Raw genomic sequence first — 57,671 nt, 5'->3', positions numbered from 1 at the left:
TGGTTCTGATTCATCCAGCCTAGATAATATGCTTGAGCTATTTTTAGCTGGCGGCATGGATTTATTCCGTGCGATGCGCATGCTTGTGCCACCTGCATGGCAAAAAAACCGTGCAATGGACGATGATCTACGTGCATTTTACGACTTTAACTCTATGCATATGGAACCATGGGATGGTCCGGCAGGTATTGTAATGTCGGATGGTCGTTTTGCGGCGTGTAACCTTGACCGTAATGGACTTCGCCCTGCGCGTTATGTAATTACACAAGATGGCTTTATTACGCTTGCATCAGAGGTGGGTATTTGGGATTACACTGCTGATGAAGTGGTTGAAAAAGGTCGTGTTGGTCCAGGTGAATTATTAGTTATTGATACTAAGCTTGGCAAAATTTGGCATTCGGATGAAATCGATCAAGATTTAAAATCTCGCCATCCATACAAGTCATGGCTTGAAGAAAATGTTAAACGTTTAGTTCCATTTGAAGAACTTACTGAGCAAGATGCCGGTAATCGTTCTTTTGATAATGAAACGCTAGCTAAATATCAAAAAATGTTTGGTTATACCAACGAAGAGCTTGATAGCGTTATTCGTGTAATGGGTGAAAACGGCCAAGAAGCAACAGGCTCAATGGGTGATGACACGCCATTTGCTGTGCTTAGTGAAGGGCATCGTTCACTTTATGATTACTTCCGCCAAAAATTTGCGCAAGTAACAAACCCACCTATCGATCCACTGCGTGAAAATCATGTAATGTCACTTGCGACATGTATTGGTAGTGAGCAAAATGTATTTAACGAAACAACAGGCCACGCTAAGCGCCTACAGTTTGATACGCCAATTTTAATGTACGCAGACATGCAGCAATTATTAAATGCTGATGAAGCACATTACAGCTACTGTAAAATTGATATTACGTATACAGTTGAAGAAGGATTGGAAAAAGCAGTATCGCGAATTTGTGATATTGCGCAGAAAAAAGCAGCATCGGGCTGTATTATGCTTGTTCTAACAGACCGCAACTTTGATGAAACGAATTTACCTATTCCAGCAGCTATGGCTGTGGGCGCGGTGCAAAATCGTCTTGTTGATAATAATCTTCGTTGTGAATCGAATATTATTATTGAAACCGGTAGTGTGCGCGATGCACACCAATTTGCAGTTTTATTAGGTTTTGGTGCAACTGCCATTTATCCATACCTTGCGTATGAATCGTTAGTTGCAATGAGCGACAATAAAATTATTGATAAGTCGTATTGCGAAGTAACGCTTGCTTATCGTAAAGCCATTAACAAGGGCTTATATAAAATTATGTCTAAAATGGGCATAAGTACGGTTGCGTCATATCGTTGCTCAATGTTGTTTGAAGCGGTTGGTTTATCTGATGCTATTGTACAAATGTGTTTTAAAGGAGTGGCAAGTCGCATACAGGGTGCCTGTTTTACCGATTTTGATGACGATCAACAGAGCCTACATAAACTTGCTTTAAGTAAACGTAAATTATTAAGCCACGGCGGTTTGTTTAAGTATGTTCATGGTGGCGAATATCATGCTTATAATCCGGATGTAATCCAAACCCTACAAAAAGCAGTTCGTTCTGGTGAATACACCGATTACAGTGAGTATGCAAAACTCGTTAATAATCGTCCGATTGCTACGCTACGTGACATGCTTTCGCTTAAATTGCCTGAAACCGGCATTAGCATTGATGATGTCGAGCCTGCAGAAAATCTTTATAAACGATTTGATTCGGCCGCAATGAGTATTGGTGCTTTATCGCCAGAAGCGCATGAGGCGCTAGCAATTGCGATGAACCGCTTGGGTGGGTGTTCAAACTCGGGTGAAGGCGGCGAAGATAAGCTGCGTTACGGTACCGAAAAAAATTCACGTATTAAGCAAGTCGCTTCAGGTCGATTTGGCGTAACGCCGCATTACTTACGTAGTGCTGATGTTATTCAAATTAAAGTAGCGCAAGGTGCAAAACCAGGTGAAGGCGGGCAATTACCGGGTGAAAAAGTAACCCCATATATTGCTAAACTTCGTTATTCGGTGCCAGGTGTTACGTTAATTTCGCCACCACCACATCACGATATTTACTCAATTGAAGATTTAGCACAGCTAATTTTTGATTTAAAACAAGTAAACCCTAAAGCACTTATTTCTGTAAAACTGGTTTCAGAACCAGGCGTAGGAACCATTGCGACAGGTGTTGCTAAAGCCTATGCCGATTTAATTACTATTTCTGGCTATGATGGCGGTACAGGTGCAAGCCCACTTACTTCAGTTAAATATGCCGGTAGCCCATGGGAGCTTGGCCTTGCTGAAACACAGCAAGCACTTGTTGAAAATGGCCTTCGTCATCGCATTCGCCTGCAAACAGATGGTGGCTTAAAAACAGGTTTAGATATTATTAAAGCAGCAATTCTAGGTGCTGAAAGCTTTGGCTTTGGTACTGGCCCAATGGTTGCCCTTGGTTGTAAATACTTGCGTATTTGCCACTTAAATAACTGTGCGACCGGTGTTGCAACACAAGACGAAACACTTCGCCAAAAGCATTATCACGGCCTACCAGAAATGGCGATGAACTACTTTAAGTTTATAGCGCAAGAAGCCCGTGAAATTATGGCAAGCTTGGGTGTTGTAAACTTAACTGACTTAATTGGTCGTTTAGATTTGCTTGAAGCAATTGAAGGCAAAACAGCAAAACAGAAGAAAATTGATTTGTCTTCAGTAGTTGCTCAGCCTAATAACCCAACAGGCGAAACACTTTATTGTAGTGCGCCTAATAGCTCACATTATTTAGGAAAGCTTAATGAGAGCCTACTTGCTAAGGCGCAAGAAGCAATTGACGCTTCTTGCGGTATTTCACTAGTAAGTCGTATTTGTAATACAGACAGATCGGTTGGTGCAATGCTTTCTGGCTATATTGCTGATAAATATGGCAACCAAGGTATGGCTGCGGACCCAGTCGTAATTGAACTACACGGTACTGCGGGTCAATCATTTGGCGTGTGGAATGCAGGTGGCCTTGAAATGACATTGGTTGGCGATGCTAACGATTACGTAGGGAAGGGCATGGCTGGTGGCAAGCTAGTTATTCGTCCACCACTTGGCTCGTCGTTCGAAAGTCATAAAGCTACAATTGCAGGCAACACATGCTTATATGGTGCGACAGGCGGTAAATTGTTTGCAGCTGGATGTGCCGGAGAGCGTTTTGCAGTTCGTAACTCAGGTGTACAAGCCGTTGTTGAAGGCGTAGGTGATAACGGTTGTGAATACATGACTGGCGGCGTTGTATGTGTACTGGGCAACGTAGGCGTTAACTTTGGTGCTGGTATGACAGGTGGTTTCGCTTATATTTTAGATGAGCGAAATGATTTTGAAAAGCGCATTAATCCCGAACTAGTAGAAGTGGTTACACTTGAAGAATTAGCATCGCATCAAGAACATTTACGCGGCTTAATTGCTGAGCATTTAGAGCTTACGGGTTCATGCAGAGCAGAAAGTATTCTAGCTAACTTTGAATTGTACTTACCTATGTTCAAATTAGTAAAACCAAAATCAAGCGACGTAAAAAGTTTACTCGGGCATCGCGCTCGCAGTAGTGCCGAACTACGTGTTCAGGCGCAATAAGGGGGCAGTATGAGCGAAAATGTATATCAATTTATAGACGTGCAGCGTGTAGACCCACGCAAAAAACCAATCTCGTCACGTAAAAAATCTTTCGTAGAAATTTACGAACCCTTTTCAGAGAATCAGGTTAACTCACAAGCTGACCGTTGTTTAGATTGTGGTAACCCATACTGTGAGTGGAAATGCCCTGTACATAACTACATTCCACAATGGTTAAAGTTAATACGCACGGGCCGTATTATAGAGGCGGCTGAGCTTTCTCATCGTACCAATAGTTTACCAGAAGTGTGTGGCCGCGTTTGTCCACAAGACCGCTTGTGTGAGGGCTCGTGTACGCTCGATGAAGAGTTTGGTGCGGTTACAATTGGTAATATTGAAAAGTACATTACTGATGAGGCATTTAAAATGGGCTGGAAGCCTGATATGTCTTATGTAACATGGACCGACAAAAAAGTAGCCATTATTGGTGCTGGCCCTGCAGGTTTAGGATGTGCTGATATTTTAGTACGAAATGGCGTTAAGCCAGTGGTGTTTGATCGTCACCCAGAAATAGGTGGACTACTCACATTTGGTATTCCTTCTTTTAAACTTGAAAAATCAGTAATGCAAAAGCGCCGTGAAATTTTCACTGAAATGGGCGTAGAATTTAAGTTAAATGTTGAGGTAGGTGTTGATATTACACTTGATCAAATTTTAGCTGATTACGACGCTGTGTTTTTAGGGGTTGGTACGTATCAAAGTATGCGTGCAGATCTTGAAAATGAAGATGCACCGGGTGTTCACGATGCATTACCGTTTTTGATTGGTAACACGAACCGTGTAATGGGCTACGACGAGACAAAACAACCGTGTATTGATATGGCTAATCAAAAAGTAGTTGTACTCGGCGGTGGAGATACAGCCATGGATTGTTTGCGTACGTCTATTCGACAAAATGCTGCAAAAGTAACGTGTGCTTATCGTCGTGATAAAGAAAATATGCCAGGCTCTAAACGTGAAGTTAAAAATGCGAAAGAAGAAGGCGTTATATTTACGTATAACGTTCAGCCTAAAGGCATTGTATTGAACGATAAAGGTAAAGTAACCGGCGTTAAAATGGTTAAAACTAAATTAGGCGAACCTGACGCAAAAGGCAGAAGCCGTGCTGAAGAAGTACCTGGTTCAGAACATGTTATTGAAGCAGACCAAGTTATTATGGCGTTTGGTTTCCAGCCTCACAAAATGGATTGGTTAGAAAAATACGATGTAGAAATAAACAACTGGGGCGGTATTAACGCACCAGAACAAGGTGAGTTTACACATCAAACTACTAACCCTAAAATATTTGCTGGTGGCGACATTGTACGTGGTTCAGATTTAGTGGTAACTGCTATTTTTGAAGGACGTAATGCCGCAGAAGGTATTATGGACTACCTTAAAGTATAACTATTTTTTGGTTACTTTAAATATACGTTAAAGCAAGCTTTCGAGCTTAATGCCAGTCAGTTAACAGCTGACTGGCGTTTTTTATTGGGGTATTTACTGGGTTTTGGTTTCACACATCTCGGATACGCCCGCTCCTGTTTTATCGGTAATATGTGATGTTCAACTTGAGCTTGTAATTGCTCTATTGATTTAGGTATCCGTCCTGCATTTTCTATAAACATTGTATGAATAAGGTTAATAATACTAATAGCACACGTCGTAAAACTCAGGTGTTTTGCATATATTCCAGACTTTTTCTGCGCCATTTTCACCATCTGATATCGGAGCAAGTTATAGCTCAACATTACGCCCCATAATTCTTGCGCTATCATCTCAGGTTTCTTGCTGCGTAGCGTGAAGTGACTATTCAGTAACGTTTGTTTCATTTCTCGATAACCAAGTTCAATTTCCCACCGTTCACTATAGAGGTCAACAATGTCAGCCTTAGGAAAACGCATTGGATCAGTCAGTGAAGTGAGTATATTCACCTCTTTCCCCTTAACCGTTTTTGTGACTAGCCTGACTTCAATGCTCTGTGGTAAATCGTCGAACTTTTTTCTCGCTTGTGCTGTTGCTTTTAGCTTGATAAGTTTGTCTTGACGACCTAAAGAGCGAACAATTTCATATTGCGTGCCTTTTCTCATCGGTTGAAGCCAATGCCTATTTTCCCCAGCATGATGCCAACGATTGAGTAAGCCTAGAGAATAGAAGCCTCTATCAAATAACGTCAGTGAGTTATCGGGTGTTGCCTCGATTAAGTCTTCAGCCAACACCATTTCACTAGTACGACAACTATCAAAGGCGCTCCCCATTAATAAATGGCTAGTTAACCTGAATCTCGTTTAAGAAATTGAACTAAATGCCTGTTCCGAGATCCGATCTTTCGACCAAAAACGATTGGATAAGCAAGGAACAGGCATGATTAAATTAGTTGAATTATTTTGCGATGTCGATGATTTTTGCAAAGTATTTATACCCCAATGGGAAAAACAATTACTCGAAGATGGCACCCAAAAACGTCAGCGTTCAGGACGTATGACGACCAGTGAAATTATGACTATTGTTATTAGTTTTCATATGTCACATCACCGAGATTTCAAAAATTACTACCTTGGCTATGTATCACTTATGTACAAAAGTGAATTTCCCAACTTGCTCAGTTACACACGATTTTTAGCCGTTATGCCAAGGGTAATTGTGCCGATGTGTGCCTATTTTACTTCACTTAAAGGTAAACCCACAGGCGTTGAATTCATTGACTCCACATGTATTAAAGTGTGCCATAATATTCGTATTCCAAGACACAAAACCTTTGATGGAATAGCCCAGCGTGGCAAAGGAACAATGGGATGGTTTTATGGCTTCAAGCTACATTTAATCGTTAATCACCATGGTGAAATTGTTGCTGCGAAAGTGACAACAGGAAATGTACATGATACTCAACCAGTGCGTGAGTTAGCGAGCTGCCTGACGGATAAATTATATGGTGACAAAGGGTATTTAAGTAAAGCTTTAGAAGCCGATTTACTCGATAAAGGGGTAAAGCTCATTACGACGGTTCGCAAAAATATGAAGGCAAAAGCGATGTCATTATGGGATAGAGCAATGCTTTCAAAACGCTTTATAATCGAAACAATTAATGACCAGCTCAAGAACATATCCTTCATTGAACATTCAAGACATCGGAGTATGAACGGCTTTATGTTGAATTTAGTCGCTGGATTGGTGGCTTATTGCTTGAAAGAAAAGAAGCCACACCTTAATTTAACTGACGTAGAGCTTAACGCATTAGTTATCGCTTAAGCAGAACTCAGGTTAGTTAACTCCATCAAACACACCATGCGAACCTGAGGGAAAGCCGTGTCACCATGCTGATTTTTCCACACGGAGAATGCATGTTGATTTTCAGCAGTATCCGGTGTGCGCCAAATAACACCATCAACACCCAGTAGTGATAGCCCGCACCATGTGGGATGGTTCGCATCAGCATTCCACATTTGCTGACTTTTCTCAAAAACCTGTTTAACGGCATCAGCCCCAAGCCGCTGCCTAGCCTGTACAACCGCACTGGGTGCAACGAGTTCTTTTTTACCTGGTAAAGCGAGCCCTAATTTACTGACAATACTCCACAGTGGGTCTTCACGATAAAACGACATACAAATGACTGTCCAAACGGCCATCTCAACAGGAAGCCTTCTTTTCCTTATCGTCGCGACACCAGCGGTTTCAGCGCATTGTTTGATAAACTCAGGACATAAAAAATCACTCAGTTGACCTAAGCCTTCTGAATTGGGTGCGTAGCTATTGGCAAGAGAAAGTGCGGTAGTGAGTTGCAAAATAAAAGGCTCCTGAATAAATTCAGAAGCCTTTATAAACTAACCAGAAGATCGGTCAATGGATCGTCAAATATTTCTTAACTGATCGGCATTAAGCTTTCGAGCTTGCTTTTTTTATACGTAATGATGCCTTAGACCAACCTGCATAAATCTTTGAGAAATTTAACGAATTAAATTGCACTGTAACGTCATTAAGGATTTTTTATTTAGAACAACTAGGGTATGTTGATCTTTCAGGATTAAAGTTTGTTCAATCTAGGGGCGATTTAATCGCGGAGCGGGGTTTGTAACCTAGTGGGATTGTTGGTAACTGCTCCTGCGTTAGCCAACTGGCTTATATTCATTTAAGAATAAAAAAATTGAGCAAATCTTCCGCGTCCTGCTAATGCACCTTACCTAAATCTATTTAGGTAACAAAGACTTAATCGTCCTTAGAAAGAATCCAAAGGGCAGCGCATATTTGGCATTTATGCTACGTCATCCAAATTTATGGGGAATAATCACACTACATTTGCCTAAATACCAAACATACGGCTGAAAAATTAATCACGAAAGGTCAACACGCCCTAATTATTTATTCTTTATATAAATAATGTAGGCAATTAGGTCTAATGTTAGAGAGTGCTTAACCGTGAAGGTAGGGAGAAAGAATCTAATTCTACTTTTTCCGTATTTTAGCATGGTATTAAGTGTTGATTAATTAACTAAATAAATACAAAATACGCGACTTATTTACTATTTGCTTACTTTGCGTTCTGGGTTGGCGTCATTTACGAAAAGAAAACTGATAAATTATGCACAAATACTTCGATAAAACAGAAAGAGAATTAATAGTAAGGTTTTTCTCATCAATAGGCTTTATATCCACATTTTTGATGTCGTGTATTGCATTTACTAATAGCGAATATTTTCTTTTTGTGACACTTGTCGGTTCGTCACTTATCTATATTTGGGCATTTAATATTTACAAAGAGGTAGAAAAGTCTGCAAATGCGATTTTATATAATCTTTATGGATTGATGCTTTACTTAGTTGTTACTGGCGGCGCTGAAGGTACAGGGCCAATTTGGATATTTATTGTATCACCAGTAACATATTCTATTCGAGGATTAAAGCGAGGGACATTTGATATATTCATATTTTTGCTAGCGATAATGTTAGGCTTTTATTGCGCAGACATGTTTAATATTTATGAATATAAACCAGCACAATTTCCTTATAGAATTGTATTTTCGTTTATTATTGTCGCTTTACTCACAGGTTTTTACGAACAATCAAGAGAGAAGTACAGCAATAAAATAATAGCTTTAAGTCAAAGAAATGAACGATTAGCAACAATCGATCCATTAACTGAGCTTCCTAACCGTCGTCATGCAATGAATAAGTTAAGTGAATTCAAAAAGGAACATGCTTACAAAGGCATACCTTTTGTATTGCTACTAGCTGATGTTGATAACTTCAAAAAAATTAATGATAAATATGGACATAACTTTGGCGATGAGGCACTTATTCATTTAGCTAATATTTTTAAGAAAAATATTCCACAAAATGCTGTTGCTTCTCGTTGGGGGGGAGAGGAGTTCTTAATAGCAATACCTAATGTTAGTGTTACAGAAGGGGTAAATGTAGCAGATAAAATCCATGATTCACTTAAAAAGGCAGCGGTAAGTTTACGTACTAATACTGTAAACTTAACAATTAGTATTGGTGTTGTTCAAAGTGAAGAAAACAGATCAATTGATCTTGATATTAAACATGCTGATCAGCAACTCTACAAAGCAAAAGAGCAAGGTAAAAATAGAACTTGCTCAGCTTAGTAACCATCTATATTTGCTAATCCATAGAGAAGGAGTCAAGAGAAGGTTTCGTTTTGGCCTTTCTTCGTTTTACACTCATGTAGCAAAAGAAATTACAGGTAATTTGGAGCGCAATAAGTATCGTGTAACTCCCTTTTAAGTATTGTGAATCTCTGTCAAACTCAACAGCTAAATATAAACCGGCGAATAACAATTGAAACACCAAAACTATATTTACAAAGCGTAATAAACGTTGTTTAAATTGAGTATGTTTAAATCGACTTAAAAGCATTAAGAGCACACATACTATTATTAAAAGCCAACTAAAACCTATACACATATAAATGACACTATTTTGCATTATATTTATCTCTTAGCAATTTGATACATCTTGATTTGTTATAAATCGGTAGTTAAATAGCATTAGGCATGTGCCATTATCAGTTCTTTTGCGTTAGCTTTAGCCGTCTTACTTACGTTGTCTCCAGCTAATAAGCGAGCTATTTCATTAACTCGTCCATCTTTATTTAAAGACAGCATATGAGTAAATGTTTCACCTTGAGCAATTTCTTTAGCTACAAAGAATTGTTGATGCGCACTGCTAGCGACTTGCGGTAAATGCGTTACACAAATTACTTGAGTTGATTTACCTAACTGACGTAATAGTTTGCCAACTGCCGATGCGGTAGGGCCTGATATACCTACGTCCACTTCATCAAAAATAAGTGTTGGGGTTGTTACTTTTTGTGCAATAATCACTTGAATTGCTAAGCTAATACGCGAAAGCTCCCCCCCAGATGCTACTTTAGCAAGCGGTTGTAGTGGCTGTCCTGGGTTAGTTGAAACTAAAAATGATACATTGTCGTACCCTAAACTGTTGGGTGCACGCTCAACTTCTTGAGTTAATGCTATTTCAAATACACCATTTTCCATTGACAGGTTAGCCATACTCTCACTGATCAAAGTGTTTAGTGTATTTGCGTACTCTTTACGACTTTTGCTTAACTGATCGCTTGCCTGTTGGTATGTCACTCGCGCATTTTCTATTTCGGATTCTAGTTGTTCTAATCGAGCACTATTAGTACTAATTGACTCCAGTTCCTGTGAAATAGATTGATGAAACTCAACTAGGGCTTGTGGTTTTATATGATGTTTGCGAGCTAAGTCCATTGCACCACTTAGTCTATTTTCTACTTCAACTAAGCGAGCTGGGTCTAAATCTGCTTGTTCAGTGTAATCACGCACTTCGCGACTCGCTTCTTCAACTTGTACAGCGGCTTCGCTAAGCATAGCAGCTACGCTTACTAAACTTTCGTCATATTGAGCCAGTTCGGTAAATTGCTGAGCACTATGTTGTAACAACGAGCACGCATTTTGTTCATCGCTTTCGTAAAGGTGCTGTAGCTCTCGTTGGCAGGCTTCTAAAATGGTTTGGCTATTACTGAGTTTATAATGCTCAGCCTCTATTTGTTCAAATTCATTTTCTTGCAAAGCAAATTCATCTAGTTCTGCAACTTGATATTCTAAAAGTTGTTTTTGAGCCGCTTGCTGTAATTGTTGCTGCTCTAGGTGCTTAAATTCTTTTTGTAAGTTAGCGAACAGCTTATAGTTTTGGCTCACGCCGTTAACTAAATCATTGTGACCGGCATAGGCATCAAGTAATTGCAATTGATGCTCAGCTTTCAAAAGATGCTGATGGGCATGTTGCCCATGAATAGAAATTAAGTATTGACCAAGTTCTTTTAGCTGTGCGGCGGTTACCGCACTACCATTAATATAACTTTTACTGCGGCCATTTTTACATACCACCCGACGTAATAAGCACTCGTTATCGGCATTTGCTAACATGTGTCGTTCTAAAAAAGCGTTAGCTAGTGGAAGTGCACTTAAATCAAATTGTGCACATACTTCTGCCTTATCCGTGTTAGGGCGAACCGCTGAGGCTTCTGCTCGTTCACCTAAACACAGTGAAAGCGCATCAATGGCTATAGACTTACCTGCACCCGTTTCACCGGTGATGGCGGTCATACCGTTTTGCCATTCGGTACTTAAATTACTTACTATTGCAAAATTTTTAACTTCTAAACCAATTAACATACTGTTTATCCATCCAGTCAATTAACTGTTAATTTATACAGTGTTTTGGTTTTTTGCAAATTAATTTTTTAGTATTTAAGCAACACTTGCCTCTTCGTTAATAGGAGAGTCATTAGTTTCTTGTTGCAAAAATTCAACTTCTTCTTTTTTATCAATGTGTTGATGGATGTCTTCTGTTTGGATAGTAAATATTAACGAAGGTAGTTGAGTGTCATAAAAAGCTTTGTTATATAAAATACCTTGATGAGGTAGCTCAGCTATAAAGTGCTGTAAGTTATCAATTAAACTTTTAGCCGAATTAGTTTGATAAGTTTTATTTAATTCGTTAGATAAAGTGCTGACGAGTAAATCAGTTACATCTTCTAATTTTTGTAAATTGTCATCATTATATGCTTGTACTACAAAAAAATTACTAACAATTGCCTGGACTCTAGGAACGTGTTTCGGGCGTATTACCTTAACATCCAACAATTCATTTAGTTTGCTTTTCAAACGTGTACTAATTTTTGAAACTCGATCATTAAAAATTCTCTTCTTGGTTTCGCTTGCTATACGACGATTATTTTCAACTATTAAATAGCTACCTAGTAGCGTAATTAATAACAAAAGTGAAAAAAATACAACATACGTCATTTGCTATAGTTCCTAATAATATTATTTTTTATTTTGCGATATTTTGCTCTAAAGTCTTACACTTGGCAATAAAATTAGTATAAACGACTACCCCAATTTAATTTAGTACGTAAAACGTTGTAGTAAGAATAATTTTTTGGATGAATTAAACGCAGTTTTTTATCTGCTTTCTTAATGACAACCTCATCGCCAGGTAAAACAGCAAGCACAACATGGCTGTCGCAACTTACCTGTAGGCTATCTGTATTTTCTAGGCTTAGCTTCAAGCGTACTTCGTTATCAGCATCAACGACTAATGGTCTGCTCGATAATGTATGTGGGAACATAGGTACTAACGAAATAGCATTAAGCTCTGGTGTCAAAATAGGTCCACCACCTGAAAGTGAATACGCCGTTGAGCCTGTTGGTGTTGATACAATTAAGCCATCCGAGCGCTGTGAAAATACAAAATCTTTATTAATAAAGGCTTCAAACTCAATCATATGTGCAACTTTATCGGCATGAAGCACGGCTTCATTGACCGCAGAATTAGCGCTTTTTAATTCGTTGTGGCGGTATACCTCTACTTCAAGTAAAAAGCGATTTTCTTCAATAAAATCACCACTTAAAACTTGTTCTAAACTTGGTTCAAAACCTTCAGGGTTTAAATCAGTTAAGAACCCAAGGTTCCCCCTGTTAACACCGATTACTGCTACGTTGAAACGAGCTAAAACACGTGCTGCGCCCAACATGTTACCGTCACCTCCAACGACAATAGCCAAATCAGCCAGCTCCCCTAAGTTGACTAACTTAACTAGTTTATCTGTGGGTACATCAACTAACTGGCCACCAGTGCGTTTTTCTACGATAACCTCAAAACTAAGTGCAAGTAAAAATGTATGCAGACGTTGTAGTGTTGCGGCTGCACCAGGGTGGTTTGGTTTACCAATAAGGCCAATGGTTTTAAAAGGAGAATCCATAATGTGTACACTATAAGTTTGAATGTTTGTAGAGTAACCCAAAAGAGAAGTGTTTGAAAATACAGATCTTAGCTTAAATTGGTATGATTAACTTACCTAGGTAATTAATTTAGTTTTATTAGCTACCAGCATACTATGTGACTTGAAATAACTGTAAATGCCCCGATATATCAGACATGCAACAAGATGTAGATAACATGAAATTAAATCCACGAGATCAGCAAATTTTTTCAGCTGTTATGAACATGTACTGTAATGGTGAGGGGTTACCCGTCCCATCAACAAAAATTGCTAAGCTTAAAGGCATGGCTGTGTGTTCGGCTACGGTACGTAATGCGATGGCTCGCTTAGAAAAAGTGGGCTTATTGTATTCACCTCATACATCTGCAGGCCGTGTGCCTACAAATGAGGGGTTTGATTATTGGTTTGACGAGTTCTTTCCACTCGCTGATATTGCTAATTATTGGCAACCAGAGCAATCACAACTCGTTGAACTTGCTCATGGTTTGAGCCAAAAATATCAGGTGTGTTGTTGTGTGGGTTTGCCACAAGCCAGCTCGCAGCAAGTATTTAGAGTAGAGGTACTTGATTTTGATTCTACCGACTGGCTTATTTTATTAATAGACAGAGCAGGGCAGAGCCATAATATTTGTATTGATAAGCCTCATGATTCGTCAGACTCTGTTCGTTATCAGTTTGCAACGTGGTTAAACACCGTCTTTAGTCAACAAACCTTGATGGAAGGTTTATACCGTATGCAAGCTATGGCTAATACCGCGCCTCGAAATTGTCACGATTCGCTTAATCAATGGACGCGACAACTAAGCCAAAAATTAGGCTCAGATAACAGTATTGTTGTTGGCGAAAATTACCTTTACAAACAAATTGATTGTGAACAAAGCTTAAATATTGGTGTCTCATTTTTAAATTATGTAGAAGATAAGCTCGCTTTTAAAAATGGGTTATCGGTACTTAATAGCGAAAAATTACCTTTTACTGAGTGCGATGAATTGATTGTAATAAGTGTCCCGTACTTTCAAAATCAAGAATACCAAAGCCGCTTTTGTATAATTTGCCCTAAATCAGCGCAAATTGAAGAAATAATTCAAGAATTTAAATTAATTGAGACATCTAACTCTTGAATCTTTTTATTCAATCCCCATAATTACCCCAGTTGAAAAGAATTGGAGCACGTATTTTATGTCTGAGCAGACACAAAACCCTGAGCAAGAAGTAGAATTAAACGAAGAAATTTCTAAAATGCAGGCTGATGTAGAAGCAGCAGTAGAAGCCGCTGATCAACATGCAGAACAAGAGCAAAGCCCTGAAGCAGAAATTGCGATGTTATATGCAGAGCTTGAGGCCGCTAAGCAAACTATTGCTGATCAAAAAGATGGTGTTGTTCGCGCAGCAGCAGACGTAGATAATATTCGTCGTCGTGCAGCACAAGATGTAGAAAAAGCGCATAAATTTGCACTAGAAAAATTTGCTAACGAATTACTACCTGTAATTGATAACCTTGAACGTGCTATTGAATTTTCTGATAAAGAAAATGAGACTTTAAAGCCGTTGCTTGAAGGTATCGATATGACGGTTAAGAGCTTCAATGACGCTGTTTCTAAATTTGGTGTTGAAATTGTAAACCCACAAGGTGAGATGTTTAATCCAGATTTTCATCAAGCAATGTCAATTCAACCAAGTAACGATGTAACACCTAATACAGTACTTGCTGTTATGCAAAAAGGTTACACATTGAATGGTCGTTTATTACGCCCTGCAATGGTTATGGTTTCTAAAGCTGCTGATGCTTAATTGAATTATTAGTTTTAAAAAATGCCTCATATTGAGGCATTTTTTTTGTCTTTTTTATAGTGAATTAACTGTACGAGCATAGTGAGTAACACGGCACTAAACATTAAGCTTGAAAATGGCACTGCGCTTTTTGCATGCATAATAGCGAGTAAGGGGCCAACTAATGCGCCACTACCAAAACGAAGAGTGCCAATTACGGCGGTTGCCGTGCCAGTGTTTTTTTCAAACTTCATTAAAATTAACGAGTCAGCATTACTTGCTGTGACGCCTAAACTCATCATTAATGGCGCAATAGCAGCCACAATATAATAAAGTGATAAATGCAATAAGCTAAATGTTAATAGCGCAAGCCCCGATACAAACCCACATACAAGTCCAATATAGAGCATCTTTCGAGAGCCCAGCCTTGGTACAATTCGCGTATTTAAAAAGTTACCAAACATCAGCGCCATTACATTAAAGGCAAATAATACACCAAATAATTGTTCTGACACTTCATATAAATCTAAATATATAAAAGGTACTGAGGTTAAAAAGCAAAAAAATCCAAATGATACAAACATAGAACTGAGTATGTCGGGACGTGCATCTTTATTACTGAGCACTGTTTTATAGCTATCAAAAAATAAAGCGAGACCCTTTTTTTCATTTTTGTGAATAGGAATATCGATTAGATATACTTGTACAAACGCTAATATTAAAAAGCTATATCCAGCAAGCACCAAGAATATGGTTGACCAAACAGAAAACCCTAAAATAAACGAGCCAACTGAGGGGGCAACTAACGGTGCTACCATCATGATCATCGATACATACGACATTCCTTTAGCTGTGTTTTGCTGATAAATATGGCGAATAATACCCGGTACTACTACCGTTGCTGCAGCTCCTGTAAATGCTTGTACTGCTCGAAGAGTCCAAAAGGCATGGATTTCGGTGGTAAATGCAAGTGCAAGTGAGCTTGCGCCAAATAGGGTTAAGCCAAAACGGGCGAGCTTACGGCGGCCAATTTGATCGGCAATCGGGCCAAAAAATAACATCCCCAATGAATAACCTGCTAAGTAAATACTCAACGATATTTGTACATTTGGCATATTAGTGTGTAAATCGTTTGCAATTACCAGCATGGCGGGCAAATACATATCAATAGCCAATGGCGTAATCGCCACAATACTGGCTAATAAAGGCAATAAAATACGGGTATTAAAAGACGAGGCTGAGGCGTCCATGTGTAAACTCAACAATCACTAAAAACAAGGACTGTAGTGTAACAGGGCATTGTATTTGGATAAACTTAGTTCGCCTGCTAAGTTTATCGTCTTATCGCATCTTGTTAATATAGCGCTATATAAAGCAAATATTTTAAATTGGTACTGTGTTTGCTATTCTACAAGCAATAAAAAATTAATTGCTTAAGAGAATTACCATGAAAAAACTAGTACTTGCAGTATTAGCGACAGCCGTTTTGGCTGGTTGTAAAACGTCGCCAACAGGACGCACACAAATAGCGCTTTATTCAGACCAACAAATGAGTGAAATGGGCACTGCTAGTTTTGCTGATATGAAAAAAAACCAACCAATTAATAAAGATGCAAAAACAAATGCATATGTAAATTGCATTGCTGAAAAAGTAGTGGCTGTATTACCAAAAGAATACGCTTCGCAAAATTGGGAAGTGGTTGTATTTGAAGATGAATCTGCTAATGCTTTTGCATTACCAGGTGGTTACATTGGCGTTCATACTGGCTTATTAAAAATTGCTACTAATCAAGACCAATTAGCAACAGTACTAGGGCACGAAGTAGGCCACGTAATTGCTGAGCATTCAAATGAGCGTGTTTCACAAAGCTCTATTTTAGATACAGGTATGCAACTTGGTAGTGCGGCACTTGAAATGGGTAACATTCAATATCGTAACGAAATTATGCAAGGCTTAGGTTTGGGCGCACAGTATGGTGTTGTTTTGCCATTTAGCCGCTCGCACGAATCAGAAGCCGATACTATTGGTTTAGATTTAATGGCTGAGGCTGGCTTTAACCCACAAGAGTCAGTAACCCTTTGGCAAAATATGAGTGCGGCAGGTAGTGGTACAACACCTGAGTTTTTATCAACTCACCCAGCGCCAAGTAACCGTATTAAAAACTTACAAGCGCAAATGAGCAAAGCACTTAGTGAGCAAAGTACTGCTAAAGCACAGGGTAAAAACCCACAGTGCACACTGTAGTTAAGCGCTTTACTATTTGAAGTAGTGTACGTTTAGTATTAATGCGTAATTAAAATAAAACCCCTGTAAGTATTTTACCTACAGGGGTTTTATTTTAGTTTTTAAGCGTGGTTATTCAGCATAAAGTGCTTGTTTAAATATATTTTTAAAGCGTTCGAAATCTTCAATGTGCGGCAGATGCCCTAAGTTATCCAGCTCGAATAATTGTGCGTCAGGGATAAGTGTTGCAGCGTGTTTGCCTAATTTATCATATCGACCAAGCTCGTAATTAACACCCTCTTTTTTCCAGTTACGGGCAGGGCCGGTTCTATCCCGCGTACCTATAATTAATTTAACCGGCATAGTTAAATCTTTAAACTCGGTTATTACAGGTTGAGTGAAAATCATATCGTATGTTTTTGCATTCACCCATGCCATTTGTTCTTTATCTGGCCCTTGTATTTGCCCTGTTATAAAGTCGGTTAAGGCTGAATATGTGGCATTCCACTTACCATCGTAGTAATTTTTTTGTTGATATTTTCTTACGCCTTCCGGCGTTTTTGAAAACTCGTTTTTATAGAAAAAATTTGTATCTTTGTAATCAACATACTGCAAGTAGTTTTCAAGCCCAATAGGGTTTAATAAAATTAGCTTTTTAGTTGTATTTGGATACATTAATGCAAAACGACTCGCTAGCATTCCACCCATTGAGTGCCCTAATACAATCGACTCTTTTATATCAAGTGAGTCCATTAACGCATGAGTATGATGAGCAAGAGCCGCAAATGAATACTGGTAATTAGTTGGCTTAGACGACTTACCAAAACCAATTTGATCTGGAATTAATACCCCATAACCTAAAGATTGCAGGTATTGCGCAGTGGTAGTCCAGTAATCTGCATTAAAGTTTTTGCCATGCATAAGCGTCACTGTAGGCATGTCGGATTTGGTAAGCTTTAAGTAAATATAGGCCATTTTAAGAGACTGTTTTTGTGACTCAATGTTAAAGTAATTTACTTTAAAGTCGTACTGATAACTGCTTAAAAGTGCATCATAAGAAAGTGAAGAGGTATCTTGCGTTGTGCTCGCTAATGCATTGTTTGTTAATAACAACAGGCATTGATCAGACCCCTAGGCAACTTTTTGGATTTTATATAAATGCAACGCATGTCCACCAATGAGCCTTATTATCTTTTCCCTGAACTCATCAAAACCATCCAAGCTGATTTTGTCGCCTTGCTGGAGTAGATTAATTCCCTCAAAACACTGAAAGACCCAACGTAATGTTGGGTTAGATATTTCTTTATTGATTTGATTCGCTATCGTGGCTTTTTCTTTTTTCATATTCGCTCTCATTCGTCTTTGCGCGATTGAATAAACTAACAATGAAAGTGTCATCACCATCAACAGAGCATCTATTCTACTTGGCTTTTTGATAAATAATGATGAAACAAAAAACAAGGGGTCTTTTAAAAACCTAAACCCTTTTTCTACTTCAGATTGTGCTTTGTAATGCTTAAGTAAACCTACTGGTGAAAGGGCTTCTTTATCAATATTCGTTGCTAATACGAAGCATGACTTTTGTTCTACAATCTGTTTTATTGCGCTTTCGTTTTCTTCAATTTCTGCCGTGATTTGCCATTCAATATTTTTTACTGGCGCATCTTTTTTAGGTCGCCCTTTACCTTCATAGACTTTATGCTTAATAAATTGCTGAGTCGCTATTTGATGATGCTTCATCTTTTTCGCTAATTTATCTAATGCGCGTTGTGCGTCAGTTTGACAAGCGAAACGTTGAGCTTGTAAATGGAAGAGGTCTTTTTTGATGCCTGTGTGTGCTCGCTCAACTTGTCGAACAATGCTTTTTTGTGCTCGGCTATTAGCTGCTTTTGAATAAATAATCATCCATCTTTGCTTTATCCCCATATGCTCAATCTCTTCAACAACATATTGATAGTTATCATCAATATTAACCCATTGGTTGGCTGCTATGGCTGTACTTATAGAGGATTTTTCAAGAGAAATTGTTGAAGGTACTAGCGTGAGAAATTGAATTTTGGTTAAAAACTCAGCATTACTTTTATGATAAAGTTTACAGTCTGCCACAAGGTATTTAGGAGCTTGGCTTTTTTTGAACTCGTCAACAAGCGCCTTACTTCGCGCTTTAAAAATAGCGGTGTCTGCGCTGTTACCATCCCAGTTTTTACATGCAAGCGGGATCCCACCATCTTGGCTAACAATGATTTCTTGTACGACTTGTTTTAAATCAGGACGGTGAGCCTTGCTATAGCCATGAGTAATTTTAATGACGTTTTCATCACTATCTCCATCATCAAAAGCATATTCACCTGTCAGTGAGTGACTCGTTGTATCAAGTGATTCAAAGGTTTTATCAACTTGTTCTATTTCACATGCTTGTCCGGAGACTAATGAAAATAAGCTTTCACAGCCAAACTCGAAGCATTGATCGAGAGTTCTACCAAGTTTGTGACGATTAAAATGTGATGCTTGAACCCCTTCACGAAATAAATGTTCAAGAGGCAAGTTAGTAAAAAATTGAGGGCTGAGTGATAAAGGTCGATTGGCAAAACCGAGTCCATTCATGATCATGCCTTTTACAGCTTCACCGGGGGTGATTTCTTGTTTATCGTCTTGAGGTAAGTATTGATCTAAAAGGCTGACAATTTTTAAGTCTTCTATAACACCTGAAACAATACCGTGATGGTCTAACCGTTTGATTTTTAGATTCATATACACCTCAAAGTTGAGATGTTATTTTATCAAATTAAAGAGAATTAAGCGTTTAAATTAAATCGAAATTTTTGAAATTGGTCTGATCAATGTCTGTAACAATAAAGTAGAAAAGCAAATAACTTTAATCGACGACATTTGGTTACTCCAATTAAGGACAAATAATATGAGCTCTAATATATAAAACTCAGAACAATTCATTATAGTAACCAAACATTAAGTACTATTCAATTGAGGCTTTGTCATGCTCAACGTTGTTTAATTTGGAGATGAAAAAAGCGAAGCTAAAATAGAGCTTCGCTTATTAATGTAGGGTAAAACGAGTATCGTTAAAGCTTAAAACGTCCACTCAATATGGATTTGTGGCACTGACTCAGTGACTTCAGTACCTAGTTTATTGTGCCAGTATTGTAATTCCATACCCAACAGTAGTGTGTTTTCTTTCATTTGAAGAGCGTGGCCCATATCCCATACTAAAATAGGCTGTGCGAGTATCCACGCCTCTACATCGTTACCAAATTCATCTTCACGCTCTGCAATGTATTCAGCGTGGCCTTTAAAGCTAAATTTTTGTGAGCCAATATTAAAAGGGTATTCAAAGGCAACATCAAGCATCCAGCTATTTGTTTCAATAGGAGCCCCGCCTTTTGCTACACCTTCACTATCGTCAATGTAGGCTGTGAACAGCGTTTGAAAAAAGTTAAACCCAGGTACATCCCAGCTTAATTTAACACCAGGCAAGTATTTCATTACTTTAGCGTCGCCAGCAACGTTAATACCACCGGTAAGGCCCACATCTAATAATGCGCCTGCGCCAATTTTTTCGCCGCTAATGGCCGATAAGCTTACCGTTGAATACCACTCACCATAAAAATCAGCATCTTGGTAACCATCATCGGTATCGTCTTTACTGTAATCGATAAAAAAGAAGTTATCGCCGTAATCGTAACCCGATGCATGTTGAACCGAGTAAACAGTGGTGTTTGACTCTTGCTCAGTGAATGGGTTTTTTTGGTCGCCATTATTAATATGTAGTGCTGTGCTGCTCCAATTAGCCGCAAAAGCAGAAGACGATAAAGCAATTGATGTAAAAGTAACGAGAGGAAGTAATTTTTTAAATTTCATATCTGTATTTAACTATAATTTTAGTGACACGCGAAGGCGCGCATTATAGCAAAAGTGATTGATATGTAGAGTATTATTTTAACATATGTTGCAGCTTACTTATTAAGCTGCAACATAGTGTCGGTGTTTAAACTATGCTTTATTACGGCGTAAGCAAATAACTGCAATGGCTGTAAATGCTAAAATAAAGCAGTAATAAGAAGACGTTGATACTTCCCAAGGGCTTATTTTAAACGTAGCGCCAAGTAACAATGCTTGTGCGCCGTATGGTAAAGAACCCTGCGTTACACAAGCAAAAATATCTAGCAAACTTGCAGAGCGTTTACCGCTTATTTCACCATCATCAGCAAGCTTTTTAGCAATAGGTCCGGCCACAATAATAGATACGGTGTTATTGGCAATACAGACATTACTTGTTAAAACTAACGCAGCGATACCTAATTGATCTGCCACTTTACGGTGCCATTTTGCAATGATTTTAGTAATTGCTTGAATTTTTTGAGCAATGTAATCAAGGCCACCATTAATACGAATAAATTCAGATAAGCCACCAATAAACATTGATAGTAAAAATATTTCCTGCATATCGGTAAAGCCTTTGTAAATGTCTTTTACAAAGCTTGCGCCTTCATAACTTCCTGTAAAGCCCATTAATGCGGCAAAAATAATACCGCTAAACAACACTACAAAGACGTTCAAGCCAGCAACTGCTAGCACTAAAATAAAGGCATACGGAAGCACTAACCAAATATCGTAATCCTTGGTTTCAACAACTTGAGCAGCAGGTGTTAAATAAAACAATAAGCCAATAGTCAGTATTGCAGCAGGGACAGCAATTTTAAGATTCTCTTTAAACTTGTCTTTCATTTCACAGCCCTGCGTGCGCGTAGCTGCAATAGTGGTGTCTGAAATAATAGATAAGTTATCGCCAAACATAGCGCCAGATACAATCGTACCGGCCATTAATGCTGGATCTATACCTGTTTTAATTGATACCGCATAAGCGATAGGGCCAATGGCGCCAATCGTACCCATTGACGTACCCATTGCTGTTGATACAACCGCTGCAATTAAAAATAAACCAGGGAGTAACAACGAAGGTGGAATAAGCGATAAGCCTGCATTTACTACCGCATCTACACCACCGGTTGCACTGGCAACGGCAGAAAAAGCACCCGCAAGTAAGTATATTAAACACATGGTAATAATATTGTTGTGTCCGGCACCTTTAATAAAGGTTTCTACACATTGGTTTACCGTGCCTTTATTTAAAATAAACGCAAGCATGATGGCGGGCAATATAGCAACAGGTGCGGGTAGTTGGTAAAAAGCATAATCAACCCCTTGCGATTGCAAATACAAACCTGAGCCTAAAAATAGCGCTACAAAGGTAAGTAGGGGAAGTAAAGAAAGTATTGCTTTGTTTTTATTAAATGATGGCTGCATCATAATCCTCATAACCAGTAAAATTTATCACAGCCAAAACTCCTCTTTTAGCTGAATTTAGCAGTACAACTTTTTATTTTAAAAAGTTGTTAGCCGCAGCGTCCGCAAGCCAAAGACCAAATCGACGCGAAAGAGAAGTTTAAATGTATAGATGGCTAAAGTAAACTGGTATTGTTATTATTATTAAATTAAAAGGTCACCTGACTATTGCATGACTTTTAGATAATATCTATAAAGCAACGCGATTTTCAGCGATTAATATTTATCCAACTGCATAAAAATACCCACCTGCGTATTTTGCAATGTCCGGATATATAGCTAATAAACGGATTCAAATTAAATTAGGTAAAAACCATGACTACAAATCGAATAGGTGTTTTTGGTGCTAACGGTAGAATGGGCTTAGCTCTATTAGAAGCCGCGACAATTAAAGAACAAACACAACTTACAGGTGCATATGTTCGAAGCAGTTCATCGCTATTAAGCATTAATGTAAATCAAGTAAATAGCGCAGCCGACAGCAGTGTTAGCTTTAGCGACGAAAGTACAATAGATGATGTAGATGTTTTAATCGACTTTACGCTTCCCGCTGGTATGAAAAACCATTTAAAAACCGCTGTAGCACAAAAAATTCCTATGGTTATTGGTACAACAGGTTTAACAAATGATGATATGGCGCTATTACACGATGCTGCTAAACATATCCCTATTGTATTTGCGCGAAATTACAGCGTAGGTGTCAATGTATTACTCAACCTTGTGCAAACTGCAGCGACTAAGTTTGGTGACGATTTAGATATCGAAATATTTGAAGCGCACCACCGTCATAAAATAGATGCACCATCGGGTACCGCACTGGCAATAGGTGAGTCAATCGCGCAAGCGAAAGGCTGGGATCACGACGAGGTTGCGGTATATGACCGAAGCCAAGTAGAAACAGCTAAATCTCAAAATGAGATTGGTTATTCTGTCCTAAGAGGGGGCGATATAGTAGGTGAACATACCGCATACTTCGCTACAATGGGCGAAAGGCTTGAATTAACACATAAAGCAAGTTCGAGAATGACATTCGCTCTAGGTGCTATAAGGGCTGCAAGCTGGTTGAAAAACAAACCTGCTGGACTTTATGATATGCAAGATGTGCTAGATCTTAAGTAGTTTAGTTACTATTTTAACTGTTTGGGTCTAATTTCACCTACAGTGACTTATTTGTAACAATTAACCAAATAATGTTAGACCTAAATAGCAACTTCATGTAATATGCAGCCAATTTGCCAAAAATTACTAAATGCGTGTTTCCAATTATACCCAAGTGGCTAGTAAATCCAGGGTTTCAGTGGGAATGAAAATAGTTTTAGGCAAGAAAAATGATTGAAGGTTGAATGCTTTACATCTGCATCATTTAAGACTGCGTAAAACAATTTAAGCTCACAAAAATCTGGTTTTGACGATCCCTCTGGGTATTGGCGGGGTGTTAAGCAATTGCTTACTCCCGTTTTTTACTGTTAGGAGGTTTAACTTGACTAAATCCGCTCTGTTAGTCCTAGAAGACGGCACAGTGTTTCGCGGTACTGCAATCGGCGCTGACGGCATGTCAGTCGGTGAAGTGGTATTCAATACGTCTATGACTGGTTATCAAGAAATTTTGACTGATCCATCATACGCGGAACAAATCGTAACTTTGACGTACCCACATATCGGTAATACGGGTACCAACAGCGAAGACGAAGAAGCGAATCAAATTTGGGCTAAAGGCCTAGTGATCCGTGATTTGCCACTGCTAGCAAGTAACTTTCGTAACGAGCAATCGTTAGATGATTACTTAAAAGAACGTAATATTTTAGGTATTGCGGACATCGACACCAGAAAGCTAACTCGAATTTTGCGTGATAAAGGCGCACAAAACGGGTGTATTGTTGCCGGTGACGAGCTAGACGAAAATAAAGCGTTACAAGCCGCGCAAGCCTTCCCAGGTTTAAAAGGCATGGATTTAGCAAAAGTTGTCTCAACCAAGGAAAATTTTGAGTGGCGCGAATCAAGCTGGACATTAGGTGAAGGATTTAAAACCCTTGACGCTGCTGATGAAAAGTTTCATGTTGTTGCCTACGACTTCGGTGTAAAACGTAATATCTTACGTATGCTTGTAGACCGTGGTTGTAAACTTACAGTAGTACCAGCGCAAACTTCAGCCGCTGACGTACTTGCTTTAAACCCTGATGGTATCTTCCTATCTAATGGCCCTGGTGACCCTGAGCCATGTACTTACGCTATTGAAGCCATTCAAGCCTTTTTAGAAACCGACACACCTATTTTTGGTATCTGTTTAGGTCATCAGTTATTAGCCCTTGCCTCAGGTGCTAAAACAGAAAAAATGAAATTTGGCCACCACGGTGGTAACCACCCAGTTAAAGACCTAGACCGTAATGTAGTTATGATCACAGCTCAAAACCATGGTTTTGCAGCTCAAGAATCAAGCCTACCAAGTACGCTTCGTGCCACGCATAAATCGTTATTTGATGGAACGCTTCAAGGTATTCATCGTACAGATAAACCTGCGTTTAGCTTCCAGGGTCACCCTGAAGCAAGTCCAGGTCCACACGATGCAGCACCATTATTTGACCACTTCATCGATTTGATGCAAGCGCGTAAACACTAATTTAACTGGAGTAATAATGCCAAAACGTACCGACATAAAAAGCATTCTTATCTTAGGCGCAGGCCCAATTGTAATTGGTCAAGCTTGTGAATTTGACTACTCTGGTGCTCAAGCGTGTAAAGCACTTAGAGAAGAAGGCTATAGAGTTATATTAGTTAACTCAAACCCTGCAACTATCATGACCGACCCTGAAATGGCTGATGCTACCTACATCGAACCAATTCACTGGGAAGTGGTAGAAAAAATTATTGAAAAAGAAAAGCCTGATGCAGTACTGCCTACAATGGGTGGTCAAACAGCATTAAACTGTGCACTTGATTTAGACAAGCACGGTGTATTGGCTAAGCATGGCGTTGAGCTAATTGGCGCAACGGCTGATGCAATCGACAAAGCAGAAAACCGTGAACGCTTTGACGTAGCAATGAAAAACATTGGTCTTGAATGTCCACGTGCTGAGATTGCTCACACAATGGAAGAAGCAAAAGATACAATGACCCGCATTGGCTTGCCATGTATCATTCGTCCTTCTTTCACCATGGGTGGCACCGGTGGCGGTGTTGCTTACAACATGGAAGAGTTTGAAGAAATTTGTGAGCGCGGTTTAGACTTATCGCCAACAAACGAATTATTGATTGATGAATCACTGATTGGTTGGAAAGAGTACGAAACAGAAGTTGTACGTGATAAAAACGATAACTGTATTATTGTTTGTACCATTGAAAACTTTGACCCTATGGGTGTTCACACTGGCGATTCAATCACCGTTGCACCAGCGCAAACGCTAACCGACAAAGAATACCAAATTATGCGTAACGCCTCTATGGCGGTATTACGTGAAATTGGTGTAGAAACTGGCGGTTCTAACGTGCAGTTTGGTATTAATCCTGAAGATGGCCGTATGGTTATCATTGAGATGAACCCACGCGTATCACGCTCATCTGCACTTGCATCAAAAGCAACGGGTTTCCCAATTGCTAAAATTGCTGCAAAGCTAGCAGTAGGATACACGCTTGATGAGCTTCAAAACGATATTACTGGCGGTAAAACTCCAGCATCTTTTGAGCCTTCAATTGATTACGTTGTAACAAAAATTCCTCGCTTTAACTTTGAAAAATTTGCCGGTGCGAACGATCGTTTAACTACGCAAATGAAATCTGTTGGCGAAGTAATGGCGATTGGTCGTAACCAACAAGAATCATTACACAAAGCATTACGTGGTCTTGAAGTGGGCGCAACAGGTTTTAACCCAATAGTTGCACTTGATGACCCTAAAGCGAAAGAAAAAATCATCCGCGAATTACGCGAACCAGGTGCTGAGCGTATTTGGTACATTGCCGATGCAATGCGCCACGGTATGAGCGTTGATGATGTTTACGAGCTGACTAAGGTTAACCGCTGGTTCTTAGTACAAATAGAAGACATTTTAAAAGACGAAGCAAAAATTGGTGAAGTAGGTATGGCTGGTTTAAATGCCGACTTCCTACGTAAACTTAAACGCAAAGGTTTCGCAGATCCACGTATAGCTGAAATTGCTGGTGTATCTGAAGCTGAAATTCGTAAAAAACGTCACTTATTAAACATCGTGCCAGTATACAAGCGTGTTGATACGTGCGCCGCAGAATTTAGCTCAGACACAGCTTACATGTACTCATCTTACGATGAAGAGTGTGAAGCAAACCCAACAGATAAAGACAAAATCATGGTTATTGGTGGCGGGCCTAACCGTATCGGCCAAGGTATTGAATTTGATTACTGTTGTGTACATGCCTCGCTTGCGCTTCGCGAAGACGGCTATGAAACCATTATGGTTAACTGTAACCCTGAAACAGTATCTACCGATTACGATACATCAGACAGATTATACTTCGAACCAATTACACTTGAAGACGTACTTGAAATTGTACGTGTTGAAAAGCCTAAAGGCGTTATCGTGCAGTACGGTGGTCAAACACCACTTAAATTAGCACGTGAGCTTGAAGCTAATGGTGTGCCAGTAATAGGTACTTCACCAGATGCGATTGACCGTGCAGAGGACCGCGAACGCTTCCAACAACTTGTTGAGCGTTTAAATTTACTTCAGCCAGAAAACGCAACAGTAACTTCAACTGAAGAAGCACTACTTAAATCAGTTGAGATTGGCTTCCCATTAGTTGTACGCCCGTCGTATGTACTAGGCGGTCGTGCAATGGAAATTGTATACGACGAAGATGATTTACGTCGCTACATGACCGAAGCGGTACAAGCATCAAACGAAGCACCTGTATTACTGGACCGTTTCTTAGATAATGCGATTGAAGTTGACGTTGACGCAATTTGCGACGGCGAGCAAGTAATCATCGGCGGTATCATGGAGCACATTGAGCAAGCGGGTGTTCACTCGGGTGACTCAGCCTGTTCATTACCTGCGCATTCTTTATCACAAGAAGTGCAAGACGTAATGCGCAAGCAAGTAACCGACATGGCGCTTGAGCTTGGTGTTGTAGGTTTGATGAATACACAGTTTGCCGTAAAAGATGGCAAAGTGTACTTAATTGAAGTCAACCCGCGTGCCGCACGTACGGTACCGTTTGTATCTAAAGCTACCGGTGTAGCGCTTGCAAAAGTAGCTGCTCGTTGTATGGCGGGTCAGTCTTTAGCAAGCCAAGGTATTACTAAAGAAGTGATCCCTCCTTACTACAGCGTCAAAGAAGTTGTTTTACCATTTGCTAAGTTTCAGGGTGTGGATCCAATCCGTGGTCCTGAGATGCGTTCAACAGGCGAAGTGATGGGTGTTGGTGATACTTTCGCCGAAGCATTCGCAAAAGCACAATTAGGTGCAAGCAACACTTTACCACGCGGTGGTCGCGCGTTATTATCTGTTCGTAATAGCGATAAGCCACGCATTGTTGAATTAGCCAAGATTATGACCGACTTAGGTTTTGAACTTGACGCAACGGGTGGCACGGCACACGCTCTTGAAGAAGCTGGCATTGAAGTACGACGTGTAAACAAAGTATATGAAGGGCGCCCGCATATTCTTGATTATATCAAGAATAAAGAGTACAGCTATATCGTTAATACCACCGAAGGTCGCCAAGCGATCGAAGATTCGAAGGTGTTACGTCGTGGTGCATTGCAAAATAAAACCAACTATACGACAACCTTGAACGCGGCTTTTGCTAACTGTACTGCTAACAAAGCAGATGACCGTAGTAAAGTAACGTCAGTTCAAGAGCTACACCTGCGATTGAACTAAGGAAATGTGCCAAGGCCAACTAGGGCCTTGGTGTTAAGTGAGAAAAGTATGCAATCAATTCCGATGACAGTTCGTGGCGCAGATTTACTGCGCAAAGAGCTTAACGAATTAAAAACAGTTACCCGTCCAAAAATTATCGCCGACATTGCTGTTGCGCGTGAACACGGTGACTTAAAAGAAAACGCTGAGTACCACGCTGCACGTGAGCAACAGGGTTTTTGTGAAGGTCGAATTCAAGAAATTGAAGCGAAGCTTTCAAATGTTCAGATAATCGACGTAACTAAAATGCCAAATACGGGCAAAGTTATTTTTGGCACCACAGTAACTATAGTAAATGTAGATACTGATGCTGAAGTAAAATACCGTATTGTAGGCGATGATGAAGCAGATATTAAAAACAACTTAATTTCTGTTAACTCACCGATTGCACGTGGCTTAATTGGTAAACAAATGGACGACGCAGTGTCTATCCAAACGCCAAAAGGTATCGTTGAGTACGAAATCATTGAAGTTGAGTATCTTTAACGCATAACTCACTTTAACGTTTTAAATAAAAACCGATGTAATTACATCGGTTTTTTTATGCATTAAATAAATCACTATACTAATAAGAGTGTTCATATTGCATAAAGAGTAAGCATGGTGATATAGGTACATAATCACTTCATTAAAAGAAACAATCAATGGCTAATATACTTTACCCAGCGCCTTTGAAAGTAGGATCAAAAATAGCAATTTGCTCGCTTTCATCAGGTCTTAAAGAAAAATACCATGCTCGATTAGACATTGTTATAAATGAACTAAAACAACGAGGGTATGATGTTGTTGAAGGGGAGTTTTTACGTCAAAACAAACCACGTGAACAGCTTAACGCAAAAGCGCATGCTCAGCAGCTAATGGTTTTTCTGATGTGAGTACTATTGCATGTGCATTAACAGCTAAGTGCCAATGGGCAACCCTTCACAGCGCTAATCTTATGCAGTTACATCCAGATGAAAAAAATCCGTATAGCTTACAAATATTTGAAACTCTGACCTACGAAGCCGGTAGTAAATTTGAGCAAGGTCCTTCTTCTTTATATCAAAAAAATAAGCCTGATTACGCGCAAAACCCGAACGAATTACTCAGCCCGAGTGAGCCCACAAATTGGCAATGTTTAAACTACACAGATAAACGTACCATAGAAATGTCTGGTCGGTTATTTGGTGGGTGTTTAGATACCGTAGGTTTATTGCTTGACTCGCCATTTTTAGCGCTGCATGAGTTTAAAAAGGACAGTGCGCCCGAAGGGCTTATTTTATACCTCGAAAACTCAGAACTTACACCAACAACCGTTGCACGATTTTTACTGTCATTGAAATTAGCCGGCATATTTGATGATATCAATGGCTTGGTTTTAGGGCGAAGTGAAATAACACAAGGTCATTACGATGCCTTTGATTATCGCCATGCGCTTGATGTTGCGCTAGGTGGGTGTTTATTTCCTGTAATTTTTGATGCCGATATAGGGCACGTTCAACCTAACTTAAATTTGGTCAATGGTGCTACCTGTACGCTAGTTGCTGATATAAACGAAGGTATAGTAGATCGCGCACCGTTAAATATTCAACTTTCGTAGTTTTTATTGTATTTAGTTTTGAAAAACAAATAAATACAAGCGTATAATATGCCTACAGCAAGTGCTAATGCTTACTGTAAATTCTCAGGGCGGGGTGAAATTCCCCACCGGCGGTATGTTTAATGTTTTTTATGACTTAAACGAGCCCGCGAGCGCTTTATTTAACTTATTTTAGGTTAAGTAAAGGTCAAGCAGATCTGGTGAGATGCCAGAGCCGACGGTTACAGTCCGGATGAAAGAGAATATGGCTTATTATACTAAAACCAATTTTATTAAAGACATGACCGTTGTATCGCGTTAAGTGAGCTATTTTTCTTTGCGCTATAATTAGTCACTAATTTAATGTTATTGGTATAACAGTGTGCGCTGCATTTTGCTGCGTGCTTTTTGTTATTTTATTTAAGCTATTTTGGTAGTGATCGCTTTAAATTTAAGTGATGTATTACTGATCCTTTCACAGTCCTGAATCTATTATTTTTATTTGGAATATAATGATGATTCAGTCTCTACTTACTCAATTCGGCGAAAGCCATACCCGCGTACAAAGCGCAATCACTGCACTACAGCAAGGCCAAGGCGTACTTGTTGTTGATGATGAAAACCGTGAAAATGAAGGCGACTTTGTTTTTTCAGCTGAGCACCTAACGACTTCTCAAATGGCCGAAATGATCCGCGAAGGCAGCGGCATTGTTTGCTTATGCATGGGGGAGGAGCGCATTAAACAGCTCGACTTACCGCAAATGGTAGCTAACAATACGAGTCAAAATAACACCGCTTATACAGTCACTATTGAAGCTAAGCATGGCGTAACAACAGGTGTGTCTGCTGCTGATAGAGTAACTACTATAAAAGCAGCGACAGCCGATAACGCCAAACCAAGTGATTTATCGCGCCCTGGGCATGTATTTGGTTTAAAAGCACAAACGGGTGGCGTATTAGTGCGTCGTGGTCATACCGAAGCATCCGTTGATTTAATGCAACTTGCTGGCTTAAAACCATTTGGCGTAATTTGCGAACTAACAAATCCTGATGGTTCTATGGCGCGCTTACCTGAGGTGAGTGATTATGCTAATAAACATAATATGACTGTGGTTTCTATTGAAGATTTAGTGCAATATATTCAGGCTGCACAGCGCAAAGTAAGTTAAACTGCTTTCAAGCAAAAAAACCACTTATTTAAATAAGTGGTTTTTTAATATTGTTATCATTTAAGTTTATAACGTATTACTTATAAAACCTGAATAACTTGCTCTTTTGCTAAGCGAGATTTAGGTAATTTAGCATTATAATCTTCAGCGCTATCATGATAGCCAAGTACTAATGCGACGTCGCATACGTAACCATCAAGTTCTTTTTCAAAGACTTCGCCAATCAGCTCGGCATCTACGCCTTCCATTGGAGTTGAATCAATGCCTAAACGTGCAGCGGCATGCATAGTGTTACCCAGTGCAATGTAAGTTTGTGCTTTAGTCCACTCTTCATTAACGCCTTGCTCATCAGTATTCATATCAACAAACGCATAAGCACCAAAAGCTTGTTCGCGATTTTCTGCTTTAGTACGGCCATTTTTAATATCTGCATCAATAACTTGTGCGTAGTCATCGCGAGTATATTTAGGATTGTGAGCGAATAATATTATATGCGAAGCTGTTTTAATATGTGGCTGGTTAAACGCAAATTTATTAGCAAATGTACTATGCATACGCTCTTTAGCCTCATCTGATTCAATTACGATGAATTTCCAAGGCTGCGAGTTAATAGATGATGGAGATAGGCGCATAGCTTCGTAAATAACGGCTAAATCGTCTTGAGATACACGTTTCTTTGCATCGTAACGTTTTGCTGTGTAACGCTTTTCTAAGTCATTAATAATAGGGTGAGTCATTAGTTTCTCCATTGAGTAGGTGTTTTACCAGGGCAAGAGCATGAAAAAAGTCTATGCGTTCAATACCTTTTCAAGGTAGGCTGTACTGCGCATAGCTTTTTTCTGTTTTGCGGGCATGCCTTTACTAAAGCTTTTTTCTGCTTTTAGCTGATTAAATGCGATGTGTCTCAGCCCCGCAAATACAGGTGCTGCACCTTCGCGCCTAATTCGACACTCATCTTCTTTAAATCCTACATCTAAACGCCAATGTAATCCATTTTCTATTTGCCAATGTTGTCGTGCTCCTCTCGCGAGTTCTTCCGCTGTTAAATTCGCTGAACTAATATAGTATCTATAGCATAACTCATTGCTTAATTTACCTTTTTCTTTTCTATAAGAAACAATAACACCCACTGTTTTTGCACCTTCCCAGTGTATCGTTTCTGATAAACCGCTCACGTTATGGCTCACTGCACAGCACCTAAATTCTTCTCTATTTTTTTGATAATCGGCTTCGTTAAACAAGAGCCCATCAGATGCTTGTTGTGCTACCTCAGGTAATAACACATCTTCTATTTGTGACAGTAGCTTTTTATGGTTTGCTTTTACCGCAAGTAAGTAATCGGCTTCTTTACCAACTATTTTTTTTGCAATTGATTTTTGACACCCCATAGCGTCAATCGTTACTAAGCAGCCTTTTATCTCTAATAATTCAAGCAGCTCTGGCAACGCTTTTATTTCATTCGACTTTTTATCAACAGGGCATTGTGCCAAAACAACACCATTTTCGCATGCAAATGCACTGATCATATAAAGTGCATCGCGTCTATCTGATTGATTAAATGAACCTTTCAATCGTTTACCGTCAATAGCAACTACACCGCCTTGAGTTAATTTGGAGCAGGCTTTCATCCAAGAAGAAAAGGAATCTTGGAATTGCGTCATGTCAATACGGCTCATTACACGAGCAATTGTGTCATGGCGAGGGATCCCTTGTTCAAGAAGAGCATATTTTCTGAGCCAATCTAGTCTATCATGACCAAAATCTTCAATCTCTTCCCAGCCCTGACAGCCTGATACAACAGCGCTAACAGCTAAGAATATGATATAAATAGTTTATGAACAACTTTACCTTGTTGGCGAGGGTCGTCGATTGATTCGAAATATTTAAATAGCTGAATGTTAGGCATGGGGATGCTCCTTAAAAAAGGAGTATAAGATCATACTTTTAAGTCAAGGTAAAGTTCGTGATCTTGCCCTAGGTGTTTTACCAGTATTTACTATGTTGAGTCAGTTTTAGTAAAAACAAACCCTTTTAAAAATTTATTACAAAAATAATATCGTGTTTTTAAATCACTCTACTTATTTAATTCAATTGATACCTACGTAGAGTAAAGTCTATCAATATAGCTAGGTACGGATAGTAGTGGGTTATTACAATATGATAAACAGGTACATGGTTGAATCATTATCAAATATTATTAGGTAATAGTTTCTTTAATAAATATAAATACAGCCATAGCCACCCCGAAATATTGGCTGAAGACACCAATTACATTGGTGCCTTCAATTAATTCAGGCAGCGCGTATTTAGGGGCTGTTGATCTTTCACATTGGTAGCCAAATCATTGCACATGCCAGCGCTAACATACTCTCAAACTGTAATTTCAATTTATCGTACCTTGTCGCTATAGCACGGAAGTGCTTTAGCCTTGCAAAGGCATTTTCAACTAAATGCCTATATTTATATAAGCACCAATCAATATCACCATTACCTGTTTTTGAGTTTTTCTTTCTAGGGATCACTGGGCTTGAGTTTCTCTCTCGAACCTTATTTCTAATGACTTCACTATCATAGCCTTTGTCTGCGATAACAAAATCGCCTTGGGGCAATAATTCAATCAGTTCATTTGCCACTTTACTATCATGAACATCGCCGCCTGTAATAATAAATTCAATTGGTAAGCCATAACTATCAACAGCTAAATGAATTTTACTTGTATTACCGCCACGACTTAATGCTATCGCTTGTTCTTGTTGAGACGCAGCACCTGTACTGTGTTGATGTGCTTTAACATAACTGCCATCAATGAATTCCCACTCAGTGTCACTATTGGCGGATAATGATTTGAACAACCTTATTAATATTCCTTTTTTAGACCAAAGTAGAAATCGGCGGTAAATAGTATTCCATAAACCAAAACACTCAGGGAGGTCACGCCATGGGCAACCAACACGTAAGCGATATAAAATTCCTTCCATCGTTTGTCTGTGTTCAAGCTTGTTATAAACTCTATCTTCAAGCAAAATTGATTTTAGCTTCGACCACAACTTATCAGTGAGCATTAATCGGGGCATGGTAATCTCGTAAGGTTTGTTTTTGGCGAAGTAAATTATACGAGATTACCGCTTACGCACAAAATTCAAACAAAGATCAACAGCCCCTAGTATTTATGGAATTAAAAACCTTCCAACACTATTTTGCCAATAGAGCGACTTTCTTCAAGTTCTGCGTGTGCAATACGCAGGTTAGCCGCATTTATAATGCCTAAATTTTTACCAATCGTTGTTTGAATATGGCCCTGATCAATTAACTCAGCAACATGATTTAATAACTTACTTTGCTCAATTAAATCTTTGGCATTAAACATTGAGCGGGCAAACATAAATTCCCAATGTAGAGATAAACTCTTCATTTTTAATTTACTAACGTCTAGTGACTCAGGGTCGTCAATCATTGCAATTTTACCAAATGGTGCAAGTACCTCTGTATACGCTTCAAAGTAAGTATCAGTACTGTGCAGACTTGCTACATGTGTTACCGAGCCAATGTTTAATGCGTCAATTTGAGCGGGTAATGGTTTTGTATGATCAACGACATAATCTGCGCCTAGTTTTTTAACCCATGCTTGTGAGCTTTCACGCGATGCAGTGTCAATCACCGTTGCGCCAGTAATCGCTTTAGCAAGCTGAATAAAATAGAACCAACGCCGCCTGCGGCACCTGTTACTAAAATAACTTCGTCTGATTTTGTTGTTGAATCAGCTGCTTGTTTTACAATGTTTAAATGCTCAAATAATAATTCGTACGCTGTTATTGCAGTAAGGGGTAATGCAGCAGCTTCAGCATCGTTTAAGCTTTGTGGTTTGAACCCTACAATGCGCTCATCCACTAATTGAAATTCTGCATTACTACCTGGGCGGGTAATATCACCTGCGTAGTAAACAGCATCGCCCGGTTTAAATGCCGTTACAGCTTCACCTGTTGCAACCACTTCACCAACGGCATCCCAACCAATAACTTTTACTTCACCATCAGCAGGGGGCATAGATGCACGCACTTTGTAATCTGCTGGGTTAACCGCAATAGCTTTAACTTTAATTAATAAATCGCGACCTGTTGCAACTGGCTGTGGTAATTCAACATCAATTAACGATTCAGGATTAGAAACAGGAAGAGATTTTTTATAACCAATGGCTTTCATAATAAGTGTCCTAATTTGTTTACATATAAGGTGCAAGCCATGCTTTGGCTAGCTGATGGATATATAGTAGACCTTGCTTTAATATAGATAAACCGCATAATTGTTGAATCATTATCAAATAAAAATAGATAATATGAACATAGAAGATTTAAAACTTATTTTAAAAGTAGCTGAGTTTAGAAGTATTACGCTCGCAGCTGCTAAGTTAGATATGCGTACAGCCACAGCAAGCGCTGCTATTAAACGTGTTGAGGCCGCCCTTGGTAGTGAGCTATTTGTTCGTACAACACGTCATTTAAGGTTATCGGCTGCTGGGGAGCGCTACATACCACAATGTGAGCAGGCTTTAGCTGTACTTGAGCTTGCAAAGCAAAATCTAAAAGGTGAGCATGACGAAATTGAAGGGGAGTTGCGCGTTGCCCTTTCATCTGACTTAGGCCGTAACTTAGTGATCCCATGGATTGATGAACTCATGGACACTTATCCAAAGCTAAGTTTAAGAACGCATATAAGTGATAGTAATATCGACTTTTACCGTGACTCAGTTGATATAGCGCTTCGTTATGGCTCGCCTAATGATGCTAGCGTTTATGGATTCAAAATTTGTAACGTACCGCGCTTGTTATGTGCAACTGACGAATATCTCTTACAAAACGGAACTCCCGTGCATCCTGATGATTTAGCATCGCATCAAGGTTTGTTTTATCAGTTGCAGGATATTATAAATAATACGTGGGAATTCACCGATGGTGAGTCAAAATATAAAGTTAAAATGAATGGCAGACGCGCCTCAAACGATGGCGATTTAGTAAGGCGCTGGTGCGTTGCGGGTAAAGGCTTGGCTGTAAAATCAGCCCTTGATATAGCCGATGATTTACTCAATGACAGGGTGGTTACTGTAATGCAAGATTATCAACATGTTAATGGTGAACTTTGGCTTATTTGCCCAAGTAGGCAGTCAATAACCCCAGCGGTTCGTTTACTACGTGATGCATGCAGAGCAAAATCCCAAGCTATTTTGCAGCAGTTGGTAAATAAAGGAATTATTGATAAAAGCGTACTGAGCTAATTAAGGAAGATTTATGCAAGTTGATGATATTAGAATTTTTATTCCCTGTAAAAATTATGAGCAATCTCAGCGCTTTTATAAAGCGCTTGGATTTAAGATTGAAGATGCCTCAAATGTTTTATGCGTGTGTACTTTTGGCGAATGTACGTTCTTTTTACAGCGTTATTATAATAAAACGTTTGCTGAAAACTTAATGCTGCAACTTTGTGTGTTAAATATAGATGAAGCATATGAACTCATTAGTAACCTAAACGGTTTTGATATCCGTTTTGAGGGTATAAAACGAGGGCGTGTTGAACTTTATGGATTGAAATTTGTTCAATCTAGGGGCGATTTAATCGCGGCGCAGGGTTTGTAACCTAGTGGGCTAAGTAAAAACCGAGCAACAAAGAGTCAATCGCCCCTAGAAAGAACCCAAAGGGCAGCGTATGTTTGGTCTTTATGCTACGTTATCGCCTATGTATGGGGAACAACCACATATCATAGGCTCTGCCTTGCCTAAATACCAAACACACAGCTGCAAATTCAACCACCAAAGGTCAACACGCCCTAGACCCTTGGGGTAGCGTTATTTACTTATGGGGACCATCGGGTGAGCTTTGGCACGTAACTGAATTAAATTAAAAATAAAAAGGAATAAATGTGAAATTTAATAAATATATAATTATTTTTATGGCGACCTTACTTGCTTCTTGTAGTTCGTTTGTGAGTAACAATACAGGTAAAAATACACAATCTAGTAGCTTAATGGACTTCTTATATCCTGATCAACAAAGCCGCTCTACCTATAAACCTGAGATACCTGTTTTAAAACTCCCTGTTACCGTCGGAATTGCATTTGTACCGTCTAAAAACTGGCAGCCAGACGGGTTAGAGACCCAAAACCAAGTCGAGTTACTCGAAAAAGTCAAAAAGTCATTTCTACAATATGATTACATTGACCGCATTGAAGTTATACCAAGTACCTATTTAAAAGGAGGTGAAGGTTTTGCAACACTCGAGCAAGTCGGGAGGCTTTACGATGTAGATGTAATGGCACTAGTTTCATATGATCAAGTTACGCAATCGTATGAAAATAATGCAGCCTTACTTTATTGGACAATAGTGGGTATGTACGTTATTCCAGGTAATGAAAATACAATTCAAACCTTTGTGGATACAGCTGTTTTTGATATTAAAAGTAGAAAAATGTTATTTAGATCACCAGGTATAAGTAAACTTGAAAAAAGAACAACAGCAATAGGTATTGATGAAACGTTATCTGAAAAGTCGGCTGAAGGTTTTAATCTAGCAGTTAGTGATATGACTACTAATTTAGATGCAGAACTATCAAGGTTTAAAACACGTGCTAAAGAAGAAAAAATTGCAAAAGTCGAGAATAAAGATGGCTCTAGCAGCGGTGGCTCTTTGAGTATTTATTTACTCGTTTTGTTGTCGTTATTAGTTATGCGTACTAAAAAAGTTTAAAGTTGATAAAAAACCAAGTATTTTTAATAATGCCACCGGCTTAGAGCTGGTGGCATTTATCGTATTCGTTAACTTAGCTTTTTATTAAAAAACTCAACGGTACGTTACCATGCAAGCTCGGCATTGTCTTTATCATAGCGACCTGTCGAGTCGTTATGAAAACCATGATTTGCTCCTTTATACATATGCATAGTGTATTCAACATTATTAGCTTTTAAATCTTGTTCGTACTGTGGCCACGACGCGTTTACACGTTTATCCAGCTCGCCTAATTGAATCATTAACGGTGCTTTAATATTTTTACGTAAACTTTTACTGGCGGGAGTGCCGTAAAAAGGCACGCCAGCGCTGATTAAATTACTATCTACAGCAGCTAAATAATTAACAATGTAGCCACCAAAACAAAAACCGACAGCGCCTACAAAATCGTTTTGAATTTTAGCGCGTCCCATGGTTTTTTGCATAGCACGTCCTTCATCATCGTTACCAGGGTAGCCACCCAGTGGAAAAAGTGCATCAGGTGCAAATGCAATAAAACCGACCTTAGCTAAACGCCTTGCTACATTCTTTACGTACGGGTTTAAACCACGGTTTTCGTGTACCACGAGTACAACAGGGAGCTTACCTTCTATGTTTTTAGGGGTTGCTAAGTAACCTTTGCCTTTACCGTGCCCGTCTGGCGAATCAAATTCTTCGTACGTTGCTTTAATATCATCGTCATTAAACGACACTTGTTCAGCAAAGGCGTAATTAGGTAATAATGCTGATGTAAGTACAGCCATCGAAAAGCCAAGTGCAGCAAGACCACCGAGTTTTTTCATAAAAGTACGTCGGTCCATTAAACCGTGGGCGTATTCGTCATACCAATCAAAGGCTTCTTGAGGAATATGATCAGAGGGAGATGTATTTATGGCTGTTCCTTAACTTTATTATGTATATTTATTATTTAAATACCATAACGTATTAGGGATAAAAAACGAGCAATATTTCTCTCAATTATTAGGATTGTTAATAAATCCTGCTTGTTAAATAATGGGTAGTAGAGACAGTATTAGCAAATAGGCGAATATTACCTTTAAGCTAAAAATAAAAAGCTCGGCATATAATATGCCGAGCTTTTTTGGTTGGGATATTACTTAATTTAACTATTTGTAGGCGCTGGTTGGGCATCTACTAGTGGTGGCTTGCCACGCATTTTACGAACTAATCGTTTAGCATCTTCTAGTGCAACATACTGGCACGGTATAAGTATCAGTGTAATTACTGTGGCAAATAACACACCAAAAGCAAGTGATACAGCCATTGGGATAACAATTTTAGCTTGTAAACTCGTTTCAAAAATAATTGGCATTACACCAATAAAGGTAGTGATTGAGGTGAGTAGTATTGCCCTAAAGCGACGAGCACCGGCTTGTACTACTGCATCTTTAATTGCAACACCTTCGGCGCGGGCTTTATTTACAAAATCAACCATAACGAGGGAGTCATTTACGACCACACCCGCTACAGCAATAATGCCAAACATAGATAAGCTACTCATAGTCATACCTAAAATCATATGGCCAAACATAGCGCCCACTACACCAAACGGAATAACCGACATTATAATAAGTGGCTGCGAGTAAGAGCGAAGTGGAATCGCTAATAAAGCAAATATAATCATCATTGATATACCAAAGTCACGAAACTGTTCTGAAGCGCTATCCATCTCTTCTTGAATGCGCCCAGCTACATCACTTGTAACGCCAGGGTAGCTTTTAAGTAATGTTGGTAAGTATTCGTCACGAATTTCCTCAGCAATCGCAAATGGTTCGGCTTGGTCGGTATTTACCGCAGCCCATACGTTTACAGTGCGTTTAGAGTTTTCGCGACGAATACGGTTTACACCGTCAACCAATTTAACTTCGGCTACTTCACTTAGCGGTACTTCAGCGCCTGTAGGCGTAATAATACGCACACTTGCTATGTCGCTAATTGAATTACGTTCGTCTTCTGGGTAGCGGATCATGACTTTAATTTCTTCGCCTTCACGCAATATTCGCTGCGCTTCTAAGCCGTAGTAACTAAAGCTAACTTGCGATGCGACATCAGCAAGCGTTAAACCCATGCTATAAGCGAGTGGTTTTAAATCAAGTTGCACTTCGTCGGTGGCACTTTGCATTGAGTCGTTTACGTCGCCAACACCTTCCATTGTTTGTAATTTAGCTTTTAATTTACCAGCCACTTCTTTTAGCTCGTTAGCATTTTTGCCTTCAAGTTTAAAGCTAACGTCGCCATCATCTCGACCGCCATTCATTATACTGTCTTGAATGGTCATGGTTTTAACGCCAGGTAAAGCGGGCATTTGCTCGCGCCATAATGCACTTAGGGCAAAGGTGTCGATAGGGCGTAAATCAGGCTCTACCAAAATAGCCATAATATTTGCCTCAGTTCGCCCGCGCAGGCTTACGGATAAGTCACGGATCATCGGTTTACCGTATTGTTCTTGTAGTTGCTGATCGACCTTTAACAACACGCTTTCTATTTTACGTGCGGTTTCAAGCGTTGCTTGCTCAGATGAAGCAAGGTTCATTTCTATATCAATACGAGGAAAGTCGTGCGGTATTTTTGGGTTTGGTACAAACTTAACTAAACCACCTGCAAACATACCTGCGCTTACAATAAGCAAACACATAAAGCCGACAATCACTGTATAGCGATAATGAATACAGCGGCTAACAAAAGGAAGGTAGTAGTTATTCACAAAGCCTTTTAAGCTGCTATCAATCACCATACGTAAGCGATGTAATAGATTCTTAGGGTTTGGTTTACGTGGATTCATTGCTGCAATATGCGCAGGTAAAATTAGTTTTGATTCAATGAGTGAAAAAATCAAACATAAAATAATAACGCCACCAATGGCTTTAGAAAAAGCAGCACCAGGGCCGGTTGCGAGTGTTTGTGGTAAAAATGCCGCAATAGTCGTTAGTACACCAAAGGTCGCTGGCATCGCAACACGTTTAACACCGCGTACTACGTTATCAAGTGTGTGGCCGTATTTTTCTATTTCGGCACTGGCTGACTCGCCCACAACTATGGCGTCATCAACAACAATCCCGAGTACAAGTATAAAGGCAAAAAGAGAGGCTAGGTTAATTGTTACATCTAAAAAGCCAATAGGCATAAACAAAAAGGCGCCCAGAAAAGACACCGGTAAGCCCATCATTACCCAAAATGCTAAGCGTAGCGGTAAAAATAGTGCCAGCACTATCATTACTAACAAGCCACCCCAAATCATGTTATCGACCATCATATCGAGTTGACCTTCAAGGTAGTAAGTTAAATCAACAATAGGAGAGAGCTTAACGCCTGCAGGTAAAAGTGGCTCTTTAGTTGCCATGTAGCTTTTAAGGACTTTTGCTACATCGGTAATGTCTTGATCTTTTGATGCGTTTACTTCAAACGAGAGTGAATTTTTACCATTGTATTTTGAATATTGTAGACCTTCTTCAAAGCCATCATTAATAGTTGCTACATCGCCTAAATAAATTTGTGCGCCATCAGCAAGGGTAATAAGTGGCAGTTTTTCAAACTCAAAACCACGGTAGGCTTGTTTTTCAACACGCATCGAAATATAACCATTTTCAGAGCGTATTTGCCCCGCCGACATATTTGCCGAAAAGTTTTGCACCGCGCCTGCAATATCTCTAAATGTTAAGCCATATTCGCGCAGTTTATCGGGGCTGACTTCTATACCAATTTCGTATTCTAAGCCGCCGTTAAAATTAACAAGATTCACGTGAGGCAGTGCTTGTAGCTCGTCTTTTATATCGTTACCAAGCTCTTTTAACTGGTAATTACTCATGTCGCCGTAAAGCGCGAGTATCATTACTTCTTGCTCAAACTTATCGCGGCGAACAACAGGGCGTTCCATCCCTGCAGGAAAGGTGTTTATTGAATCAACTTGTACTTTAATTTCATCAAGTACTTCTTGTGGGTTGTATTGTTCTTCTATTTCAATCCAGGCTTGTGAAAAACCACGGTTAGAGTAAGTAATTAGGCGTTTAATACCTTCAATACCTTCGAGGTTTTCTTCAACTTTTATGGTTATGCCTTCTTCAACCTCTTGCGGGGCTGCACCTGGGTAAACTGCTTGTACGCTTATCCAGTTGCTTTCAAACTGTGGGAACATTTGTTTGCGAATGGTCATCGCCATTAAGATACCGCCCACTAATATAAATATCATTAGTAGGTTGGCTGCAACGGGATTTCGGGCAAACCATGCTATTAACCCTGTTTCACGAGTGTTCATGATTATTCCTCTTTCAGCGCAAGTTGAGTTACATCAGTTTTATCAGGCGCAATATCTTCAATTTTTACTGCCATACCTTCAGTTGGGTATTCAAGCGCTGAGGTAACAATTTGCTCGCCATTGTTTAACCCTTGGCTGGCTATAATCATGCCGTTTTGTTCGCGTATAATATTGAGGGTTTTAAACGACAATGTTAAATCGTCATTTAAAATTACAATTTTATTATCTTTAACTAAGTGGTGCGCAACAATAATTGCGTTATCAAGCGGGCGACCTTCAATGGTAGCGTTAATGTACGAACCAAAACGAAGAGGGCGTGTTTTATCGCCATAAGGTGTTGCAAGTTGTGCTACCAAATAGCTCATGCGGCTTGTTTGATCAACCACACCTTCGGTGCGAATTACTTTGGCTTGCCACATTGTTTGTTTACCTGCGTATTCTGCGTTAAATGTAACATTTGAGCCTACGCCGCCATTTTTTAAATATTGCAGTTCTTGATCGGCAACCGGTAAACGTACCTCTGCAACTGAGGTTGCGCTTAGTGCGCCAAAACTATTACCTGGGTTTACTACTGACCCCAAGCTAATTGTGCGCTCATTAATAATGGCATCGTATGGGGCTTTAATATAAGTACGTTCAAGATTGCGGCTAGCACGTTTAACACTTGCTTGAGCAGAGCGGTAACGCGCTAGTTTTTCGGCCAGTTGTGGTTTACGTAAATAAAGTTCTGAGGCAATAGCTTCGCTTGAGTCTGACTTAATACGCTCCCACTCAGCTTTCGCTACATGTGCTTGTGCGCGTTCTATTTCAAGTGCTGAGCTTGCTTGTGCTAAACCTGCTTGCGCTTCAATAAAGTCTGCCTCGTAATCATTTGCATCAATTCGTGCTAAAATATCGCCTTGCTTTACAAACGCGCCTTCAACAAATTGATCTGATACCGAAATAACCTGCCCACTAACTTGTGCTATTAGCTCGGTACGATACTTGGGTTTAACAATGCCGTACGATTTAACATCGAGCGTTATAGAATCTAAAAGTACGCTTTGTGTTGCTACTAAAGGACGTAAATCTTGCTCTGGCTTTTCTTCTGGTGGCTGTTTCATCATCTTAAAGGCTATAGCTAGCGCAATGCCGCCTGCTAAAACAGCGATTGGGAGTATTATTTGTTTTGTAGTAGCCACAAGGCATTCCTTCATAATAGTTGGTGACAGAGCAATAATACGCAATAAAGTGTTTACAAGCTGTTTTAAGATGTAACAAAGCATTACATATGTGTGTTGCAACTCAATATGCGGTTAATTACGTTCCTAAAAAGGAATTAAAGTAAGTGTTTTTTATTCAGAGGTAATTATGAAAACCGAATCGATGGAGTGTAGATTAGGCTGTGGCGCATGTTGTATTGCACCCAGTATTAGTTCGCCTATTCCAGGTATGCCAAATGGTAAAAAAGCCGGAGAGCGCTGTATTCAGCTGGACGAACGTAATTTATGTAAGTTATTTGGTGATGAAAGTCGGCCTAAAGTGTGTAGCGATTTTAGCGCCACGTTTGATGTGTGCGGGTCAACAAATGCACAAGCCCTAGCGCTTATTACAGAGCTCGAAGAGCTCACTTAATCCTCATTTTTAATACACATCTATTTACACTTATCTATTAGTGAGTATTTATTTTAAGTAATTAAAGCTGCGCTTTTCACGCGAGCAAGCTCTGCGTCTACCGCCAAAGTGTAGGTTTGTGTCTGTTTTGTAGACGTGAAGCTTGCTTACGTTACGGGCATTGCCCGTCAATAAGGTTCACAAAGACGGTAAAAGTCGCTGGACTCTAAATAATTAAAAGCTGCGCTTTTCACGCGAGCAAGCTCTACGTCTACCGCCAAGGTGTAGGTTTGTGGTTGTTTTGTAGACGTGAAGCTTGCTTACGTTAATGGTTACCAACTATACGTTGCGCTTAACGTATATTGCTCACCGCGCCCAGGTGTACCTGGTATTTCTTCAAACGACTCATCCCATAAGTTATCTGCCGCTAAGGTGATAAATAAATTACTCAACTGTGGCGGAGTTATTTTAAGCGTTAGCTGGGTAAATAACGCGTTGTCATTGCCGTTTCTAAGTGCATTTTTGTGTTGTGTACGCCATTCGTTATCTATTCTAAATTCTAAAATATCAGTTGGGTTGTAAACAGCGCCAAGTGTTAAACGGTGATCAGGAAAGTTTAATGCGTAAAAGCTGGCATCGATATCGGCTGCGCCGTAGTTTTCTGATTTATGTAAATACGTGTAGCTTGCTATAAGTTTTGCTGTATCAAAGTGCTTAGTCGCTAAAAATTCAACCCCTGCAGTATCAATATCAACTGGGTTTGCAAAGCGCGCTGAGGTTGAATTAAAATTAAAGGTCCAATCGGTTAAGTTATTATCTTTTCGATAAAAAATAGCCGAGTTTAACTGCCAGCTTTGTTCTTCAAGTAATAAACCAAGCTCCAAGTTTGATGTGGTTTCGCGCTCAAGGTTGTAGTTACTTCTAAATAACCCGCCTGAATCACTGCCGCCAATGGCTGTATAGCCAGCAACTTGACTCGCTTGCGCGTATGATAAGTAAAGAGTTTGCGCTGTGCCGTCACTATTTTGGGTGTTTAAGGCTATGTCACCAATAGTTGATACTTCAGCATCATCACGATTTGTATCGTCATAGGCTGCGCCTAAACGAAAGGTAAGCTGTTGGTTTTTTAGCGCTATTGTGTATTCAGGCAATATACTCAGCTTGTAATACTTTCGTGAGGTAAAGTTGTTTTCAAGTGTTGTTGATTCAATCGAATCATCAATAAATTGTGCAGAGTAATTTATTGCCAGTGCATCGCTTTGTGCATGGCGACCCGAAAGACCAAGCGATTTAACTTCGCTTTTATGAAAAGCTTCAAATGCACTAGGATTTTCGCGCGAGTAAATATAGTGATCGTCATGGGTACGATAATAAGCAGATACTTCAAAGTTGCTGTTATCAGCGTAGTTTTGCTTGTGATTAAGCATCCAAAGACGGGTTTCTAAATCTTCAGTTTCGTTAACGCCAAAAGGGGTGTACAAGTTAGGCCAGCCAAAAAACTTATCTTGCGAGCCATAAAATAAATCTGTTTGGCTGTGATCGCTTGCTAATTGCACGCGAGCTGAGGCGCGCGAGAAGTCATGATCGCCATTATCAATGGTGCCATCACTTTGCGAATGAGAATACTCACCTTCAAAGCCCAGAGTATAGTTAACTAAACTATCAAGTTGTGTGGTTTTAGCAGCGTGAATACTTTGCAGATTAAAGTCGTTTGTACCAGTACCAAGGGATACACTACCGCCAGTAATAATCGGTTTCCAACCAAATGAAACCGTACCTACAGAGCTATTCATACCGTAAAGTGCGTTATCGGCACCGGTTAAAACATCTGGGCCGCTTAGCATTTGCGGTGCAATGGGGATTTCAGCAAAATAATGCCCAGATTGCGGGTCAAGCAGGGTAGCGCTTCCTACTCTAAAACCGGTGTTTTCGAAAATACCGCCGCGTATAGTTACATCAGCCTGCGCCTCAGCCATATTGCGCGATTGAAGGTCAACACGAGGGTCATATTCTAAATTAGAAATAGGCGAGTCGAATGTACCTACTGGCAACTTATTTGCAGTGGGTGAGGCCTCAACCGTTATTTTCTCGATTGCCGACTCATCAGATAGCGTATTAGCATTAGCAAATGCAGTAACGCTGCATAATATTGCAGGTATTATAAGGTGTGGTGTGCGATTCATGTGTTTCTCATCATTTTTTATTTGTAGCTGCGGTTACAATTAATTTTAAAGCTTATATTTGAGCATGATAAAATAACTAAATGTAACAGCAGTCATTTTGTGCGCGATTGTACATTAATTTGTTAATAACTGCATTTGATAACCATTTACGTAATACCGACTTTATTAAAAACATGATCATCCTATCGCATTAAATAGCGCACTCACTGCGTTAAAAATTATTTATATAGAACAACTATATGTCATAATTTTCGCCTTGTTATTGCGCTATTTTCTTGGCGCTATAATAGAACACTATTTTAATGCAATCGGTATAATTACTTATTAGGTAACATTTATAATGGATACTAAAGAATATAATACTATTTACTTTGCTGGTGGCTGCCTGTGGGGCGTACAAGAGTTTTTAAAGCACTTACCTGGTGTAATAAGTACTGAAGCAGGGCGCGCTAATGGTACAAGCAAAACCACTAACGGCGAATACGATGGTTATGCCGAATGCGTAAAGGTCATTTCTGATCCAAAAGCGGTTGGCTTAAACGAGTTATTTGACTACTTTTTTGAAATTATTGACCCATACAGCATTAATAAACAAGGGGATGACGTAGGCCCTAAATACCGCACTGCTATTTACAGCAAAAACCAAACCCATTTAGATGCAGCAAGCAATTATATAAATAAGCGCAGTGATGCCGATAAAATTGTGGTAGGGGTAGAGCTGCTAACTAACTACGTGCCAAGCGATCCTGAGCATCAAGACCGTTTAACTAATCATCCTGATGACTATTGCCATATACCGCTTGAGTTACTGCATAAGTATAAATCGTAAATTTAACGCGGTGTTTTTTGTAGACGTGCAGCTTGCTGACGTAACGAGCGCAGCTCGTAATTTAAGATGGAATATAGCGCTATAAAGTAATTAACCTGAGTTCTGCTTAAGCGATAACTAATGCGTTAAGCTCTACGTCAGTTAAATTAAGGTGTGGCTTCTTTTCTTTCAAGCAATAAGCCACCAATCCAGCGACTAAATTCAACATAAAGCCGTTCATACTCCGATGTCTTGAATGTTCAATGAAGGATATGTTCTTGAGCTGGTCATTAATTGTTTCGATTATAAAGCGTTTTGAAAGCATTGCTCTATCCCATAATGACATCGCTTTTGCCTTCATATTTTTGCGAACCGTCGTAATGAGCTTTACCCCTTTATCGAGTAAATCGGCTTCTAAAGCTTTACTTAAATACCCTTTGTCACCATATAATTTATCCGTCAGGCAGCTCGCTAACTCACGCACTGGTTGAGTATCATGTACATTTCCTGTTGTCACTTTCGCAGCAACAATTTCACCATGGTGATTAACGATTAAATGTAGCTTGAAGCCATAAAACCATCCCATTGTTCCTTTGCCACGCTGGGCTATTCCATCAAAGGTTTTGTGTCTTGGAATACGAATATTATGGCACACTTTAATACATGTGGAGTCAATGAATTCAACGCCTGTGGGTTTACCTTTAAGTGAAGTAAAATAGGCACACATCGGCACAATTACCCTTGGCATAACGGCTAAAAATAGTGTGTAACTGAGCAAGTTGGGAAATTCACTTTTGTACATAAGTGATACATAGCCAAGGTAGTAATTTTTGAAATCTCGGTGATGTGACATATGAAAACTAATAACAATAGTCATAATTTCACTGGTCGTCATACGTCCTGAACGCTGACGTTTTTGGGTGCCATCTTCGAGTAATTGTTTTTCCCATTGGGGTATAAATACTTTGCAAAAATCATCGACATCGCAAAATAATTCAACTAATTTAATCATGCCTGTTCCTTGCTTATCCAATCGTTTTTGGTCGAAAGATCGGATCTCGGAACAGGCATTTAGTTCAATTTCTTAAACGAGATTCAGGTTAATTAGAAGCTACCGCTTCTCGCGCAAGCAAGCTTAGCGCCTACAGGTAAAGTTTGACGCGGTGTTTTTTTGTAGACGTGCAGCTTGCTGACGTGACGAGCGTAGCTCGTAATTACTTAAGTCTGTAAGCCCAAAAATACACATCCACAAAAAAGCTCACGTACTGTGAGCTTTTTTAAAACTTACTTATAGCTAATTTTAACTTACTGCTGTTTTTGTGGCGGGAAGTTACTTAAAATTTCGCTCACTGTTTTATTAATTGATGCTTCACGTTGCTCTGGCGATTGATTTTTCTTTAATCGACCTTCTTTCGCGCCGCGCCATACAAGCTGGTTTGATTCACGATCCACAATATCAATAATCAGTGTGCCCACTTCGTATTCACGCGCGGTTGTGTCGCGTTGAAAACCAGTACCCCAATAACCCCAATGCGGGCGGTAATTTACATTAAATGTATCTACTTCAAGCTCTTTATCAACCGATGCATGATAGTTAACAAGTACATCAGCATTTGCTGCATCAACTAATCTCATACCTAGTGTTTGGCTCAGTTTTGCGTTAACGGCAGTGCGAACACGTTTTTCCATTAGGCCATTAATTTGGTAGTTATTTGTGTCTTTAGTTAGGCTGGCGTTTTCTACCCAAGCAAATGTTTTAAAATTACTAAAGTTGGCTGATTTATCGTAATCCCAATCAGGGGTTTGTGTACAGGCTGTAAGAAGTGCTAGCGCTGCAACAATAAGTATATTTTTCATTACGTTTGCTCCAATAAAATGCATTAATTTAAAATAACACACATAGTTTAAATGTGTATTATTTAAACGTCCTATATTTTAGTTTAGTTGGTTTGCCTTAACGGCCAATTAATTGTGTTCAACTTCAATCCAATCTTTTTCATCTACCCAGTTTTGTGCACCGTCTTTTACTGAACGAATAGGCACAATGTAGTCACAACTTATTTGTGGCTTAACTGAGGCAAATATAGGCACAAAACCAAAGCTTAGTGCGGTTTCTATAATTGCTTTTTGATTTTGTGGGTCAATGTCGGCCGCTTCATCTATATAAATAGGTATACGGTATAGGTTTTGTTCCTGATCGCTTAATAAGTAACGAATAAACAACATGCCACACAATAACTTAATCGTAATACGTGTGCCGTTTGAACCCGCCGAATCTATTTTTTCAAAGTGTTCGGTTTCACCTGCGCGGTTAACCACTTCAAATCGAATATCAAATAAATCGGTAAGTGTTAAACCCGCTTTATCTGAGGCGAGTTTAATTAAGTGATCTTTCGCTTCGTTTACTGCGCTTTCGCTGTACGGTTCTTGGCTCAGTAAATCAAGTGTGTCGCCTTGTTCAAACTGATGCGACGTGCTGATAATAGTATCTATACTATCAACCAGCATTTTGCGCGGTATTACGTTAATTTTAAACGCTTGCAGGTTTGAAATACGGTGCTGGCTTATGCCTTTATTAAAGCTATTCATTTCGCGACGAAGGCGGTCTAAATCTTCTCGCAAGCCTTTAATAGTTGCGGCCACTTCGGTAAGCGCAACGCGTGCTTGGCGTTCAACAGCGTCGCGTTCGTTATCAATATTATGAAAGGCGCTTATTAGCTTTTGGTATTTAGTAAACTCATCGTTTTCGTTGTCGAATTTAGTAATACCCGCGTTATATACATGCAAATAAGTGTTGCGTACGTTTATGTCAAAATTACGCAGCTCTTGGCAGTCTTTATTAAAATGATGAACAAGATCGCTTAAGTTATCAAAGTCAACTGTTATATCAATCATGTACGGGGTTACTTTACCGCTGTATAAATCAAGCGTGTGGTCAATTCGCTCGCTTTTAACTTGGCGCAGGCGCTCAGTTTGGCGATTAATTTGCTCTTGTTTAGATTTAATTAACGAGCGACGATCGGCAATTGAGCCACTATTTTTTTGAATATCTTGCAGGTAGTCGTCAACTTGTTCGCGCTCAGCTAATAACTGTTCTTTTAGCATGGCTTGCGCTTCAACCGACTGCTGCATTATATCAAACTGCTCTAAGCGTTTTAGCGCGTTCTCTGCGCTCATAAGCTCATCGTATAACGCGTCTTTCTCTTTTTGCTTGTCGGCAACGTTTGCTGCAACATCGCGCTGTTGTTTAAACTCTTTAAGTGAATGCTCAAGAGCATTTAACTGAGCGGTTAATTGCTCTTTGTTTTCGCCGCTTTGCATTTGCACAGGCGAGAGCTTTTTAAGCTTAATGCTCGCACCTGGTAGCGTTAATACGCCGCCTTTAACGTTTTCACTTAATAGCGATAAAAACTCACCAAAGGCGTCTTCGTCATCAATGGTTATATCGCCATTAGTGGTGGTCGCAAACGAGAGAATATCAGGATTTAAAATCCGCGATATTTCCTCTACTTCTTTTAAAGAGAGGTCTTCGCGCATGCGGGTAAACAAATTAAACTCAAGATTTTTAAGTTGCAGCTTTAAGCTCTTAATTTGTTTTTGTGTTTCGCTAATGCGGTAGTCAAGCGTGTGTAGGCTTTGCCCTTGTGCGCTGGTTATAGAGTGCGAAAGCGACTCGTAATCTTGCTTTAACTGAGTCAGGCTGGTTTTAAGCGTGGCTTTATTTACTAGTTCAAACTCGCTTTTAAGCGCATCGTAATCTAAAAACCACTGCTCAATTTGAGTTTGTCTACGCTCTATATCACGCGATTGCTGTACGTATAGGCTTTGCTTTTGCTCAAACTCGTGTTTTTCGTGCTCTATATCTTCAAGCGCTATACCCAGCTCATTAAGTTGCGATTCTTGATAGGTATCAAAATCAATCAGTGCTTGGTCAATTTTAGGTGCGTATGCGGCTAATTTACCTTTAAGCACGGTTTGGTTTTCAAGCATTGATTCAAGCGCTGCTATTGGCTCTTGCATTGACTCAAGGGCTTTTAATTCGCGTTTTGAGCGATTTACTTTATCAAACGAGCGACGCCATACTTCATAAAAGTCAACTTTAGAGTTCGACATATGACGTTCAAACACGCGTAACATAAAGCGTTTTACGTCGCTTGCGCCCAATTTATGTAAGTTAAGAATACGTCTAAATATTTCTTTATAAATAGAGGAGTCTTGCACATTATTAAGCGGGATCATTTTTAAGTTAATGTCGCCGTCAAATGGGGTTGCGCCGCCAGTAAGTAGCGCGTTGAGTTCTTGTGCTTTAAGCTCAATAGGGTTGTAGTTAAGCGATTTTAAATGGTTGAACAGCTTGGTAAATTTAATAATAGTTTTACCTTGCGTGTACTGCTCTAAATCAAGCTTTCCTTGATAACAAAAGTACTGATGCGCGTAACCGGCAATTTTACCAAGTCCCGCAACGCCTATTACTACCGAGCCATGAGGCAAGTTAGCTTCTAGTAAAATGTACGACTGATCGGATGAAAAATAAAACTTACGGGTTTCATCTAAATCGTGTCCGTCCCATTCTGTTAAGCGTAAATCGTTAATAAGCGGAAACTGCAGGGCGTTAATAACCGAGCTTTTACCTGTGTTATTAGGCGCGCAAATAGAGCTGCTTTTATCAAGCGGGATCACACATTTTGCATAGCCCGCGGTGTTAAGTAGGGCGAGTTTGCTTAGTCCGTATAGATTTTTCATTCCACGTCCTCTGTAATATAGGTTTCTTCGTTTACTTCCATTAATGCATCTATATAGCGGTGAATTGGCGCTTGTAGCATAAAGCCGCCTTCTACTTCACGGGCTAAACCTAGGCGCACCATGCGCAGGTAAACGTCTTTGCGCAAATCAGATCCCGAAAATATCTCAAGCTGATCAAACAAATGTTTGTTAATTTGCACCAGCGTTTGCATAAGCTCTAAATCGTTTACGTCGTCAAACAATGCACGCATTGGATCTTTACCCGTATTGGCGTAGTGCTCAATTAAAATGTAAATGGTGAGCGCGATAGCGCGAGATATTTTGCCCATATTTGGCGTGCTTTCGTCGCTACCAAAATAATAAAAGCCACGGCTGTCGTGTTTTAAATCGTTACCTAAAGCGGTAAATAGGGCGGTGTAGTCTTCTATGTGTTGGTCAAGCTCTTGCCACATTACGTTGTCTTGCTCACAAATGTGATAACCCGCTACTAATTTTTTATTAATGGCTTGTAGATGGGTTAGCTCGTTTAAATTTATGTGTGTCATGGTTTATTTACCTGCCTTTGAATCTGGCTGAGGCTCTGAATTAAATGGATATAAAGAAAAGTGCTGACCGGCAATTTTTACGCGGGCTTTTTCATCGCTTTGAATTATTTTAATATCGCTGTCGCTGACTAATTTTTGATACAAAAATAGCATTTCGTCGGCATCGAGATCTGGGTAGCTTTCGTCTAAAAATTGCAGCAAGGGCTGCGGCTTTTTGCGTTTTTTATTAAAGCGCTTAGCAAAGCTGGTTTTGACATCGTTGTAGTCAGGAATATTAGGCGTAACAAATGCAGGCACGTCTTGCTGGTCAGGCAATTGGTATTCTTCGTGTTCAAATTCAACCAAGCTTGCCATGTAAGCCACGATATGGCGTTGCTGACCAAACGAATATCGCTGCGCGTCGCTCACAAAATGTGGCTGTACAGCACTTAGCATGTTGTCTACGCCATTTTTGCGCACCAGCCCAAGTACTTTGGCTGCTTGGCGAGTAATTAAGTTATTACGACGTAACTCTTCGCGTAGCGGCATAAGCATATCGGCACTTTTACGTAAGCTTTCTCGGCCCATTAAATGCATTTCGAGTATACGGGTACGTAATTGCTCCAGCATACGTTTGTCGTTATACGCTTTACCTGAGCGCTCAATGTGCAGTATTTGCTTACTTATTTGCTCTTCAATGAGGATAAAACACGCATGAAATTCACCACGAATATCAACCATTTCAAGCATTGGCTCTATGTATTCGTCAAAGGCTTCTATTACCGCTTTATAACGCTTTTGCAGCGATTGCACTGCATTATTTGATTTGGCTTGTTCCACAATGTTTAAAATAGCGTTTTCGTTGTGCGTATAGAGCTTCATTATTTTACGCACCCGATCATCCATAATGCGGCTGTAGCGGCGCAAATCGTCAAAGTCTTCTATTTCGCCAGCGTTATCTAAGCGGTTACCTAAACGAGCTAGGTCCTCTACTAATACGCTAATTTCTTGCGCTAAACCTAAATGCTCTTCTTGCAGTAAAAAAGTAGCAAAATCAGCAATAGCACGATTTATTTCAAGCTGAGAGGATTTAGCCAGTGGAATTAAAATATCTTGGTTTAACAAACGATTTGTTTCTTTATAAATGCGTTCGTTTGACCACGTAGGCTGCTTTTGCTTAATCGCGTTTTGTACGTCTTTTAGGCTAAAGTCAGCCATTTTAAAACGTTTAAATAATAGCGCTAATACACCCCAATGTTCGGTTATGGTGTTTAGCAGCTTTTTAGCTGGGATCATAAGGGGTTACAACATCCTAGTATTTTATTATTGAGTTCTTTTAGAAGACTCATTATTACGTATTTTTAATTAACCTTGTCTGTATATAGTATTCGTTTTTAAGACCATTTAATAATAGTTTTTGCATAGAGGCAGTGCTAAAATTCGCGCCGAAAATAGGCACATGAAATGGAATGTTATTTGTGTGTTCTTTAAAACTATATCAAAGGTTGTTTAACTACCATGGTTTCCTCGATTATTCTAACCCTGATAGCGATTGCATTTTTACTGATCGTTATAGAAGATATAATCCATGTAAATAAAGCTAAAACCACGCTGTTTTTTGGTACACTTTGCTGGATTCTTCTTTTTATATACCCTCTACACGGGCAAAGCCCCGATACGATTCAACACCTCCTAAACGAAAATATTTTAGAAATTGCCTCATTATGGCTATTTTTAATGGCTGCAATGACCTTTGTAGCGTATTTAAATTCAAAGGGGTTTATAGAAAATATTGTGCACCGTGTTATGCCAAAAAGTATTAGCGAAAAAAAGCTCATGTTTTTGGTCGGTGGATTTGCATTTTTGTTTTCGTCGATTTCAGACAACGTAACAGCGACGCTTATATCGCTCGCGGTTGTTATGTCGTTAAAACTTGAACCTAAAAAACTCATTAAATACGCCACGCTTATTGTGTTTGGGGTTAACTCAGGTGGGGTATCGCTAATAACAGGTGACGTAACCACACTAATGATATTTTTAGATGGCAAAGTAACCATTGCTCATTTATTACTACTTATAGCGCCAGCACTTGCAAGCGTTATGCTGCTTGCCGCGTTACTGTCTATAGGTATGAAAGGGCGTGTTGAGTTTGCTGGTGCAGGTAAAACCCGGATTGAAAAAGCCGACATAACCATTGCTGTTATATTTTTATCTACTGTAGTGAGCACACTTACGCTGAGTGTAATTTACAGCGTACCGCCTTTATTAACTTTCTTGTTTGGCTTATCAGTGATGTTTTTAGTGGCGCAATTTTTAATGCGCAAAAAAGACATAAACAAAGACATAATCGATTTTGTTCGCGATATAGAATACGACACATTATTGTTTTTTGTAGGTGTACTTTTACTTGTAGGCGCACTTAAAGAAATTGGTATGTTGAGTAAATTTACCGACCTATACACGGTAATGGCACCAGAATACGCAAACTACTTAATGGGCATATTATCAGCAGGGGTCGATAACGTACCGCTTACCGCTGCATTATTAAAAGCCGATATAGTAATGAGCCAACAACACTGGTTGTCGTTTACGTATGCAACAGGCGTGGGCGGTTCAATGCTTATTATTGGGTCGGCTGCGGGCATTATTGCCATGAGTAAAGTTAAAGCGCTTACCTTTATGAGCTACTTGCGTTTATCGCTGCATTTATTAATTTGCTACACCGTAGGATATGCGGGCTCGTATTACATGGGCAGTTTTATTTAACTCATAAATTATTAAATGCTTGACAGCTAGACGTCTAAACGATAACTTTCAAAGCCCCGCTACTTAGTGGGGTTTTGTTTTATTAGCCACTGGTTAATAAAGCATTCAGAAGAGGTGCGATACTTAGGTACTTAATGTTAGGCGACGAAAGCCGATGATCATTAAGGAGGGAAGTACTCGCCGAGGAAAATAATGGTACGTCGTCATTGTTTTTCGGTTTATGGGGCTGAATCCTCAAAACTGTCACCAATATAGGTGGAGAGCTTCTGGCAGTGGACTTATCTTCAAGCATTCCTTTGCCAAGTTCTTCTTGTTTTATTGCGGTTTGGATACCGCGAAAGGAGACTAAATGACTACCCAATCAGTGCCACAAACAGTATCAGGCGCAAAGTCAGATTACATCGTTGCCAAATTTGGCGGAACCAGTGTTGCAAATTTTGAAGCGATGAGTCGCTGTAGCGAAATTATTGTTGCAGATAAAAGCGTACGTATTGTTGCCGTGAGCGCCAGTGCCGGCGTAACTAATCACTTAGTTGCACTGTGTAAATCAAGCATTACCTCAAGTGAGCGCCAAGAGCACATAAATGGCGTGCTTGCTATTCAACAAACTATTTTAGATGAATTATCGCTAGATGCCGATTTAGCGGTTGGTTTTAACGAAACCTTAAAAGCATTTCAAACATTGGCTCAAGAGCCACTAACAACCGATCAGCAACACGACGAGCTACTTAGCTTTGGTGAGCGTTTATCGTCGTATTTGTTTGCACAGGTACTTCGTTTACAAGGTTTAAATGCCGATCGCTTTGATGTGCGCAAGGTGCTTAAAACCGATAGCCAATTTGGTAAAGCAACGCCCAATGTTGCAGCCACAGCGCAAGCTGCTAAAGAGCATTTAATTCCGTTATTAGACGCTCAAGTAATTGTAACTCAGGGATTTATTGGTAGTGACGAATATGGTCAAACCACAACGCTAGGACGTGGTGGTTCTGACTATAGCGCTGCATTACTAGCTGAAGCAATTAACGCTAAAAGTGTGCATATTTGGACCGACGTAGTGGGCATTTTTAGCACTGACCCGCGTTTGTGCGCAAAAGCGACGCCTATTGCACGCTTAAGTTTTGACGAAGCCGCTGAAATGGCAACCTTTGGCGCAAAAGTATTGCACCCAGCGACTATTTTACCAGCAAGCCGTAGCCACATTAACGTGTTTGTAGGTTCTAGCCGAGAGCCTGAGCGTGGCGGTACGTGGATTGAGCGTGAAAAATCGCAGCAACCAGGTATACGCGCAGTGACGCAACGTAAAAACCAAATATTGCTTACGCTTAAAAGCCCAGAAATGCTACTAGCAAGCGGCTTTTTAGCACGCGTATTTACACTATTAAGTGAATACAATATATCGGTAGATTTGGTAACCACATCAGAAATCAGTGTAGCTATAACGCTTGATAACGCGCAAAACGCCTCGCGCCCAGAGCTTGATCAAGAATGCCTAGATAAGCTTGCAGAGTTTTGCCATGTTTCGGTAGAAAACAACCTAACATTGGTGGCACTTATTGGCTCTGAGATTCAATTACGCCAACACGAAATGAACTTAATGAGTGTACTAAAAGACTTTAACATTCGATTAATTTGTCACGGTGCTAGTAAGCACAACCTGTGCTTTTTAGTAGAGCAAACTGAGTCAGATAACGTAGTACAGTCTATTCATAGCCGTTTATTAGAAAATGATTTTGCTGCGTAAATAACGGTTATTTAGGGAAATTAACTAGGGGCTGTTGATCTTTGTAGTATATATATTAATCAGCCCATATTGGTAGCCACATCATAGTGAATGCTAAAGCGAGCATGGAATGATAATTCCGCTCAAGCTTTTCATACCGTGTGGCTATCCCTCTATATTGTTTGATCCGACCAAAGGCATTCTCAACTAAGTGCCTATATTTGTACATGCACCAGTCAATATCTTCATTACCCACTAAACTGTTATCCTTGCGTGGAATAACGGGTGTAGCGCTATTGTCACGAATAAACTCTCTTAGTTTTTCACTATCGTAGCCTTTATCTGCGACAACAACATTACTCGTTGGGCAATTGGCTACAAGTGACTCTGCATGGACGATATCATGCGTATTTCCACAGGATAATTCATAATAAACAGGCAATCCTCCGCTATCTACTGCAAGATGAATTTTAGTCGAATTACCACCTCGACTCTTACCGATTGATTCATTGTCAGCGGTTCTTGCACCGCAACTATGCTGGTGAGCCCTGACAATACTGCCATCAATAAAGATCCAATCCATATCAGCATAGTGGGATAACACTCGAAATAATTCATTCAAAATATCTTTTTTGGACCATAAATTAAATCGTCTATAAATAGCACTCCACGAGCCGAAATAAGACGGTAAATCTCGCCAAGGAATACCGGTACGCATCTTATAGAGTATGCCTTCGAGCGTTTTTCTATGCTCAGGCTTATTATAAATTCGACCACTTAAGTGCATTACTTTTGATAAGACATTCCATGTCGCGTCTGTTAACATTAATCTTGGCATGAGGGTTCGGTGTAACGTTTTTTAGCGAATTCAATTATACCTTATCCTTATGCTGTTTGTTTTTTATACCGCAAAGATCAACACGCCCTAGTAAAATCAGTTAATAGAGTCATTTAATAAAAAGCATCGCCAGTCGATGCTTTTTTTATGCACCACACTTACATCAAAACAAACATTGCTGTCACTGCTATCAGCTACAGTAACGTTATTACTGCAAGCACTCAGCTTTGCACTATTTAATTCGTCAAACACATTGGGGCTAAGTAATTTTGCAATAGGGCGGCTGGTGGCTTTAGCAAGTGACTCTTTTAATGTCCAAATTCTAAAAAACGTATCTGCTTGGGCTTGGGTAGTAGTAGGCTTGGTGATAAGTGTAATTTCATCATTATGATAAAAATGCTTAGCAAGCTTTTCAAATGGGCGCTTTAGGCTTACTTTTTCAATATCAAACCCAAATTCACTTTTATCAAAATTTAGCGCGACCCCAACTAAACCATGCGAGTGCGAAATACAGGTATTAATAACATCACCACTTACATGTATTTGTAGCTTTGAGCTT

41 protein-coding genes, 4 pseudogenes and 2 riboswitches (2 of these 47 cut by a window edge) are annotated in these 57,671 nt (G+C 39.6%); of the genes and pseudogenes, 20 read left to right on the top strand and 25 right to left on the bottom strand.

All coding sequences use genetic code 11. The features are described from left to right. Both gltB and AC0VZ4_RS12480 read left to right on the top strand, forming a co-directional pair. A protein-coding gene (gene gltB, locus AC0VZ4_RS12485; protein WP_475439827.1) for a glutamate synthase large subunit crosses the window boundary here: on the top strand, nucleotides 1–3,631 show its 3' portion. The gene continues 827 nt to the left of window position 1, outside the view; 3,631 of the gene's 4,458 nt are visible here — the last part of the coding sequence; its start codon lies beyond the left edge, outside the window; its stop codon occupies nucleotides 3,629–3,631. Nucleotides 3,632–3,640: 9 nt separating this feature from the next. After that, complete coding sequence (locus tag AC0VZ4_RS12480) at nucleotides 3,641–5,056, top strand: FAD-dependent oxidoreductase (protein WP_475439826.1); 1,416 nt, start codon at nucleotides 3,641–3,643, stop codon at nucleotides 5,054–5,056. Between the two features lie 56 nt (nucleotides 5,057–5,112). Here AC0VZ4_RS12480 and AC0VZ4_RS12475 read toward each other — a convergent pair. Continuing rightward, nucleotides 5,113–5,934: pseudogene (locus AC0VZ4_RS12475) on the bottom strand (IS4 family transposase); the annotation flags it as partial. Between the two features lie 79 nt (nucleotides 5,935–6,013). Between AC0VZ4_RS12475 and AC0VZ4_RS12470 the strand changes: the two are divergent. Continuing rightward, complete coding sequence (locus AC0VZ4_RS12470; protein ID WP_475441595.1) at nucleotides 6,014–6,898, top strand: IS982 family transposase; 885 nt, start codon at nucleotides 6,014–6,016, stop codon at nucleotides 6,896–6,898. A gap of 11 nt (nucleotides 6,899–6,909) precedes the next feature. On the opposite strand, the pseudogene AC0VZ4_RS12465 reads toward AC0VZ4_RS12470, so the two are convergent. Next, a pseudogene (locus AC0VZ4_RS12465) lies at nucleotides 6,910–7,431 on the bottom strand (transposase domain-containing protein); the annotation flags it as partial. A 794-nt stretch (nucleotides 7,432–8,225) separates the two neighbouring features. On the opposite strand from AC0VZ4_RS12465, the gene AC0VZ4_RS12460 reads away from it, so the two are divergent. Beyond that, on the top strand, nucleotides 8,226–9,248 hold the full coding sequence (locus tag AC0VZ4_RS12460; protein WP_475439825.1) for a GGDEF domain-containing protein: 1,023 nt from the start codon (nucleotides 8,226–8,228) through the stop codon (nucleotides 9,246–9,248). A gap of 402 nt (nucleotides 9,249–9,650) precedes the next feature. On the opposite strand, the gene recN is transcribed toward AC0VZ4_RS12460, so the two are convergent. The 3 genes from recN to nadK form a co-directional block, all read right to left on the bottom strand. Beyond that, nucleotides 9,651–11,324 (bottom strand): DNA repair protein RecN, encoded by a 1,674-nt coding sequence (gene recN, locus AC0VZ4_RS12455; RefSeq protein ID WP_475439824.1) that lies wholly within the window; start codon nucleotides 11,322–11,324, stop codon nucleotides 9,651–9,653. Nucleotides 11,325–11,399: 75 nt separating this feature from the next. After that, complete coding sequence (locus AC0VZ4_RS12450) at nucleotides 11,400–11,957, bottom strand: hypothetical protein (RefSeq protein ID WP_096792855.1); 558 nt, start codon at nucleotides 11,955–11,957, stop codon at nucleotides 11,400–11,402. A 74-nt stretch (nucleotides 11,958–12,031) separates the two neighbouring features. Next, the gene (gene nadK, locus AC0VZ4_RS12445) at nucleotides 12,032–12,916 is read right to left on the bottom strand and encodes an NAD(+) kinase (RefSeq protein ID WP_475439823.1); all 885 of its coding nucleotides are present in this window, start codon (nucleotides 12,914–12,916) and stop codon (nucleotides 12,032–12,034) included. A 176-nt stretch (nucleotides 12,917–13,092) separates the two neighbouring features. Here nadK and AC0VZ4_RS12440 point away from each other — a divergent pair, with 176 nt between their 5' ends. Next, the gene (locus tag AC0VZ4_RS12440) at nucleotides 13,093–14,058 is read left to right on the top strand and encodes a hypothetical protein (protein WP_007375834.1); all 966 of its coding nucleotides are present in this window, start codon (nucleotides 13,093–13,095) and stop codon (nucleotides 14,056–14,058) included. 58 nt (nucleotides 14,059–14,116) lie between these two features. Then, a complete protein-coding gene (gene grpE / locus AC0VZ4_RS12435) occupies nucleotides 14,117–14,728 on the top strand; it encodes a nucleotide exchange factor GrpE (RefSeq protein WP_033028721.1) in 612 nt (203 codons plus the stop codon). A 26-nt stretch (nucleotides 14,729–14,754) separates the two neighbouring features. Here the strand turns inward: grpE and AC0VZ4_RS12430 are convergent, their stop codons facing one another. Then, a complete protein-coding gene (locus AC0VZ4_RS12430) occupies nucleotides 14,755–15,957 on the bottom strand; it encodes a Bcr/CflA family efflux MFS transporter (protein WP_475439822.1) in 1,203 nt (400 codons plus the stop codon). A 197-nt stretch (nucleotides 15,958–16,154) separates the two neighbouring features. Between AC0VZ4_RS12430 and AC0VZ4_RS12425 the strand changes: the two genes are divergently transcribed. Continuing rightward, a complete protein-coding gene (locus AC0VZ4_RS12425; protein ID WP_008134732.1) occupies nucleotides 16,155–16,952 on the top strand; it encodes a M48 family metallopeptidase in 798 nt (265 codons plus the stop codon). A gap of 111 nt (nucleotides 16,953–17,063) precedes the next feature. Here the strand turns inward: AC0VZ4_RS12425 and AC0VZ4_RS12420 are convergent, their stop codons facing one another. From AC0VZ4_RS12420 to AC0VZ4_RS12405, 4 genes are all read right to left on the bottom strand, one after another. Then, nucleotides 17,064–18,047 (bottom strand): alpha/beta fold hydrolase, encoded by a 984-nt coding sequence (locus tag AC0VZ4_RS12420; RefSeq protein WP_475441654.1) that lies wholly within the window; start codon nucleotides 18,045–18,047, stop codon nucleotides 17,064–17,066. Between the two features lie 15 nt (nucleotides 18,048–18,062). Further along, nucleotides 18,063–19,682: an IS1634 family transposase gene (locus tag AC0VZ4_RS12415; protein ID WP_475439728.1), complete on the bottom strand. Its 1,620-nt coding sequence runs from the start codon at nucleotides 19,680–19,682 to the stop codon at nucleotides 18,063–18,065. Between the two features lie 336 nt (nucleotides 19,683–20,018). Then, a complete protein-coding gene (locus tag AC0VZ4_RS12410) occupies nucleotides 20,019–20,807 on the bottom strand; it encodes a nucleoside-binding protein (protein WP_149602436.1) in 789 nt (262 codons plus the stop codon). A gap of 132 nt (nucleotides 20,808–20,939) precedes the next feature. After that, nucleotides 20,940–22,253 carry a Na+/H+ antiporter NhaC family protein gene (locus AC0VZ4_RS12405; RefSeq protein WP_182769608.1) on the bottom strand — a complete coding sequence of 438 codons (1,314 nt, stop codon included), beginning with the start codon at nucleotides 22,251–22,253 and terminating at the stop codon, nucleotides 20,940–20,942. A 354-nt stretch (nucleotides 22,254–22,607) separates the two neighbouring features. On the opposite strand from AC0VZ4_RS12405, the gene dapB reads away from it, so the two are divergent. The 6 genes and pseudogenes from dapB (at nucleotide 22,608) to ribB (ending at nucleotide 30,910) form a co-directional block, all read left to right on the top strand. Beyond that, nucleotides 22,608–23,411 carry a 4-hydroxy-tetrahydrodipicolinate reductase gene (dapB, locus tag AC0VZ4_RS12400; RefSeq protein ID WP_475439821.1) on the top strand — a complete coding sequence of 268 codons (804 nt, stop codon included), beginning with the start codon at nucleotides 22,608–22,610 and terminating at the stop codon, nucleotides 23,409–23,411. Between the two features lie 361 nt (nucleotides 23,412–23,772). Continuing rightward, a complete protein-coding gene (gene carA, locus AC0VZ4_RS12395; RefSeq protein WP_004335400.1) occupies nucleotides 23,773–24,909 on the top strand; it encodes a glutamine-hydrolyzing carbamoyl-phosphate synthase small subunit in 1,137 nt (378 codons plus the stop codon). Between the two features lie 16 nt (nucleotides 24,910–24,925). Beyond that, nucleotides 24,926–28,144 carry a carbamoyl-phosphate synthase large subunit gene (gene carB / locus AC0VZ4_RS12390; RefSeq protein WP_033037722.1) on the top strand — a complete coding sequence of 1,073 codons (3,219 nt, stop codon included), beginning with the start codon at nucleotides 24,926–24,928 and terminating at the stop codon, nucleotides 28,142–28,144. 48 nt (nucleotides 28,145–28,192) lie between these two features. Next, the gene (gene greA / locus AC0VZ4_RS12385; RefSeq protein ID WP_342863608.1) at nucleotides 28,193–28,669 is read left to right on the top strand and encodes a transcription elongation factor GreA; all 477 of its coding nucleotides are present in this window, start codon (nucleotides 28,193–28,195) and stop codon (nucleotides 28,667–28,669) included. A 158-nt stretch (nucleotides 28,670–28,827) separates the two neighbouring features. Next, nucleotides 28,828–29,762 (top strand): annotated as a pseudogene (locus tag AC0VZ4_RS12380) (S66 family peptidase). A 76-nt stretch (nucleotides 29,763–29,838) separates the two neighbouring features. Further along, nucleotides 29,839–30,010, top strand: a riboswitch (FMN riboswitch). Nucleotides 30,011–30,256: 246 nt separating this feature from the next. Beyond that, nucleotides 30,257–30,910, top strand: coding sequence for a 3,4-dihydroxy-2-butanone-4-phosphate synthase (ribB, locus tag AC0VZ4_RS12375; RefSeq protein ID WP_008134744.1), 654 nt, complete (start codon nucleotides 30,257–30,259; stop codon nucleotides 30,908–30,910). An 80-nt stretch (nucleotides 30,911–30,990) separates the two neighbouring features. Here ribB and AC0VZ4_RS12370 read toward each other — a convergent pair whose 3' ends face one another. From AC0VZ4_RS12370 to AC0VZ4_RS12355, 4 genes and pseudogenes are all read right to left on the bottom strand, one after another. Beyond that, nucleotides 30,991–31,647, bottom strand: coding sequence for a nitroreductase family protein (locus AC0VZ4_RS12370; RefSeq protein WP_475439820.1), 657 nt, complete (start codon nucleotides 31,645–31,647; stop codon nucleotides 30,991–30,993). A 51-nt stretch (nucleotides 31,648–31,698) separates the two neighbouring features. Then, on the bottom strand, nucleotides 31,699–32,679 hold the full coding sequence (locus AC0VZ4_RS12365) for an ISAs1 family transposase (protein WP_475441653.1): 981 nt from the start codon (nucleotides 32,677–32,679) through the stop codon (nucleotides 31,699–31,701). Nucleotides 32,680–33,234: 555 nt separating this feature from the next. Beyond that, the gene (locus AC0VZ4_RS12360; protein WP_475439649.1) at nucleotides 33,235–33,984 is read right to left on the bottom strand and encodes an IS5 family transposase; all 750 of its coding nucleotides are present in this window, start codon (nucleotides 33,982–33,984) and stop codon (nucleotides 33,235–33,237) included. A gap of 101 nt (nucleotides 33,985–34,085) precedes the next feature. Beyond that, nucleotides 34,086–35,110: pseudogene (locus tag AC0VZ4_RS12355) on the bottom strand (zinc-binding alcohol dehydrogenase family protein). Nucleotides 35,111–35,243: 133 nt separating this feature from the next. Between AC0VZ4_RS12355 and AC0VZ4_RS12350 the strand changes: the two are divergent. The 3 genes from AC0VZ4_RS12350 (at nucleotide 35,244) to rhlP (ending at nucleotide 37,646) form a co-directional block, all read left to right on the top strand. Beyond that, nucleotides 35,244–36,179 carry a LysR family transcriptional regulator gene (locus tag AC0VZ4_RS12350; RefSeq protein WP_475439819.1) on the top strand — a complete coding sequence of 312 codons (936 nt, stop codon included), beginning with the start codon at nucleotides 35,244–35,246 and terminating at the stop codon, nucleotides 36,177–36,179. Nucleotides 36,180–36,192: 13 nt separating this feature from the next. Beyond that, on the top strand, nucleotides 36,193–36,537 hold the full coding sequence (locus AC0VZ4_RS12345) for a VOC family protein (RefSeq protein WP_475439818.1): 345 nt from the start codon (nucleotides 36,193–36,195) through the stop codon (nucleotides 36,535–36,537). A 314-nt stretch (nucleotides 36,538–36,851) separates the two neighbouring features. After that, nucleotides 36,852–37,646, top strand: coding sequence for a rhombotarget lipoprotein (gene rhlP, locus AC0VZ4_RS12340; protein WP_475441652.1), 795 nt, complete (start codon nucleotides 36,852–36,854; stop codon nucleotides 37,644–37,646). Between the two features lie 104 nt (nucleotides 37,647–37,750). On the opposite strand, the gene AC0VZ4_RS12335 is transcribed toward rhlP, so the two are convergent. The 3 genes from AC0VZ4_RS12335 to AC0VZ4_RS12325 all read right to left on the bottom strand — a co-directional run bounded on the left by AC0VZ4_RS12335 (nucleotide 37,751) and on the right by AC0VZ4_RS12325 (nucleotide 43,118). After that, nucleotides 37,751–38,557 (bottom strand): dienelactone hydrolase family protein, encoded by an 807-nt coding sequence (locus AC0VZ4_RS12335; protein WP_475441651.1) that lies wholly within the window; start codon nucleotides 38,555–38,557, stop codon nucleotides 37,751–37,753. A 230-nt stretch (nucleotides 38,558–38,787) separates the two neighbouring features. Beyond that, nucleotides 38,788–41,937 carry an efflux RND transporter permease subunit gene (locus AC0VZ4_RS12330; protein WP_475439817.1) on the bottom strand — a complete coding sequence of 1,050 codons (3,150 nt, stop codon included), beginning with the start codon at nucleotides 41,935–41,937 and terminating at the stop codon, nucleotides 38,788–38,790. Nucleotides 41,938–41,939: 2 nt separating this feature from the next. Beyond that, nucleotides 41,940–43,118, bottom strand: coding sequence for an efflux RND transporter periplasmic adaptor subunit (locus tag AC0VZ4_RS12325; RefSeq protein ID WP_475439816.1), 1,179 nt, complete (start codon nucleotides 43,116–43,118; stop codon nucleotides 41,940–41,942). A gap of 169 nt (nucleotides 43,119–43,287) precedes the next feature. On the opposite strand from AC0VZ4_RS12325, the gene AC0VZ4_RS12320 reads away from it, so the two are divergent. Then, nucleotides 43,288–43,551, top strand: a complete 264-nt coding sequence (locus AC0VZ4_RS12320; protein WP_475439815.1) for a YkgJ family cysteine cluster protein — start codon at nucleotides 43,288–43,290, stop codon at nucleotides 43,549–43,551. A 311-nt stretch (nucleotides 43,552–43,862) separates the two neighbouring features. Here AC0VZ4_RS12320 and AC0VZ4_RS12315 read toward each other — a convergent pair whose 3' ends face one another. After that, nucleotides 43,863–45,713: a TonB-dependent receptor plug domain-containing protein gene (locus tag AC0VZ4_RS12315; RefSeq protein WP_475439814.1), complete on the bottom strand. Its 1,851-nt coding sequence runs from the start codon at nucleotides 45,711–45,713 to the stop codon at nucleotides 43,863–43,865. 340 nt (nucleotides 45,714–46,053) lie between these two features. Here AC0VZ4_RS12315 and AC0VZ4_RS12310 point away from each other — a divergent pair, with 340 nt between their 5' ends. Then, nucleotides 46,054–46,542 carry a peptide-methionine (S)-S-oxide reductase gene (locus tag AC0VZ4_RS12310; RefSeq protein ID WP_475439813.1) on the top strand — a complete coding sequence of 163 codons (489 nt, stop codon included), beginning with the start codon at nucleotides 46,054–46,056 and terminating at the stop codon, nucleotides 46,540–46,542. A 106-nt stretch (nucleotides 46,543–46,648) separates the two neighbouring features. On the opposite strand, the gene AC0VZ4_RS12305 is transcribed toward AC0VZ4_RS12310, so the two are convergent. From AC0VZ4_RS12305 to AC0VZ4_RS12285, 5 genes are all read right to left on the bottom strand, one after another. After that, nucleotides 46,649–47,533 (bottom strand): IS982 family transposase, encoded by an 885-nt coding sequence (locus AC0VZ4_RS12305; protein ID WP_475441613.1) that lies wholly within the window; start codon nucleotides 47,531–47,533, stop codon nucleotides 46,649–46,651. A gap of 293 nt (nucleotides 47,534–47,826) precedes the next feature. Next, nucleotides 47,827–48,378, bottom strand: a complete 552-nt coding sequence (locus AC0VZ4_RS12300; RefSeq protein WP_475439812.1) for a DUF4136 domain-containing protein — start codon at nucleotides 48,376–48,378, stop codon at nucleotides 47,827–47,829. Nucleotides 48,379–48,486: 108 nt separating this feature from the next. After that, the gene (locus AC0VZ4_RS12295; RefSeq protein WP_475439811.1) at nucleotides 48,487–51,264 is read right to left on the bottom strand and encodes an ATPase; all 2,778 of its coding nucleotides are present in this window, start codon (nucleotides 51,262–51,264) and stop codon (nucleotides 48,487–48,489) included. Continuing rightward, nucleotides 51,261–51,809, bottom strand: a complete 549-nt coding sequence (locus tag AC0VZ4_RS12290) for a condensin complex protein MksE (RefSeq protein WP_475439810.1) — start codon at nucleotides 51,807–51,809, stop codon at nucleotides 51,261–51,263. Before AC0VZ4_RS12290 ends, AC0VZ4_RS12295 begins: the two co-directional genes overlap by 4 nt. Nucleotides 51,810–51,812: 3 nt before the next feature. Further along, complete coding sequence (locus AC0VZ4_RS12285) at nucleotides 51,813–53,084, bottom strand: hypothetical protein (protein ID WP_475439809.1); 1,272 nt, start codon at nucleotides 53,082–53,084, stop codon at nucleotides 51,813–51,815. Between the two features lie 222 nt (nucleotides 53,085–53,306). Here AC0VZ4_RS12285 and nhaD point away from each other — a divergent pair, with 222 nt between their 5' ends. Both nhaD and lysC read left to right on the top strand, forming a co-directional pair. Beyond that, nucleotides 53,307–54,554: a sodium:proton antiporter NhaD gene (gene nhaD, locus AC0VZ4_RS12280; RefSeq protein WP_475439808.1), complete on the top strand. Its 1,248-nt coding sequence runs from the start codon at nucleotides 53,307–53,309 to the stop codon at nucleotides 54,552–54,554. Nucleotides 54,555–54,655: 101 nt separating this feature from the next. Then, a riboswitch (Lysine riboswitch) is annotated at nucleotides 54,656–54,828 on the top strand. Between the two features lie 75 nt (nucleotides 54,829–54,903). After that, nucleotides 54,904–56,295, top strand: a complete 1,392-nt coding sequence (gene lysC / locus AC0VZ4_RS12275; RefSeq protein ID WP_149602448.1) for a lysine-sensitive aspartokinase 3 — start codon at nucleotides 54,904–54,906, stop codon at nucleotides 56,293–56,295. A 55-nt stretch (nucleotides 56,296–56,350) separates the two neighbouring features. Here lysC and AC0VZ4_RS12270 read toward each other — a convergent pair whose 3' ends face one another. Continuing rightward, the gene (locus tag AC0VZ4_RS12270) at nucleotides 56,351–57,112 is read right to left on the bottom strand and encodes an IS5 family transposase (RefSeq protein WP_475439610.1); all 762 of its coding nucleotides are present in this window, start codon (nucleotides 57,110–57,112) and stop codon (nucleotides 56,351–56,353) included. Between the two features lie 96 nt (nucleotides 57,113–57,208). After that, nucleotides 57,209–57,671, bottom strand: partial view of a 4'-phosphopantetheinyl transferase family protein gene (locus AC0VZ4_RS12265; protein ID WP_475439807.1) — the 3' portion only. The gene runs 296 nt beyond the window's last position; the window shows 463 of its 759 coding nt (coding positions 297–759); its start codon lies beyond the right edge, outside the window; it ends in the stop codon at nucleotides 57,209–57,211.

The organism is Pseudoalteromonas sp. QJM3NY_22 (assembly GCF_056173065.1).
This window is presented reverse-complemented; position numbering and strand designations above follow the sequence as displayed.

Bases quoted from the DNA above. Each gene is read 5' to 3' on its own strand.
- AC0VZ4_RS12270 (WP_475439610.1), bottom strand. From the start codon at position 57,112: ATGCCAAGATTAATGTTAACAGACGCGACATGGAATGTCTTATCAAAA.
- AC0VZ4_RS12360 (WP_475439649.1), bottom strand. From the start codon at position 33,984: ATGCCCCGATTAATGCTCACTGATAAGTTGTGGTCGAAGCTAAAATCA.
- AC0VZ4_RS12305 (WP_475441613.1), bottom strand. From the start codon at position 47,533: ATGATTAAATTAGTTGAATTATTTTGCGATGTCGATGATTTTTGCAAA.
- AC0VZ4_RS12470 (WP_475441595.1), top strand. From the start codon at position 6,014: ATGATTAAATTAGTTGAATTATTTTGCGATGTCGATGATTTTTGCAAA.
- nadK (WP_475439823.1), bottom strand. From the start codon at position 12,916: ATGGATTCTCCTTTTAAAACCATTGGCCTTATTGGTAAACCAAACCAC.
- AC0VZ4_RS12460 (WP_475439825.1), top strand. From the start codon at position 8,226: ATGCACAAATACTTCGATAAAACAGAAAGAGAATTAATAGTAAGGTTT.
- AC0VZ4_RS12370 (WP_475439820.1), bottom strand. From the start codon at position 31,647: ATGACTCACCCTATTATTAATGACTTAGAAAAGCGTTACACAGCAAAA.
- AC0VZ4_RS12415 (WP_475439728.1), bottom strand. From the start codon at position 19,682: ATGAATCTAAAAATCAAACGGTTAGACCATCACGGTATTGTTTCAGGT.
- AC0VZ4_RS12300 (WP_475439812.1), bottom strand. From the start codon at position 48,378: ATGAAAAATATACTTATTGTTGCAGCGCTAGCACTTCTTACAGCCTGT.
- AC0VZ4_RS12410 (WP_149602436.1), bottom strand. From the start codon at position 20,807: ATGAAATTTAAAAAATTACTTCCTCTCGTTACTTTTACATCAATTGCT.
- lysC (WP_149602448.1), top strand. From the start codon at position 54,904: ATGACTACCCAATCAGTGCCACAAACAGTATCAGGCGCAAAGTCAGAT.
- ribB (WP_008134744.1), top strand. From the start codon at position 30,257: ATGATTCAGTCTCTACTTACTCAATTCGGCGAAAGCCATACCCGCGTA.
- grpE (WP_033028721.1), top strand. From the start codon at position 14,117: ATGTCTGAGCAGACACAAAACCCTGAGCAAGAAGTAGAATTAAACGAA.
- rhlP (WP_475441652.1), top strand. From the start codon at position 36,852: ATGGCGACCTTACTTGCTTCTTGTAGTTCGTTTGTGAGTAACAATACA.
- AC0VZ4_RS12405 (WP_182769608.1), bottom strand. From the start codon at position 22,253: ATGCAGCCATCATTTAATAAAAACAAAGCAATACTTTCTTTACTTCCC.
- carB (WP_033037722.1), top strand. From the start codon at position 24,926: ATGCCAAAACGTACCGACATAAAAAGCATTCTTATCTTAGGCGCAGGC.
- AC0VZ4_RS12295 (WP_475439811.1), bottom strand. From the start codon at position 51,264: ATGAAAAATCTATACGGACTAAGCAAACTCGCCCTACTTAACACCGCG.
- recN (WP_475439824.1), bottom strand. From the start codon at position 11,324: ATGTTAATTGGTTTAGAAGTTAAAAATTTTGCAATAGTAAGTAATTTA.
- nhaD (WP_475439808.1), top strand. From the start codon at position 53,307: ATGGTTTCCTCGATTATTCTAACCCTGATAGCGATTGCATTTTTACTG.
- AC0VZ4_RS12425 (WP_008134732.1), top strand. From the start codon at position 16,155: ATGAAAAAACTAGTACTTGCAGTATTAGCGACAGCCGTTTTGGCTGGT.
- AC0VZ4_RS12345 (WP_475439818.1), top strand. From the start codon at position 36,193: ATGCAAGTTGATGATATTAGAATTTTTATTCCCTGTAAAAATTATGAG.
- AC0VZ4_RS12290 (WP_475439810.1), bottom strand. From the start codon at position 51,809: ATGACACACATAAATTTAAACGAGCTAACCCATCTACAAGCCATTAAT.
- AC0VZ4_RS12440 (WP_007375834.1), top strand. From the start codon at position 13,093: ATGCAACAAGATGTAGATAACATGAAATTAAATCCACGAGATCAGCAA.
- AC0VZ4_RS12350 (WP_475439819.1), top strand. From the start codon at position 35,244: ATGAACATAGAAGATTTAAAACTTATTTTAAAAGTAGCTGAGTTTAGA.
- AC0VZ4_RS12330 (WP_475439817.1), bottom strand. From the start codon at position 41,937: ATGAACACTCGTGAAACAGGGTTAATAGCATGGTTTGCCCGAAATCCC.
- AC0VZ4_RS12315 (WP_475439814.1), bottom strand. From the start codon at position 45,713: ATGAATCGCACACCACACCTTATAATACCTGCAATATTATGCAGCGTT.
- AC0VZ4_RS12480 (WP_475439826.1), top strand. From the start codon at position 3,641: ATGAGCGAAAATGTATATCAATTTATAGACGTGCAGCGTGTAGACCCA.
- greA (WP_342863608.1), top strand. From the start codon at position 28,193: ATGCAATCAATTCCGATGACAGTTCGTGGCGCAGATTTACTGCGCAAA.
- AC0VZ4_RS12285 (WP_475439809.1), bottom strand. From the start codon at position 53,084: ATGATCCCAGCTAAAAAGCTGCTAAACACCATAACCGAACATTGGGGT.
- AC0VZ4_RS12430 (WP_475439822.1), bottom strand. From the start codon at position 15,957: ATGGACGCCTCAGCCTCGTCTTTTAATACCCGTATTTTATTGCCTTTA.
- AC0VZ4_RS12450 (WP_096792855.1), bottom strand. From the start codon at position 11,957: ATGACGTATGTTGTATTTTTTTCACTTTTGTTATTAATTACGCTACTA.
- dapB (WP_475439821.1), top strand. From the start codon at position 22,608: ATGACTACAAATCGAATAGGTGTTTTTGGTGCTAACGGTAGAATGGGC.
- AC0VZ4_RS12310 (WP_475439813.1), top strand. From the start codon at position 46,054: ATGGATACTAAAGAATATAATACTATTTACTTTGCTGGTGGCTGCCTG.
- AC0VZ4_RS12320 (WP_475439815.1), top strand. From the start codon at position 43,288: ATGAAAACCGAATCGATGGAGTGTAGATTAGGCTGTGGCGCATGTTGT.